The sequence below is a fragment of the Pseudomonas sp. FFUP_PS_473 genome, assembly GCF_002858665.1.
Classification (GTDB): domain Bacteria; phylum Pseudomonadota; class Gammaproteobacteria; order Pseudomonadales; family Pseudomonadaceae; genus Aquipseudomonas; species Aquipseudomonas defluvii.
The window spans coordinates 57,672-112,624 of sequence record NZ_PJQQ01000006.1 but is presented as its reverse complement, the minus strand read 5'-3'; the positions used below and the strand labels follow the sequence as shown (position 1 = coordinate 112,624).

The 54,953-nt window shown below is 59.0% G+C and carries 58 protein-coding genes, 1 tRNA gene and 4 pseudogenes (2 of these 63 cut by a window edge); 29 read left to right on the top strand and 34 right to left on the bottom strand.

Translation table 11 applies throughout. The features are described from left to right. The 7 genes from CYD26_RS06025 to CYD26_RS05995 all read left to right on the top strand — a co-directional run. Positions 1-569, top strand: partial view of an FAD-binding oxidoreductase gene (locus CYD26_RS06025; RefSeq protein ID WP_102052096.1) — the end only. Its footprint begins 730 nt before the window's first position; 569 of the gene's 1,299 nt are visible here — the last part of the coding sequence; its start codon lies beyond the left edge, outside the window; its stop codon occupies positions 567-569. 27 nt (positions 570-596) lie between these two features. Beyond that, positions 597-1,289 carry a helix-turn-helix transcriptional regulator gene (locus tag CYD26_RS06020; RefSeq protein WP_102052095.1) on the top strand — a complete coding sequence of 231 codons (693 nt, stop codon included), beginning with the start codon at positions 597-599 and terminating at the stop codon, positions 1,287-1,289. Positions 1,290-1,349: 60 nt separating this feature from the next. Beyond that, a complete protein-coding gene (locus CYD26_RS06015) occupies positions 1,350-2,174 on the top strand; it encodes a molybdenum cofactor biosynthesis F family protein (RefSeq protein WP_102052094.1) in 825 nt (274 codons plus the stop codon). Next, a complete protein-coding gene (locus CYD26_RS06010; protein ID WP_102052093.1) occupies positions 2,167-2,955 on the top strand; it encodes an SDR family NAD(P)-dependent oxidoreductase in 789 nt (262 codons plus the stop codon). Before CYD26_RS06015 ends, CYD26_RS06010 begins: the two co-directional genes overlap by 8 nt. After that, entirely contained in the window at positions 2,955-3,734 is a 780-nt protein-coding gene (locus CYD26_RS06005) for an SDR family oxidoreductase (RefSeq protein WP_102052092.1), read from the top strand. The genes CYD26_RS06010 and CYD26_RS06005 overlap by 1 nt, the downstream gene beginning before the upstream one ends. A gap of 214 nt (positions 3,735-3,948) precedes the next feature. Continuing rightward, the gene (locus CYD26_RS06000; RefSeq protein ID WP_102052091.1) at positions 3,949-5,277 is read left to right on the top strand and encodes a hypothetical protein; all 1,329 of its coding nucleotides are present in this window, start codon (positions 3,949-3,951) and stop codon (positions 5,275-5,277) included. 177 nt (positions 5,278-5,454) lie between these two features. Next, positions 5,455-6,015, top strand: a complete 561-nt coding sequence (locus tag CYD26_RS05995) for a UPF0149 family protein (RefSeq protein ID WP_099774451.1) — start codon at positions 5,455-5,457, stop codon at positions 6,013-6,015. Between the two features lie 226 nt (positions 6,016-6,241). Here the strand turns inward: CYD26_RS05995 and CYD26_RS05990 are convergent, their stop codons facing one another. The 6 genes and pseudogenes from CYD26_RS05990 to CYD26_RS05965 form a co-directional block, all read right to left on the bottom strand. Further along, positions 6,242-6,448, bottom strand: coding sequence for a hypothetical protein (locus CYD26_RS05990; protein ID WP_065757807.1), 207 nt, complete (start codon positions 6,446-6,448; stop codon positions 6,242-6,244). A gap of 238 nt (positions 6,449-6,686) precedes the next feature. Continuing rightward, the gene (locus CYD26_RS05985) at positions 6,687-7,151 is read right to left on the bottom strand and encodes a hypothetical protein (RefSeq protein WP_065757806.1); all 465 of its coding nucleotides are present in this window, start codon (positions 7,149-7,151) and stop codon (positions 6,687-6,689) included. Positions 7,152-7,260: 109 nt separating this feature from the next. Next, entirely contained in the window at positions 7,261-7,731 is a 471-nt protein-coding gene (locus CYD26_RS05980) for an anti-virulence regulator CigR family protein (protein WP_102052090.1), read from the bottom strand. 101 nt (positions 7,732-7,832) lie between these two features. Further along, positions 7,833-8,045: pseudogene (locus CYD26_RS25445) on the bottom strand (LysE family translocator); the annotation flags it as partial. An 88-nt stretch (positions 8,046-8,133) separates the two neighbouring features. After that, complete coding sequence (locus CYD26_RS05970; RefSeq protein WP_102052089.1) at positions 8,134-9,453, bottom strand: AarF/ABC1/UbiB kinase family protein; 1,320 nt, start codon at positions 9,451-9,453, stop codon at positions 8,134-8,136. Beyond that, complete coding sequence (locus CYD26_RS05965) at positions 9,450-9,914, bottom strand: DUF3429 domain-containing protein (RefSeq protein WP_102052088.1); 465 nt, start codon at positions 9,912-9,914, stop codon at positions 9,450-9,452. Before CYD26_RS05965 ends, CYD26_RS05970 begins: the two co-directional genes overlap by 4 nt. Before the next feature lie 187 nt (positions 9,915-10,101). Between CYD26_RS05965 and CYD26_RS05960 the strand changes: the two genes are divergently transcribed. Continuing rightward, positions 10,102-10,893, top strand: a complete 792-nt coding sequence (locus tag CYD26_RS05960) for a PhzF family phenazine biosynthesis protein (protein WP_102052087.1) — start codon at positions 10,102-10,104, stop codon at positions 10,891-10,893. Between the two features lie 133 nt (positions 10,894-11,026). Here CYD26_RS05960 and CYD26_RS05955 read toward each other — a convergent pair whose 3' ends face one another. Further along, on the bottom strand, positions 11,027-11,227 hold the full coding sequence (locus tag CYD26_RS05955) for a hypothetical protein (protein WP_065757800.1): 201 nt from the start codon (positions 11,225-11,227) through the stop codon (positions 11,027-11,029). A 256-nt stretch (positions 11,228-11,483) separates the two neighbouring features. Between CYD26_RS05955 and CYD26_RS05950 the strand changes: the two genes are divergently transcribed. Together CYD26_RS05950 and CYD26_RS05945 are read left to right on the top strand one after the other, a co-directional pair. Beyond that, on the top strand, positions 11,484-11,831 hold the full coding sequence (locus tag CYD26_RS05950) for a hypothetical protein (protein WP_102052086.1): 348 nt from the start codon (positions 11,484-11,486) through the stop codon (positions 11,829-11,831). A gap of 114 nt (positions 11,832-11,945) precedes the next feature. Next, on the top strand, positions 11,946-12,785 hold the full coding sequence (locus CYD26_RS05945; protein ID WP_102052085.1) for an oxaloacetate decarboxylase: 840 nt from the start codon (positions 11,946-11,948) through the stop codon (positions 12,783-12,785). Between the two features lie 157 nt (positions 12,786-12,942). On the opposite strand, the gene CYD26_RS05940 is transcribed toward CYD26_RS05945, so the two are convergent. Further along, positions 12,943-13,260 carry a DUF2513 domain-containing protein gene (locus CYD26_RS05940; protein WP_102052084.1) on the bottom strand — a complete coding sequence of 106 codons (318 nt, stop codon included), beginning with the start codon at positions 13,258-13,260 and terminating at the stop codon, positions 12,943-12,945. 312 nt (positions 13,261-13,572) lie between these two features. On the opposite strand from CYD26_RS05940, the gene CYD26_RS05935 reads away from it, so the two are divergent. Next, the gene (locus CYD26_RS05935; RefSeq protein ID WP_102052148.1) at positions 13,573-13,785 is read left to right on the top strand and encodes a hypothetical protein; all 213 of its coding nucleotides are present in this window, start codon (positions 13,573-13,575) and stop codon (positions 13,783-13,785) included. Positions 13,786-14,227: 442 nt separating this feature from the next. Here CYD26_RS05935 and CYD26_RS05930 read toward each other — a convergent pair whose 3' ends face one another. Further along, positions 14,228-14,686 (bottom strand): Lrp/AsnC family transcriptional regulator, encoded by a 459-nt coding sequence (locus tag CYD26_RS05930; protein WP_099776646.1) that lies wholly within the window; start codon positions 14,684-14,686, stop codon positions 14,228-14,230. A 56-nt stretch (positions 14,687-14,742) separates the two neighbouring features. Between CYD26_RS05930 and CYD26_RS05925 the strand changes: the two genes are divergently transcribed. The 4 genes from CYD26_RS05925 to CYD26_RS05910 all read left to right on the top strand — a co-directional run bounded on the left by CYD26_RS05925 (position 14,743) and on the right by CYD26_RS05910 (position 18,881). After that, entirely contained in the window at positions 14,743-15,372 is a 630-nt protein-coding gene (locus CYD26_RS05925; RefSeq protein WP_330523713.1) for an alpha/beta hydrolase, read from the top strand. 299 nt (positions 15,373-15,671) lie between these two features. After that, on the top strand, positions 15,672-15,980 hold the full coding sequence (locus tag CYD26_RS05920) for a hypothetical protein (protein ID WP_256587963.1): 309 nt from the start codon (positions 15,672-15,674) through the stop codon (positions 15,978-15,980). Positions 15,981-16,569: 589 nt separating this feature from the next. Beyond that, a complete protein-coding gene (locus CYD26_RS05915; protein ID WP_145991784.1) occupies positions 16,570-17,292 on the top strand; it encodes a Cthe_2314 family HEPN domain-containing protein in 723 nt (240 codons plus the stop codon). 599 nt (positions 17,293-17,891) lie between these two features. Next, the gene (locus tag CYD26_RS05910; protein ID WP_102052082.1) at positions 17,892-18,881 is read left to right on the top strand and encodes a serine protease; all 990 of its coding nucleotides are present in this window, start codon (positions 17,892-17,894) and stop codon (positions 18,879-18,881) included. 189 nt (positions 18,882-19,070) lie between these two features. Here the strand turns inward: CYD26_RS05910 and umuC are convergent, their stop codons facing one another. Next, the gene (gene umuC, locus CYD26_RS05905) at positions 19,071-20,345 is read right to left on the bottom strand and encodes a translesion error-prone DNA polymerase V subunit UmuC (RefSeq protein ID WP_102052081.1); all 1,275 of its coding nucleotides are present in this window, start codon (positions 20,343-20,345) and stop codon (positions 19,071-19,073) included. After that, positions 20,338-20,763 (bottom strand): LexA family transcriptional regulator, encoded by a 426-nt coding sequence (locus CYD26_RS05900; protein WP_102052080.1) that lies wholly within the window; start codon positions 20,761-20,763, stop codon positions 20,338-20,340. Before CYD26_RS05900 ends, umuC begins: the two co-directional genes overlap by 8 nt. Positions 20,764-20,864: 101 nt before the next feature. Here CYD26_RS05900 and CYD26_RS05895 point away from each other — a divergent pair, with 101 nt between their 5' ends. Then, on the top strand, positions 20,865-21,557 hold the full coding sequence (locus CYD26_RS05895) for an SOS response-associated peptidase family protein (RefSeq protein ID WP_102052079.1): 693 nt from the start codon (positions 20,865-20,867) through the stop codon (positions 21,555-21,557). 52 nt (positions 21,558-21,609) lie between these two features. On the opposite strand, the pseudogene CYD26_RS05890 reads toward CYD26_RS05895, so the two are convergent. The 7 genes and pseudogenes from CYD26_RS05890 to CYD26_RS25435 form a co-directional block, all read right to left on the bottom strand. Beyond that, a pseudogene (locus CYD26_RS05890) lies at positions 21,610-22,029 on the bottom strand (DNA adenine methylase); the annotation flags it as partial. A 119-nt stretch (positions 22,030-22,148) separates the two neighbouring features. Next, positions 22,149-22,222 (bottom strand) — tRNA-Cys (locus CYD26_RS05885). A 152-nt stretch (positions 22,223-22,374) separates the two neighbouring features. Next, positions 22,375-23,574 carry a GGDEF domain-containing protein gene (locus tag CYD26_RS05880; RefSeq protein WP_102052078.1) on the bottom strand — a complete coding sequence of 400 codons (1,200 nt, stop codon included), beginning with the start codon at positions 23,572-23,574 and terminating at the stop codon, positions 22,375-22,377. Between the two features lie 165 nt (positions 23,575-23,739). Continuing rightward, positions 23,740-25,083: a dihydroorotase gene (locus CYD26_RS05875; RefSeq protein WP_102052077.1), complete on the bottom strand. Its 1,344-nt coding sequence runs from the start codon at positions 25,081-25,083 to the stop codon at positions 23,740-23,742. Further along, a complete protein-coding gene (gene hisI / locus CYD26_RS05870) occupies positions 25,080-25,493 on the bottom strand; it encodes a phosphoribosyl-AMP cyclohydrolase (protein ID WP_065757747.1) in 414 nt (137 codons plus the stop codon). Before hisI ends, CYD26_RS05875 begins: the two co-directional genes overlap by 4 nt. Before the next feature lie 128 nt (positions 25,494-25,621). After that, positions 25,622-25,834 (bottom strand): annotated as a pseudogene (locus tag CYD26_RS25440) (methyl-accepting chemotaxis protein); the annotation flags it as partial. 30 nt (positions 25,835-25,864) lie between these two features. Then, a pseudogene (locus tag CYD26_RS25435) lies at positions 25,865-26,410 on the bottom strand (PAS domain-containing protein); the annotation flags it as partial. Positions 26,411-26,874: 464 nt separating this feature from the next. On the opposite strand from CYD26_RS25435, the gene CYD26_RS05860 reads away from it, so the two are divergent. Continuing rightward, positions 26,875-28,242, top strand: coding sequence for an NAD(P)-binding domain-containing protein (locus CYD26_RS05860; protein ID WP_102052075.1), 1,368 nt, complete (start codon positions 26,875-26,877; stop codon positions 28,240-28,242). A gap of 34 nt (positions 28,243-28,276) precedes the next feature. Next, the gene (locus CYD26_RS05855; RefSeq protein ID WP_102052074.1) at positions 28,277-30,619 is read left to right on the top strand and encodes a DUF1989 domain-containing protein; all 2,343 of its coding nucleotides are present in this window, start codon (positions 28,277-28,279) and stop codon (positions 30,617-30,619) included. A gap of 53 nt (positions 30,620-30,672) precedes the next feature. Here CYD26_RS05855 and CYD26_RS05850 read toward each other — a convergent pair whose 3' ends face one another. The 3 genes from CYD26_RS05850 to CYD26_RS05840 are packed head-to-tail and all read right to left on the bottom strand — an operon-like array spanning position 30,673 to position 33,063. Continuing rightward, on the bottom strand, positions 30,673-31,413 hold the full coding sequence (locus CYD26_RS05850) for a PAS domain-containing protein (protein WP_102052073.1): 741 nt from the start codon (positions 31,411-31,413) through the stop codon (positions 30,673-30,675). Further along, on the bottom strand, positions 31,400-32,086 hold the full coding sequence (locus CYD26_RS05845; protein WP_099774309.1) for a response regulator: 687 nt from the start codon (positions 32,084-32,086) through the stop codon (positions 31,400-31,402). Before CYD26_RS05845 ends, CYD26_RS05850 begins: the two co-directional genes overlap by 14 nt. After that, on the bottom strand, positions 32,083-33,063 hold the full coding sequence (locus CYD26_RS05840) for an ATP-binding protein (protein WP_102052072.1): 981 nt from the start codon (positions 33,061-33,063) through the stop codon (positions 32,083-32,085). The genes CYD26_RS05845 and CYD26_RS05840 overlap by 4 nt, the downstream gene beginning before the upstream one ends. Before the next feature lie 362 nt (positions 33,064-33,425). Here CYD26_RS05840 and CYD26_RS05835 point away from each other — a divergent pair, with 362 nt between their 5' ends. The 5 genes from CYD26_RS05835 (at position 33,426) to purU (ending at position 38,035) form a co-directional block, all read left to right on the top strand. Continuing rightward, a complete protein-coding gene (locus CYD26_RS05835) occupies positions 33,426-33,974 on the top strand; it encodes a dimethylamine monooxygenase subunit DmmA family protein (RefSeq protein ID WP_102052071.1) in 549 nt (182 codons plus the stop codon). Beyond that, on the top strand, positions 33,971-34,909 hold the full coding sequence (locus tag CYD26_RS05830) for a PDR/VanB family oxidoreductase (protein WP_102052070.1): 939 nt from the start codon (positions 33,971-33,973) through the stop codon (positions 34,907-34,909). Before CYD26_RS05835 ends, CYD26_RS05830 begins: the two co-directional genes overlap by 4 nt. A gap of 20 nt (positions 34,910-34,929) precedes the next feature. Continuing rightward, positions 34,930-35,946 (top strand): DUF3445 domain-containing protein, encoded by a 1,017-nt coding sequence (locus CYD26_RS05825; RefSeq protein ID WP_099774305.1) that lies wholly within the window; start codon positions 34,930-34,932, stop codon positions 35,944-35,946. 33 nt (positions 35,947-35,979) lie between these two features. After that, positions 35,980-37,110, top strand: a complete 1,131-nt coding sequence (locus tag CYD26_RS05820) for an aminomethyltransferase family protein (protein WP_065757738.1) — start codon at positions 35,980-35,982, stop codon at positions 37,108-37,110. Positions 37,111-37,180: 70 nt separating this feature from the next. Next, positions 37,181-38,035 (top strand): formyltetrahydrofolate deformylase, encoded by an 855-nt coding sequence (gene purU / locus CYD26_RS05815; protein WP_065757737.1) that lies wholly within the window; start codon positions 37,181-37,183, stop codon positions 38,033-38,035. Positions 38,036-38,137: 102 nt separating this feature from the next. Here the strand turns inward: purU and folK are convergent, their stop codons facing one another. The 4 genes from folK to CYD26_RS05795 form a co-directional block, all read right to left on the bottom strand. After that, positions 38,138-38,674, bottom strand: a complete 537-nt coding sequence (gene folK, locus CYD26_RS05810) for a 2-amino-4-hydroxy-6-hydroxymethyldihydropteridine diphosphokinase (RefSeq protein WP_256587961.1) — start codon at positions 38,672-38,674, stop codon at positions 38,138-38,140. Between the two features lie 89 nt (positions 38,675-38,763). Next, entirely contained in the window at positions 38,764-39,102 is a 339-nt protein-coding gene (locus CYD26_RS05805) for a P-II family nitrogen regulator (RefSeq protein ID WP_065757735.1), read from the bottom strand. 11 nt (positions 39,103-39,113) lie between these two features. Beyond that, entirely contained in the window at positions 39,114-40,433 is a 1,320-nt protein-coding gene (locus CYD26_RS05800; RefSeq protein ID WP_102052069.1) for an ammonium transporter, read from the bottom strand. A 310-nt stretch (positions 40,434-40,743) separates the two neighbouring features. Further along, positions 40,744-42,315 (bottom strand): murein L,D-transpeptidase, encoded by a 1,572-nt coding sequence (locus CYD26_RS05795; protein WP_102052068.1) that lies wholly within the window; start codon positions 42,313-42,315, stop codon positions 40,744-40,746. 146 nt (positions 42,316-42,461) lie between these two features. On the opposite strand from CYD26_RS05795, the gene CYD26_RS05790 reads away from it, so the two are divergent. Continuing rightward, positions 42,462-43,175, top strand: a complete 714-nt coding sequence (locus CYD26_RS05790; RefSeq protein ID WP_099774303.1) for a murein L,D-transpeptidase catalytic domain family protein — start codon at positions 42,462-42,464, stop codon at positions 43,173-43,175. Between the two features lie 14 nt (positions 43,176-43,189). On the opposite strand, the gene CYD26_RS05785 is transcribed toward CYD26_RS05790, so the two are convergent. Then, positions 43,190-43,951, bottom strand: a complete 762-nt coding sequence (locus tag CYD26_RS05785) for a DUF2262 domain-containing protein (RefSeq protein ID WP_102052067.1) — start codon at positions 43,949-43,951, stop codon at positions 43,190-43,192. A 151-nt stretch (positions 43,952-44,102) separates the two neighbouring features. On the opposite strand from CYD26_RS05785, the gene CYD26_RS05780 reads away from it, so the two are divergent. Further along, positions 44,103-44,594 (top strand): GNAT family N-acetyltransferase, encoded by a 492-nt coding sequence (locus tag CYD26_RS05780; protein WP_102052066.1) that lies wholly within the window; start codon positions 44,103-44,105, stop codon positions 44,592-44,594. 115 nt (positions 44,595-44,709) lie between these two features. On the opposite strand, the gene CYD26_RS05775 is transcribed toward CYD26_RS05780, so the two are convergent. The 7 genes from CYD26_RS05775 to CYD26_RS05745 form a co-directional block, all read right to left on the bottom strand. Then, positions 44,710-46,122, bottom strand: a complete 1,413-nt coding sequence (locus tag CYD26_RS05775) for an MFS transporter (protein WP_256587959.1) — start codon at positions 46,120-46,122, stop codon at positions 44,710-44,712. A gap of 136 nt (positions 46,123-46,258) precedes the next feature. Further along, on the bottom strand, positions 46,259-46,696 hold the full coding sequence (gene aroQ / locus CYD26_RS05770) for a type II 3-dehydroquinate dehydratase (RefSeq protein ID WP_102052065.1): 438 nt from the start codon (positions 46,694-46,696) through the stop codon (positions 46,259-46,261). Positions 46,697-46,699: 3 nt separating this feature from the next. Then, the gene (aroE, locus tag CYD26_RS05765; protein WP_102052064.1) at positions 46,700-47,518 is read right to left on the bottom strand and encodes a shikimate dehydrogenase; all 819 of its coding nucleotides are present in this window, start codon (positions 47,516-47,518) and stop codon (positions 46,700-46,702) included. Beyond that, a complete protein-coding gene (locus CYD26_RS05760) occupies positions 47,515-48,747 on the bottom strand; it encodes a CaiB/BaiF CoA-transferase family protein (RefSeq protein WP_102052063.1) in 1,233 nt (410 codons plus the stop codon). Before CYD26_RS05760 ends, aroE begins: the two co-directional genes overlap by 4 nt. Next, on the bottom strand, positions 48,744-49,199 hold the full coding sequence (locus CYD26_RS05755) for a MaoC family dehydratase (RefSeq protein WP_102052062.1): 456 nt from the start codon (positions 49,197-49,199) through the stop codon (positions 48,744-48,746). The genes CYD26_RS05760 and CYD26_RS05755 overlap by 4 nt, the downstream gene beginning before the upstream one ends. Further along, positions 49,190-49,594 carry a VOC family protein gene (locus CYD26_RS05750; RefSeq protein ID WP_102052061.1) on the bottom strand — a complete coding sequence of 135 codons (405 nt, stop codon included), beginning with the start codon at positions 49,592-49,594 and terminating at the stop codon, positions 49,190-49,192. The genes CYD26_RS05755 and CYD26_RS05750 overlap by 10 nt, the downstream gene beginning before the upstream one ends. Continuing rightward, a complete protein-coding gene (locus tag CYD26_RS05745; protein WP_102052060.1) occupies positions 49,591-50,538 on the bottom strand; it encodes a ketopantoate reductase family protein in 948 nt (315 codons plus the stop codon). Before CYD26_RS05745 ends, CYD26_RS05750 begins: the two co-directional genes overlap by 4 nt. Before the next feature lie 93 nt (positions 50,539-50,631). Between CYD26_RS05745 and CYD26_RS05740 the strand changes: the two genes are divergently transcribed. From CYD26_RS05740 to CYD26_RS05725, 3 genes are all read left to right on the top strand, one after another. After that, positions 50,632-51,546, top strand: a complete 915-nt coding sequence (locus tag CYD26_RS05740) for a LysR family transcriptional regulator (protein WP_102052059.1) — start codon at positions 50,632-50,634, stop codon at positions 51,544-51,546. Positions 51,547-52,053: 507 nt separating this feature from the next. After that, entirely contained in the window at positions 52,054-52,578 is a 525-nt protein-coding gene (locus CYD26_RS05730) for a nuclear transport factor 2 family protein (protein ID WP_102052058.1), read from the top strand. Next, on the top strand, positions 52,571-53,437 hold the full coding sequence (locus CYD26_RS05725; protein WP_102052057.1) for an SDR family NAD(P)-dependent oxidoreductase: 867 nt from the start codon (positions 52,571-52,573) through the stop codon (positions 53,435-53,437). Before CYD26_RS05730 ends, CYD26_RS05725 begins: the two co-directional genes overlap by 8 nt. Before the next feature lie 182 nt (positions 53,438-53,619). On the opposite strand, the gene CYD26_RS05720 is transcribed toward CYD26_RS05725, so the two are convergent. Next, positions 53,620-54,036 carry a MerR family transcriptional regulator gene (locus tag CYD26_RS05720; protein WP_102052056.1) on the bottom strand — a complete coding sequence of 139 codons (417 nt, stop codon included), beginning with the start codon at positions 54,034-54,036 and terminating at the stop codon, positions 53,620-53,622. Positions 54,037-54,109: 73 nt separating this feature from the next. Here CYD26_RS05720 and CYD26_RS05715 point away from each other — a divergent pair, with 73 nt between their 5' ends. Then, positions 54,110-54,953: the 5' portion of an SDR family oxidoreductase gene (locus tag CYD26_RS05715; RefSeq protein ID WP_102052055.1), read on the top strand. 221 nt of this gene lie beyond the right edge of the window; the window shows 844 of its 1,065 coding nt (coding positions 1-844); it begins with the start codon at positions 54,110-54,112; its stop codon lies beyond the right edge, outside the window.

Sequence of the window (54,953 nt, the reverse complement as noted above, 5' to 3'; positions counted from 1 at the left end):
TGGAACCCGAACTGCACAAGAGCACGATCAACACCTATGCGTTCCAGATGATGACCGAGCCGCTGTCGGACGCACTGATCCAGCGCATCAGCCCCATCCGGGGGGCCTACAGCGACATTCGGCCGATCATCGACTACTACCGCGTCACCCGTGAAAATCGCCTGCTGTTCGGTTCAGCCACACCGTTCATCGAGCACATCCCGCTTGACCTGAAAGCCTGGAACCGCAGGCTGATGCTGAAGATTTTCCCGTACCTGAAGGACGTCAACATCGACCTGGCCTGGGGTGGCCCGATGGCCTGCAGCCCTAACCTGTTCCCGCAGATCGGCACCCTGCCCGGCCGTGCCAATGCCTTCTTCGTACAGGGCTACTCGGGCTTTGGCGTCACCCCCAGCCATATCATTTGCAAGGTGTTGGCCGAGGGCATGAGCGAAGGCTCAGCGCGCTACGACTTGATCAGTTCGGTCAGACGTATTCAGGTGTATGGCAAAGATCATTTCCGGCCACTGCTGCTCAGTGCCGGCAAAAGCTGGCACCAACTGTCAGGCTTCTGGTCTGGCCGCCGTTAACCCCCTGCTGCGGACGAAGACTGCACCATGCCTGCCTACACCGAAGCACTCGGCCAACACTGCCTGCACGCCTTCAGCCAGCAGGTACCCACGTCGCTAGGGGCGTTCTATCGCATCGACACGCAGCTACAAGCCTGTGATTTCCAGCTATTGGGCATGCAAGCGCCCATGCACCAGACCTACCTGGAGCACTACCGTCACCTCGACCCACTGCAACCCAGCAACTGCATGGCCATCGGCTTGCCGGTGGTGTCGCTGCGCCAAGGCCTGGCTTACCAAAGCGAGGCGAGCGGCAGCCAGTACCAGCGCTTTCTCAACCAGCATCAGGTGGTGGACGTGGTCGAGATAATTGCCCACGTCGATGGCCGCCCGGCCGCCGGCCTGTCGTTGTTGCGCTGCAGCGGTCTGGGCCTGTTCCAGGCGCACGAACTGCAAAGCCTGTTACCGCTGCACGGCCTGATGCAACTAGCGGCGCGTCAGTTGCCAAACACGCCGAGGGATGATCGCCTGCAACGGTTGACCCCACGCGAACGCGAGATAGCCATGCTGTTACAGGAAGGCGTGAGCAACAAACAACTGGCGCGCCATCTCGACCTTGGCCTGCCAACGGTGAAAACCCACCTGATCAACCTGTTCCGCAAGGTCGGCGTGAAAAACCGCACCGAGTTGGTCGGGGCACTGTTCCTCCCGGAAAACACTGGAACTCAACCCTCTGGTTGATACCGCCGTGCGCCAGCGGGAGGCACCATCCGTGCATCTTCCACCGCACGAGCAACCACCATGAATACCCCCCACTCAGACTGGATCACTGTAGGCGCCCTGGCCGAGGGCTTCGCCCCCGAAGCGTTTATCCTGCCGCAGCTCGCCGAACTGGCCGGCAAGCAGTTCAACCTGTTCTTCGCCAATGGCTGGGAAATCGTCCACCGCTTCGACGCCGAACAGCTGCACTGGGCCGCCGCCGACGGCCACTCCAGCGGCAGTGCCAGTTACCGCGCGACCTCGATACGCCCGGGGATCTACCTGGTGGATTTCCTCAAGAGCGAGCACGGCCAGGACTGGTCGATCTCGCTGGTACTGGACACCCTGACACACTCCTTTACCGCCGTTATCGGCCGTCTGCCGCGTGAACCAGAAACCCATGAGGGCCTTTACCACCTGGCCCTGGCCGGGAAAAGCCTGACCCGCGTGGACGCACAATTTTTCCACGGCAGCCTGGACACACCATGGCGCGAAGGCAGTTGCCCGCATGCACCGACGCAAGAACTGGTCGGTATCCGCAACTGCTACCGCTACAGCCCGACCGAGGTCTACGAGCACATTTACCTGAACGAACACTACTACGCCTGGCAGTGCCTGAAAGGTGTCGAACAAGGCCTGTGCGACACCGACCGCGCGCACTACTACAAGATCGCCGATCAGCTCTACCTGTTCGTCTGGCGCGAGAAGATCGTGCCAACGCTGGGCCTGGTGATGATCGACCTGATAAACCACCGCAGCGACGGCAAGATTTTCGGCTATGCCGGCGGTAGTTTCGATGAACTGTCGAACTTCCCGGTGTCCTCCTACTGCAACCTGGTCAACACCACGGTCCACGCGCATGACTAAGACGATCCTGATTACCGGTGGCGGAACCGGGATCGGTGCAGCCTGCGCGCGACGCTTGGCCGACCAGGGCGCCAACCTGGTGCTGGTCGGTCGTCGCCGGGAAGCACTGGAACAGGTCGCTGCCGCAACGGGCGCGCTGGTGCTGGTCGGTGATGCCGCCAGCAGCCAGGCCTGGGCCGGTTTCGTCGAGCAGATCCGCAAGCGCTTCGGTGGCCTCGACGCACTGATCGCCTGCGCCGGTGGTCATGGCCTTGGCGCGGCACTGGGCACCTCTGACGACGGCTGGCATGCAGCGCTGCGCAGTAACCTCGACAGCGCCTTCCACAGCGCCCGCGCCTGCCTGCCGTTGCTGATCGAGCGACGCGGCAGCATCGTCCTGATGGGATCGATTGCCGCTCTCGCTGCGGGCCCGAAGGTGTGCGGCTATACCACTAGCAAGCACGCGCTGATCGGCCTCAACCGGTCACTGGCGCGCGACTACGGCCCTCTGGGCGTGCGGGTCAATTGCGTCTGCCCAGGCTGGGTGCGCACGCCCATGGCCGATGAGGAAATGCAGCCATTGATGCAGCACTACCACGAAGACCTGGAGGCGGCCTACCGTCGGGTTACCGCCGATGTGCCACTGCGGCGCCCGGCCAGTGCCGACGAAATCGCCACGCTTTGCCAATTTCTGATCAGCGACCAGGCCTCGATCATCACCGGGGCGGTCATTGCCGCGGACGGCGGCTCAAGCATCGTCGATGTGCCGACCCTGGCCTACACCCACCTGGAGGGTGCCTGATGAGTACACACTTCGACTTCAGCGGGCAGACCGTACTGGTCACCGGTGGCGCACAAGGCATAGGCCGCAGCATCGTCGAGGGCTTCGCCGCCAGTGGTGCCAAGGTGTTGATCGCTGATCTGAACCTGGCTCAGGCGCATGCCTTGGTGGCTTCATTGCAGGCCGAAGGTCGATCGGCCGAAGCCATTGGCATCGACCTGGCGGACCCCGGGGCAATCTTCAGCCTGCTCGCACGCCTTGAGCGGCTGGATGTGCTGGTGCATAACGCAGGCTACTTTCCCCTGACTCCGTTCGCCCAGATCACCCCCGAGGTCCTCCAGCGCACACTGGCGGTGAACCTCTCGGCACTGTTCTGGCTGACCCAGGGCGCCCTGCCACTGTTCCAGCGCCAGGGCGCCGGCACTGTCCTTGTGACCTCATCGGTCACCGGTCCCCGTGTCGCCTTTCCGGGGCTGAGCCACTACGCCGCGTCCAAGGCTGGGGTCAACGGTTTCATCCGCAGCGCGGCATTGGAGCTGGCCGCCTGCAACATACGGGTCAACGGAGTCGAACCGGGCATGGTGCGTACACCTGCAATGGCCAACCTGGGCGATGAAGCACTCAATGTGCGCATTGCTCAGGGTGTTCCCCTGGGTCGTCTGGGCGAACCGCAGGACATCGCCAACGCCATGCTGTTCCTGGCCTCGGAGCGGGCTGCCTACATCACCGGGCAAACCCTCATTGTCGACGGCGGTGCAACGCTACCTGAAACCCAGGCCTCAGCCCCGCAACATCCTTGAGCAACACGCGACCGTGGCGGCAGCCGAGCAACTGCCGACACTGGCCGCCGGGATCAAGGGCACTGGCAGCCACGAACAAGACTTGCCCCCCACAACAACGCGCTAATAGCCCGTCGCCAGCCAGCACGCGACGACGATCTTGTCTGAACAAGGTAGTCCTTCAATCAAAAAACGCAGCCGTCCGTGCTACGAAGAAAAAACGAGGGAGAGTTTCATGGGTAAAAAAATTCACCTGTTGCCGTGGGTACAGGCCATCGGCCTGAGCGTCGCCACACTCGCCGCCAGCCAGACCGCCACGGCTTACGCACTGTATGCCGACGACGACACGCACCTGAACGCCGACTTTCTCGCGGTCTATGGCCTGTTCAACAGCCGCAAGAACTACGATGGCACAACGGGTGGCTCCACCTGGCGGGAAGGTTTCATCAAGTACGGCATCAGCGGTGATCAAGGGCTGGGCGGCAACGGTACGGCCTATGGTGCACTCAACTGGGTCAGTTCGGGCACCTGGGGTGACGGCGACGCGGCAGGCAATACCGACGGTTCCGAACGCACCACCAAGATTGAAGACGCCTACCTGGGCTGGCGTTCAGCCGATCTGTTCCCGGTGCTAGGCAAGGACGGTGTCGATATCTCCGCAGGCCGCCAGGTGGTCAAGATCGGCAGCGGCTTCTTGCTTAACGACGACGGCCCGAACCTGGGCAACGGCCCGGCTGACGGCGCACTGAACCGTGGCGGCGCTTACTACCTTGCCGCCCGTCATGCCTTTGACCGCACCGCCGTATTGCGCCTGGGAGGCAAGGACGGCCTGCATGGCAGCATGCTCTGGCTCAAATCCGACAACCGCGCACAGGCCGAGACCGAACTGGCCGCCGGCACCCTGGACTACACCGCTGACGTCGGCACCCTGGGCCTGACCTGGATTCATGGCCTGGGTGTCAGCGAGCAATGGGCCAGCGACTTCCAGAAGCAACGTGATGGCATGGATGTCTACAGCCTGCGCGGCGAAGGCAACGCAGGCATCGAAAACGCCAGCTTCGCCTTCGAGTACGCCTGGCAGGACAAGGACGCTGGCGCCGAAAAAGCCTGGTACACCGAGGCCGGCTACACCTTTGCCGATGTCGCCTGGGCACCGAAGTTGACCTACCGCTACAGCCGTTATTCCGAAGGCTGGGACCCGCTGTTCAACGGCCTGAGCACCGGCTACGGCACCTGGTTCCAGGGTGAAGTGGCCGCCAACTACTCCGGCCCGTTCAACAGCAACACCGGCGTGTACCACGTTGGTCTTAAGGCCAACCCGCTGGAAAACGTCACCGTCGGCGCGCTGTACTTCGACTTCAACACCCTGCACAAGAGCAATGCGCTGAACCTGGACGCTCGCGAACTGGACCTGTACGTCGAATGGGCGGTCAACGAGCACCTGGTGATCAGCCCGCTGGTTGGCCTGTACCAACCCAAGAAGGATGAAACCAACGGCGGCAACCAGGTGGGCGGCAACGGCACCAACGTCTACAGCCAACTCACCGTGGCCGTTCCGTTCTAACGACTCCACATGACCACCGCACACATCGAGCGGTGGTCGCATCCAGAGGGCTGGGTACGTTGCAGGTCAGCGTGGCACCAACAAGCCGGGCTGGATTAAAACCGCCAGAAGCGCCATCCTCCACGCCTTTTTCAAGCGACGCTCTCACGTTACGCGCGTAGACCGAGGAACAGCCCCATGCACACCCATCCCCTAGACGCCACTGACTTCACCTTTATCGAAGACACCTTGCTGAAGTACGGCGATGATCACTCAGTGCTCAACCCCTCCGAACTCGACGGCTACTTCACCGCGCTGGTCTCCAGCCCTGTGCAGGTGGACATCGCCGAGTGGTTCCCGGCCATCTGGGGCGGGCAAAACCCGGACTGGGAAAGCCCTGAGGAGTGCAGGCAGTTCATTGAGTTGAGCGTACGCCACATGAACACGCTGGCCTCGCAATTGGCCCTCGACGCGCAAGCCTTCAAGGCACGCTTTGAACAGACCGAACACCAGGGCCAGGCACTCACGCTGGCTGAAGAATGGTGCTTCGGTTACCTGCGCGGGGTCGCCGTAGGCAACTGGCCTGAGCTGCCAGCACCTCAAGCCGCACTGTTCCAGGCGATCAGCACCTGCGCCGAACAAGACAACTTCGAACTTCCGGCAGACCTGGATGTGCTTCGGCACCGCTTGCAGGTAGAGGCCATCGAGCCGGCTGCCCGCGCACTGCATGACTACTGGGTTGCTCAGCGCCAGGGGTGATTGGCCTGGTTAAGGCAGCCCCCCACTCACGAAAAGCGACTGAAAGGACCGCGCAAGACCATAGTGCAGTCACTTCAGCCCTTGGAGTGATTGAACTCACTCGATCAACCACATCACGCACCCCAAAAAACGCCGTTTCCTTTTAAAGACAAACGGCGCTATTTCTTTACATGGACAGCGTTAGGCACAAGCCGAGCGTTCAAACACTCTGTCGCCAGCCCCACTGTTAAGGCTGAACACCAGCAATTTTTTCCAGGCGAATCGGATAGCCTTGGCCTGGCTGAACAACCGTTTCAGTCTCTACGGTCTGGACCACACGGCCAGTTGCATCCTTGGTAACTGCTACAGATTTGCTATAGGTGCTCTGTACCACGCAGCCGGTCACGGATGCAGCGACAGCGGCTGTGAACACCAATGCTAAAGCAGACTTCATGCGGGATCTCCTTCCCAAAGTGATTGTGGCGCCCACTTTATCAGCATCAGAACTCGGCAGGCACTCAAATAGTGGCCAATTGCCAAAAACCAAAAACAACCGCCTCCCGTCCCTCTACGAAAAAGCCCCGCAGACGTTGATCTGCGGGGCTTTTGAAGCCAGGAACTCAAGCAGCAAACTGCAATGCTCAGCCAGACGTTCAGGTCAGCGCATCAGTCCTGAAGACCTTCCATCAATTTCAATGCGATTTTTTCGATCCCGACGTCCCTGCTTTGCTCAACCCCTTCGAATTGTGGTCGCCTGGGGTAGACGTCGAAATTGCAGTGGCTTTAGTGACACCGCGCGTATCTTTGGAATGGGCAATGCCAGACGTCGTGGTGCCATGGCCGCGATCACTATTGCGATCACTGCCGAAGTGGTTGCCGCTTGTGCCATGGTCGCGAACAGCCTTGCCGGCATGATCAGCGTCCAGCCCTTTACCACGACCGTTACTGTCAGCGTTGCCGGCGTGGCCTGAACCACTGTGACCACCACCATTGCCATTGCCGCCGCCATGACCACCACCATTACCGCCACCGTGACCACCACCATCCTTCGCATAAGCGGAGCCCATGATGGACAGGCCAGCAGGGAGCAATGGGGCCGCTGCAAGCGCCATGACGCACGACATTACAGCAACGAGACTCTTGTTTTTTAAACGCATGATGGCTTCCGTGAAGGTTGATATTGCACGTCCTATGACGCGCCAACCGCTCAACAGTTCACGCCTACGCGACGGACGGATGCGCTTTGTGACGGTGATCACTGAATCGTCAATCGAAAGCACCGTTGATGACCTCATAAATGAGCCCGGTTGCCAGCGTAACCAGGATCAGGTCAGTACCCGCCTGCTGCCACTCGTACCCATCATAGTGAGGCAACCTGCCAATCAGCCGACCATCCAGCTTTTTAGCGATTCCCGGCGGAAGCGGCTTACCACGGGCCAGGTTCTTTTGTATGCCAGGTGGCAAGGCTGGCCCTGGGCTCCAGTAATCTCGATAGCCACCAACGATGCCCAGGACACTTGCCCGGTTGATGCTGGGGCCATTATGCCAGTCACTGCCTCCTGAGTTTTTTCCGTTGTTGCCATGACCGCCCTGGTTGCCGTAGTCCTGGCTATTGTGCGGGTTTCCCTTGCCCCCACCTTGCCCTTTGCCATTACCAGGATCAGCCACAGCCGTGGCAGGGCCGGAAACCAGCGTCAAACAGGTAACCGCTGCAATCAACGCGCGAGATCTGAACATATCCGTACTCTCAGAAAGTGATGATCCTCTGGAATGTAGACGCTCCAGAGGATTTTGGTTCCATAAACACTCGCTCATCACGTACGGCGGCGCATCGACTGCTACTTCTGAGAGAGCGCAGCAATCGACATACCCGACGCGACAAAGGTCAGCCCCGCCCCCACGTTCAGCCCATTGACGAGTCGCGGTCGCTGACGCAGGCACTGCGATAGCGCTGTGGCAAACACACCCATGAGCGCAAATCCCACCGCGGTGAGCGCAGCGAACCCTATGCCGTACACCAACATCTGTATGGTCACTGAGCCCCGTTGGGGCTAGAAAAGCCTTGCGGCGCAGGCAAGGAATTGCAGCGTTGCCCTTAGGTGAGCAGCATTGCCTGCCAGCTGTTTGCACGCAAAACGTTCAAACCAAGTAAGGCTCAAACAGGCTCCGCACATTCACCCGCGCCTTCAGCTTCGCGGCCAACAGGTACAAGCCTCCCACCTTGCGATGCAGAAACAGTACATCCACCGGCGGTGAGCCCCAGAAGTCGCGATCGGCGCCCAGTTGCCACCCAGCATCGCGCAGGCGTACGGCGAGGTCAGAGGCCGCAAAGTCATAGGCGCCATGATGCCGCAGCGGCTCGCAGGCCTGGGCGATCAGGTCGGTCAGCAACGCTCGATGTCTGGGCAGGGTTTCAGGCTGAAAGTAGCCGATGTCCAACGCAGCGTCGGCGATGGCGGCGCGGTCTTCACGCAGGCCTGCAATCAGCAAGCGACGAAACGCCTCGGTGCTGTTGCGGGCATAACGGCGCGTGGCGCCGAAGTCGAGCAACACCATCCGGCCGGTATCCCGCTGATAGCGGTAATTGGCAAAATTGGGGTCGGTCTGCACGCACTGGAACTCGAACACCTCGCGCATAAGCAGGCCGAACAGCAACGCGATGATACGGTCGCGCTCTGCCTGAGGCGCGTCCTCCAATGACTCCACCGCGACCCCATCGACGAAGGACATCACCAGAATGGTTGGCGAGCTGTACTCGGTGTACGCACGAGGAACCAGAAAGTCAGGACTGTCGGCCAACAGTTGATGAAAGTGCAGTAAGTGCTCGGCTTCTTTGAGGTAATCCGCTTCGTCCTGCAGTTGACGCTTGGCCTCTTCGAGCAGCGGCGCAACGTCCATGCCTTTAGGCAGCAGCCCAGAGATGCTCAGCAAGGTAGCAACGTTGTCCACATCGCTGGAAATGCTCTCGCGCACGCCTGGGTATTGCACCTTGATCGCCAGGCGTTGGCCGTCTTTGCCTTGCGCCGCATGAACCTGGCCGATGGACGCCGCCGCCAATGAGGTAAAGGAAAACCGTTCGAAGCGCCCTTCCCAGCCCTTGCCCCAGCTTTCGTTGAGAACTGCGACCAGCTGGCTCATGGGCATCGGATGCGCGTCCGAGCGCAGACGGGAAAGGATGTCGCTGAGCTCGCGCGGCAACAAATCGCCTGCGTCCATCGACAACAACTGCCCGACTTTCATGGCGGCGCCACGCAGTTGCGACAGCTGATTTGCCACGCGTTGTACATTGCCAGGCGTCAACAGCAGGTCACTGAGCGCCGGACGTTTGCCTTGTGCCAACTGCCGAGCGCCTTCGGCCAGCATGCCGCTCGCAACGCCCGAGGCCAAGCTGCCAAAACGTATCAGCCGCGACAAGCGACTGCCCGGCACAGACGACGAACCGGGCTCTCGCGGCTTCATGAGTGGGTCGCCATAACGACCGCCCCAAGCAGCAGGCAGAGGCTCGCCACGCAGGTCAAGCGCAATCGCATCGGCAGGTACCAGTCAGGCAGGCTAATAACCCGAAACAGCTGCCGGTCCTGCCAATAGTGGACAACAAACCCGACGATCAACAGCAAACATCCCCAGGACACCGGCAGTAACGTGGCAGCCCACGCGACAAGGGCCGGGATGACGCTCCAGATGAACCGGTCGCGGCGCTGCTCGGCGCTCAGGTCTTGCACGGTCATGGCGAAGCCCCAGTGCAAGGCGCCAACGAAGCTCAGAATAACCGCGCCGTAGGTGACCAGCGCCACCGACCACAACGGCCGATATTCAAGAGAAAACGGAAGCAGCAGCGCCAGTGCAATAAACGGCAGCAAGCCGCCATAACCCAGCAGAGCAACGTGCCGTGGCGGCAAAGTCGAAGAGAACAGGTTCATTTGAACTCCTTATCAGTGGCAGACATTTAAGACTGTAGGCCCAAAAGCCCCGACGTGACTCCAGCGCATGCGTTCAACCCGCATCCAAATGAGCAGCTGTATCCTCCAAAAAACACAGGTCTGTCACTACTGGGCACGGAACCCTCTTGCTAACGTACCGTTCCCCCCTGTTTCGAATGGACTCCTCATGCGCCTTAAACTCTACCAAGTCGATGCATTTACTTCCGAAGTCTTCTCCGGCAGTCCTGCAGCCGTAGTCCCCCTTGAGTCTTGGCTTCCCGTAGAGATGATGCAGTCAATTGCGATTGAAAACTCGCTACCGGAAACAGCGTTCTTTGTCCGTAACGCGCACGGGCAGTATGAGATTCGCTGGTTCTCACCACTCACCGAGATCAACTTCTGCGGCCACGCAACCTTGGCCAGCGCTTTTGTGCTGTTCAACCAACCGGGTGCCTCCAAATCCATCACGTTCTGGGCCAAAGCGGTTGGAGAGATCCCGGTGACACAGTTACCCAGCGGTGAGATCGAGTTGAATTTTCCTGAGCTCGCGCCTCAGCCGCTTGTTGATGTGCCTGCCCAATTGGTGGAAGGTCTTTCGATCACGCCCAGCGAATATTGGGTCAACCGACAAGCCTACTTTGCCATCTATGCCGATCAACAGCAGGTCGAGACCGTGGTGCCACAACTCGACAAATTGATCAAATTAGGCCCGCGTGATGTGGTCGTGACGGCACCAGGTGAGCAGTACGACTTTGTCTCGCGCTACTTCTGGCCAGCCAACGGCGGTGACGAAGATCCGGTCACCGGATCCATTCATGCGGGGTTGGCACCCTTTTGGGCAGAGCGTTTGCAGAAATCGCGATTGTTAGCGCTGCAGGCCTCACGCCGACGCGGTGTGCTGGACTGCCGCGTTGAAGCAGGCCGGGTGTTTGTATCAGGGCACGCGGTGCAATATCTAGAGGGGAGCATTAGCGTGTAAAGCGGCCGGAAATGTAGCCGCCATTAGCGAAAAGCGCCGTTGCGCGCCACACATAACAGCATCACCAACTGTGGCGCGCAAGCGTGGGCATTTACGCAAGCGCGAGGCTCTGAGAACCCGCCGGAAACGCTGACTACTTGGCCTGCAACCGAAGGTTATTCAAGTGCTCAAGGGAGGCCATCTTTTCCGCTGTGCCTGCCGGCCCATCGCTCCCCATGATGGACGCATACGCGTCCTCGTACACCTTCGCAACAATCTGGGCATTCTCGGAGTGTTTCAGGAAAGCCATCAGAAGGTGTTCTACCGCATCGACTTGCGCTTGATTCAGGCTCACAACAACCTCCTTGGCCCGGCCCAATGCCGGTTACCCGTAATAACCCATCCAACCTCAAATAGCCACCCGGGTGAGCGGCTGAGGACTGTTCCGGATGCGGTGAAAATACTCAACGAGAAGCGATCAGAACTGGCGAACAGCCCTACAGGCCGCATGCCACTGGGGTGTTCCCGTCGAGTGTTGGAACCGAAGAGATATCAAATAGACATCACTGTGATAGCCTTGGCGACTCCACGTTAAGCGTCAAGGATCTAGAATGAAAAAGCTTATTCTGGTTGCGGCACTGGCTGCCTTTGGACCCGCCATGGCCTCTGCATCCAGCAATGTTGGCCAGTGCGTCTACCCTAAAACGACCGTTGCCAAAGATGGAAGTCTGAAGTTCAAGCAAAACGTTGTGATTTTCAGCGAACCCAATGCTCAGGCTGGCAATTCTGTCCTGAAGACGTTCAGCGCATTCACCATTGGCGCAGAAGCAAATGGCTTTGTGCAACTACTGACGGTTCCTGATTACGACGCCGCTGACCCGGAGCGCGATGCAGGTAAAGTGTTTGGATGGGCGAAGATGAAAGACTTCGACTTTCAGGCTCTGCGCAACTGCACCTGATTGACGCTCTGCTCAGCCAGGCTGCTTACGGCTGGCTGAGCGAAGCACACCGCCGACATCAGCGATTCGGCTATGGCTACCTGGCTGTTGCTCAAACCAACGACTGGAACCTACATGAATAGCCTGGATAAAGCGTTGGCGTTTCAAGCGCTTCATTCGCGCAGACAACCCCTTGTCCTGCCAAACCCGTGGGACGCTGGCAGCGCAAAAATTCTGACGTCCATGGGGTTTGAGGCATTGGCGACGACCAGTGCTGGTCTGGCATTTAGCCTGGGCCGTCGGGATGCGGAAGGCGCTGTGTCGCGCGAGGAAGTACTTGCCAATGCTCAAAGCATCGTCGAAGCAACCCATTTACCTGTCAGTGCCGACCTTGAAAACGGATTTGGAGACTCACCTGAGGAGGTTTCCGAAACTATCCGCATGGCTGCTGCAATTGGTCTCGTTGGTGGTTCAATCGAAGACGCCACGGGTAACCCGCAAGCGCCAATCTACGCATTCAACCATGCGCTGGAGCGAGTTATTGCGGGTGTTGAGGCTGCACGCAGCCTGTCACTGCCTTTTGTATTTGTGGCGCGCGCTGAAAACTTCAGTGCCGGCGTACATGACCTGGACGACACCATTCGCCGACTCATTGCATTTGAGCAGGCTGGAGCCGATGTCCTCTTCGCCCCTGGTCTGCCCGATTTGAATGCTATCCAGCGGGTTTGTGAGGCGTTACAAAAACCGGTCAACGTGGTGATGGGCTTGGCAGGCTCTACGTTCACCGTGGATGAGCTTGCAGCGGTTGGCGTTCGAAGAATCAGCCTCGGTAGTTCATTGGCCCGGGCCGCACTGGGTGAGTTTATCCGCGCGGCGCAGGAGGTAAAAACCATGGGGACGTTCACTTTCGCCAGTAACGCCATCAGCTTCCAAGAGGCCAATTCGCTCATGGCCCCCGCCAGGAAATCTGACTAGGTTTGCGTTGTAATCAGGCTAGGCAGAGAACGACCCTATGCGGGTGTGCGGGCTACCGGTGTCCAGGCCTGCCCAAAGGCTGCCCTGGCTGCAGTGAATCGTGTTTCTTTGGCACAAAAAAGCTCCGTTCGATGACGGAGCTTAAAAAAGATAAGAATTAACCAAATGACTTGAACTCGTACTTGGCAACGTTCGCTCTCATGTCGTCAAGCAGGTCATGGCCTTTCCATGTGAGTGAGATCAACGTCTCAACGCCTGCAGCATCCAAGGTGTACTCCACGAACGCTTCCTTGATGATGAGCTGGAGTGCATGGGTGCCTTGTTCCTTTTTGGCGTGATCATGAATGTCCGAGCCAAGCGCTCCCTTCAGGGCATCCTCTTGAAGAACCCCTTTTCTGTTGGCCCGTTCAACTTGCTCAAGAAGCCCCTTGATGTAGTTCCAATTCCGCTTCATATTCACGTTCTCTTCTGCCATCTCAGGTCAGATGAGAATAGTCAGAGGGATGGAAAACACATACAAAAAGCCGACGCGGTGGTCGGGTTTTTCATGCCAGCCGCCGAGCGGGAACGCAATAGGCCCTCAAGCGGCCCTCTGTAGCAGCAAGCTAAAGGCTGGCATTCTTGTCGTCATTGAGGGATGACGAGGTTCCGCACGACTCTCCAGACATACTTCAGGATGTGAGGGGAGATTTTTTTGAAGCCGCTGCCCCCTGGATACCCAATTAAGCCGCTTGACGAGAATTGCCGGCCGGTCGGCATCGTTGTGGGCGCTGCAGAGTCTCTAAAAATGCCAAAAAAGAAGCCGCCAACAGACACCGCCACAGCAACCGCTGCTGACATTGAAAGATCCATTCAGGCACTGAACAAAATGGCTGAACGCCTTTGGGGGGATGGCCGCGAGGCCGAGGCGAAAGCCCTCCTCGATGCCTTGGATGCGTTAAACCGGGCGCTGGATCGGATCAGGATTGGCGAAAGCCGCAGGGCTGTGACGCTGCACTAAGGAAATAAGCGTTAAACCGGTTTCCACAGACGCCCCAGCAACGGGCAACTACCAAACGAAGTAAACCCGTCTTCACGGGCTTTTCACTGCCCTGTCATCCGCTCGTAACACCGTCAGAACACAATGGGGTCAGCCAAAGGGATTTGGCCCCGTCTACAGAGAGCCTGGCCAAGCGCCGGGCTTTTTTGTGCCTGCTACGTTTCCTTCGAAACGGAGGAAACACCATGCCAGACGATCCAATCCCCGCCCTTCTCTAACGCCTCAATCGACGCCATCACCCCTGCCATGGTTGCCCAGTACAGAAAGCCCTCAAAATGAGAAAGTTTGGGACTGCCCTCTAAAAGTTTTGGGACTATCGGTTTTCCAGCCCACAACGAAAAAGCCCCGCAGGAGGACTTACAGGAAGGACCTTGAAATATGGACAACCCCATCTTGCAGACAGTTAATTGTCTGACCCACTTATTGAACGTACAGGTACCGGTTTGCGTACAGCATTGGACAGAACCAGCGAGGTTGTGACTGAACCATGGACAGCCAGCGCATCGACTATGGACTCCAAGTCAGCGGGTTGAGAAAACGCGCAGCGAACGATGAAGCAATCCTCCCCGGTGATCCTGTCTGCTTCTAAGACTTCAGGTATATCGTTAAATAAATCCAGGTAATGTTTGATGTGCTGATGGGTTGTGCGAACGCGTAGGATTGCTTGCAGACCTAGTCCTACCTTACGCAAATTTATTCGAGCGCAATAACCTTCTATGACACCAGCAGCTTCAAGCTTCTGGACTCGCTCGCTCATAGCTGGCTGCGAAAGCCCAATGCGTTTACCCAACGATGCCAGACTTTGCCGTGCATTTTTTTGTAGAGCCTCCAGAATCTGCAGGTCTTTGCTATCAAGCCCCATGCGCCCTCCCCGCAGAATAATCCGATGAGTCATCGGTCAAAGGTACTTCATTTCAAATGACTTGCCATCCAAGGTCGATGCCTCATTCGCTACATTTTGCGGACACCACTTCCGAGAAACAAGAAATGACACCTTCAATATTGCTTCTACCAGGCATTGGCAATTCCGGACCAGGGCATTGGCAAACAATATGGGCCAACAGCGATACCTCTATGGAGTGTATCGAGGGGCAAGATTGGAAGCGCCCCGTTTGCGCAAAATGGGTCGATAATCTGGAGGCTGCTATTCGCCGAACTGGACCTAACACGGTGTTGGTAGCCCATAGTCTCGGCTGCTTGCAGGTTGCCCATTGGGCGCAGAGTAGACACACAGCGATCCGAGCCGCCTTGCTGGTTGCCGTACCTGACCCTGATCGCCCCACTTTTCCAAACAAGGCGCTGGGGTTTAGTCCGTTAGAGCTGAAGCGTTTCGCATTCCCTAGTGTTGTTGTCGCAAGTACCAACGACCCCTATGCAGATACAGACTTCAGCTTGCGATGTGCTGATGCCTGGGGCAGCCGTCTGGTGAACATCGGAGACCAAGGACATATCAGTTCGGCCAATGGGTTCGGTGATTGGCCTCAAGGTAGAGCATTGTTGAAAGAGCTTCTTGCAACCTCGACTCAGCCCTTAGACGATGTGCTTTAAAGAGCGAGGCTCAACGAACACGCATGAGCGAGTCCGCGAGCATCTTGAGATGCTGACAGACAATGCCGATGTCATTACCCGGCTTACGATTGACTTGGTTACCGGGTGTAAGCCAGAGGAAGAAGCTGACCCGAAGCGGTTATAGACTGTCTGGCATATACCATGTGTAAAATTTGTTTTGCCAATATTCAAAGGAATGATCGAATGATTACTTGTCACGTCAGGTACGTAATTGACCCTTACGTCTTCTTGGAAGTGGAGGGGCGAAAAACAGCCTGGGCCTGCTGCTTGAGCGAATCATGCGCAGGACCAGCGAGCACCTTTCGCCGTTCTTCATTGTCAACGAGCACGGCAAGCGTATGAGCTGGCCTATGTTGCGCAACCGGTGGGCAGACGCCCGTGAGGCCGCCAAGGTGAAGGCCGAGGTCGAGAAGAAGCCGGACCTCGCCAACCGGATCGCCCAGTTCCAGTTCCGCGATATCCGACCGAAGGCAGCGTCGGAGATCAACGATCTGAGCGATGCGAGCGTGCTGCTGGGACACTCGATGGAAGGCATTACCGAGCGCGTTTACCGCCGGGTCGGCGCCATCGCCAAGCCCTCGAAGTAGGAAAGTTTCGGAACTCCGCCCTCAAAGTTTCGGAACTCTTGGCTTTCCGCACCACAACGAAAAAGCCCCGCAGACGTTAATCTGCGGGGCTTTCAAATATGGAGGCCGAGGTCGGAATCGAACCGGCGTAGACGGATTTGCAATCCGATCGTAAAAACTAACAAATTCAATAGGTTACAGATAAATTCATTCCGCATCACTGGTTGTTCAGCACCTCTGTAAGCCGCTGAATACGCGGGCACTGAATTTAGTTGCGGAACGGATTTTCACCCCCTCAAATCTAGTCACTTCTGCTTTCAAAAGCGAGGTTACGCTTGGCTGGTCTGTCGAGGCGCCGGCATTTTTGCCTGAAGCTATAGAGCCCTTCAGCATCGCACCCGGACGCATCGACACACCAATGATGGATTGGGCATGCTCTTGACCTAGACCGCGGATTACGGGGCCTACAGCGTAGCACTAATGCATCAGTACCATTTTGGTACCACGCATCTTCAGAAAAGTTTGCATTCCTCTCAGGGCCGGCGGATTGACACCACAGGCACCTGCATTCTCTACTCTCCACACCAAGCTCAACCATGGAAGACCCACAGTGCACAAAATTGATGAAATAATCATATTAGACAAAGAAAGCCCAATGCGCACTAGCCTCAAAGAAATCAATAAAATTGGCATTGTCATCGATAATGAACTCGGCGGATACATCTTGGCTTGTAGCAAAGCACTTTCCGCAATTTTATCCTGCATAGACAAAGCAAGGTTATCAATTTCATTTCTAGACATTAATCATCTGGAAGTCATTGCCACCGAAGATCGTTCGAGAGGCGACTACATAGAGCTCCTAGTAGAGAACACCATCATCAGAGTTCAATCAATTTATGATAGAACCCTCATATTCACCAACAAACTACTTGACCTCGGGATCAGTAATGACTCTATAAACCATAACCTATTAGTAACCAATGAAAAGGTTAAGGGATATGGGTTAGACACCAAGCTAAAAGAGATAAACAAAGCTTGCAAAGAGTATAGAACAATAAGAAACACCGTAATTCACCACGACAGATATTCTGAAGAAGAACTAGACCGACTTGCTCTCGCTATGAAAGCCGACCATTTGTCTAGACAAATCTCAGGTGAACCGTTTGTAGACGCAGACACCTTGAAGGAATTCACTGACGCCTATCTAACATTCAAACGTGAGGTTTTGAGCGAATATCTAGAAATTATTGAAAAGCGAATCCACGCTCTCTATGACACAGCAATTCCAATCTATATTCATTACAAAGATAAAATGCGCACACCTGATAATTAACCGACTCCACCCCTTGAAATATGTTGTTGCTCCTCTAGGAACAGAAAAAAGCGCCAACGCCCCATAGTAGGGGGTTGAGCGCCTTTTTCATTCGGGTATCAGCATAAGAATAAATTGGCATCGCTGGGCGAATCTCCGTCCCATTTTGTAGTACAGCCCGCCCCGGCCCATGGAGGCCGAGCCTGTCCTTGCAGTGATCATACCCCGGCCAGGGTTAGGGATTTGAACCCGCCCGTATCGGTGTCTAGACCGCTCTAGGCCAAGGTTTACTGGTCACTTGGCTTGTGTCCGTGCGGCGATACGGCCCGTGGCTGCCCCGTATTTGCCCTAAATTGCCGTAAACCATCGGTTGCAAACTAGAGGTTGATGCCTCCAAGCTCCGTGCTGCCTCATCGCGCGCCAGGCACCTGCATAGTTAATCTGTGCCGCGACTTCCCATTTCTGGCTTGGGGCTTGCCTCATTCAGATAGCCGCTACCCCCATGCGGCATCCAAGCTTATGATAGGTCGACTTGGGATTCAGGACTCGGGGAAGTATTGTTCCCGGCCCATCTCAAGGACCATATTTATGCCTACCTTTACTGATGGATCAGAAATATTATGCCTCGATACTCAAAACTAGCGCCGTTCAACATTGAAGAAAAGCTAGTGCTTGCCAAGCAAGCATGTATATTTTTCTCCCCCATGCAACACGAAAAAATGTGCATAACCATCGGCCGGACTCCTAACGGTAAGATAATACCATTCTCAGTGTACGATTTTCTTCAGCACCTAAAATCAGAACTTAACATACCTGAGCCACTACAATATCAATATAGAATCAAAAATCTTCTTGACTCCATGGAGCAAGCAGGGATACTGAATGCAATCGGGCAAAGCAACTTCGTCACAGCACCTAACAATTATTACTTCTTGAAAGAATTCACTGAGCTAGAAAAGAAGGGTTATTTATGGCTAGCACCAGCCTTAGGCCCGGAATTCCTAATATATCACTACAAGAAATCCCTTGTTCATATTCTAGGCTTTACCAAAGACGGCGACGAACACGCGGGCACAGGCCTTCTTCTTGACGAAACCACTATCCTTACTTGCGCTCATGTTATCACCGACATGAAGCCATACGGCACTCAGATCGTTCAGGGTGTTGAGCGTTCAATTGAACGGACCATTGCTCATCACAGTATAGACGTCGGAATTATAAAACTTACAAAAGGCGAGTGCCGGCCAGATCCTGCGATTACTTTTAGAAACCCAACCTCCGCCGAGAGAGTCTACACATTGGGATTCCCACGAATTCCGCTCTCGCGCGATCCCGCTCTTATCATTCAGAGCGGAGAGGTTGCATGTGAGTATATAAGAACCATCCATAATGACGAGGTATTTTTATACTCGGCTATTGCACGCCCTGGAAACAGCGGAGGTCCAATCATTTCTAGCTCTGGGCACATAGTAGGCATAGTTACTCACGACCTTTCATACAAGGACTGCGACGACGCTCCTTTCTATGCAGGAATACCAACCTCAATTATCGCCAAAGCCCTATCAGAGATAGCACCAGACATCGTACTTCCGATCGAGGATTATGAGTAAGAATCCGCTTTAACAGTGGATACCTGCACATACCCCGATTGTGCTGGAGTATTAACGATAAAAGGCGCCAAAACCCAATAAAATAAGGACTTTGGCGCCTTTTTGCATATGTGCAAATGCACATAAATTGGCGCGAATTGACATAGGTTGGCATTCAGTTCGCCCCATTTTAGCCTCATCGATCACGCCTTAGGTACAGCTCACTCGCCAAAGCTGATCAAGCCGTGTTGTGTAATTCCGACTCATCATCTCCCGACGCATCCCCCAGTCAGGGTCCACCGGCACGCTTGCAGATCGAAGCGTTCCCCTACCCCATCGTTCGTTGATCTGGTCGAGCACCGCCATCACCCGACTTGCTTCAGCGGGCTGAGCCGCAGCGAACAGGTCGTCTGTATATTGGCCACGCTGGCTGAGGTTCATCAGCAGCACCTCAGCCTTGCTGTAATTGAAGCCAGGACGGAACACGTGCTCAAGCGCGTTGACCGCAGCCTTCGTCAGCAACCGTAAATCGTCAGTCGGGTACGGCAACTCGACGAGCACCCCGTTGGCGTACTTGGCCTCCTCAGGGTTGAACATTCCGGTGCGAATGCTCACCCTGATCCTCTTGCATACAGAGCCTTGCGCCCGCAGCTTTTCCGAAGCGCGCATCATGTAGGTGGCCACCGCCTCTTTGATTGGCGCCAATGCCTGCAGGCGCTTGCCGAACATTCGGCTGCAGCAGATCTCCTGCTTTGGCGGATCGGGCTCATCGAGCTCCAGGCAAGGAGTACCGGCCAGCTCACGAGCGGTCTTCTCGACTACCACGCTGAACTTTTTGCGCAGCATCCACGGATCGGCCTTGGCCAGATCCATAGCAGTCTTGATGCCCATGCCTTCAAAATGAGCGCTCAAGCGACGGCCGACACCCCAGACCTCCGATACCGCCGTGTTCCTCAGTACCCAATCACGCTTAAAGGGATCGCAGATGTTAACCACGCCACCAGTCTGGGCCTGCAGGCGCTTGGCCGTATGGTTCGCCAGCTTGGCCAGGGTCTTGGTGCCAGCAATACCGACGCCGACCGGAATGCCAGTGCAACGCAGCACCTGGCTGCGAATGCGCCGGCCGAGCTGGTCCAGATCAGCCATGCCGGTCAGATCGGCGAACGCTTCGTCGATGCTGTAGACCTCGACAGCCGGAACCATGGATTCGATCAGGGTCATGACCCGCTCACTCATATCGCCATACAGGGCGTAGTTCGACGAGAACGCCACGATGCCATGCTGCTTGAGCTTGTGTTTGATCTGGAAATACGGCTCACCCATCTTCACGAAGGGCTTCGCGTCGTAGCTGCGCGCAATGACACAGCCGTCGTTGTTGCTCAGCACGACAATCGGCACCTTGGCCAGGTCCGGGCGAAACACCCTCTCGCACGATGCGTAGAACGAGTTGCAATCGATCAATGCAAACACGGGCGCTTTAGACATGGCTGCGCACGCTGCCGGTGATAACGCCCCAGATCGACAGCTCGTCCCCTTCTAGAACGTAGCGCGGCGGGTATTTAGGGTTTTCGGACAGCAGGATCACGTCTTTGCCTCGGATGCACAGCCGCTTGCACACCGGGTCGTTGTTCAGCAACGCAACAACAATATGCCCGTGCGCAGGCTCAAGCGAGCGGTCGACCACCGCAAGGTCTCCATCAAAGATCCCAGCGCCCTGCATGCTCTCACCTGTGATGGATACCAGGTACACATGAGGTGCCCGGATGTTGAGCACTTCATCCAGGGAGATGTGCGCCTCAATGTGATCAGCCGCTGGCGAGGGAAAACCAGCTGGCACCTGGAACAGGCACAGGGGCAGCTTCAGACCGCCCTCGGCGATTGGGCCTATGATGGAATAGCTCATGACGCACGACTCCAAAAAATACTGTACGAATATACAGTTAACGTTTTACGAGCCTTGCGGTCAATTTTTATGTGGGAGATTTCTGATAGGCGGGAGTCAAAATGTGCGGAAGGTTGAGCCAGTACCACGGTATCCACGACTTCGTGGACGCCCTGAGCATGCCCTACCCGCTAGTGAACAGCATTGGGGACCAGCCGCTGGAACGCTACAACGTCGCGCCAACGACGCGGGTAGCCCTGCTGCGACTGGCAGAAGAGAAGCTGCACGCGGATCTCGTGCGCTGGGGATGGCGGCCACACTGGGCCGAGGATCGAGCAGCACCAATCAATGCCCGAGTGGAGAAGGTTGCACATAGCCCGTTCTTTCGGGCGATCTGGCCGCACAGGGCTATCGCTCCAATCGACAACTGGTTTGAGTGGGTAGATGAAGGCGGGCCGAAAAAGCAGCCGTACCTGATCCGGCGCCGCGATGGGCGCCCAGCGCTATGCGCCGCAATCGGCCAGTTCAGCGCGGACCTAGGCCTACCCAACTCTGAACCCAATGATCACGACGGTTTCGTGATCATCACCGCCGACGCGGCCGGCGGGATGGTCGATGTACACGACAGACGCCCGGTTGTTCTGGCCCCGAAGCTGGCCCGCGAGTGGCTGAATCCAGCAACACCCAAGGAGCAGGCCGAACAGATGGCCCTGAACTTCGGCGAATCCCCTGACGTGTTCGAGTGGTACCGCGTGGATCCAGCCATAGGCAATGTGCGCAATCAAGGGCCGAGCTTGGTGCTCCCTATGTCGTGAAACGCTCACTAGGCATCGAATAGCCAAAACATCAGGTCCTAAGTCGAGAGCATCAAAACAGCCCTCCCAGCTCAGCCGGTGCCCAGTTCATGATCACCAGCTCACCCGTTACCTCAGCCTTGCCCTGCCGCTGGTTCGCGGTGGTATAGCAGATGTCCAAAGTCGCGAAATGGAAGCCCTCGAAAACACGCCGGATGTCAGGGTGGTCATTGATGCTCACCATCACCTTGCCCTTGCAGCACCGCATGAACGCGGCCATGCGCTCGTAGTTCTCGAAGGGGAAATCGAGGCCATACCCAGCGGTCTGCCAGTACGGCGGGTCCATGTAATGGAACGTGTGTGCCCGGTCGTAGCGCTCGGCGCATTCCAACCAGGGCAGGTTTTCGACGTAGGTACCGGCGAGGCGCTGCCAGGCAGCGGAAAGGTTTTCCTCGATGCGCAGCAGGTTGATGACCGGGCCGGTTGGCGAGGTCGTCAGCCCGACAAAATAGGCCCAGTTGCGGAAACGATTGTGAAAAGTGCGGAAATGATCGGCTTTCCGCACCACAACGAAAAAGCCCCGCAGACGTTAATCTGCGGGGCTTTCAAATATGGAGGCCGAGGTCGGAATCGAACCGGCGTAGACGGATTTGCAATCCGGAGCATAACCACTTTGCTACTCGGCCTCAAATGTCCGAAGCTGCTATCGCTGCTTCAAACTCGCTTCAACTCTTTGTTATCTAAAGAGTTTTTGCTGACTCCCTGTGGAGTGAGCGGGATTATGTACTCGTTTTTTGACCTTGGCAACCCCTTGTTCACATTTTTTCTTCTAAGCGCGCTAACCGGGTGCCTGAACACTGTCGCGGGCATAGCCTGCCGAGGCTTCTGGTGCAGCAGGTGCCAACCGCACCGTGTTTCGACCGGAGGCTTTGGCCTCATAGAGGGCGACATCGGCCCTGGCAATCAGGTTCGCCGTGCTGTCGCCTGGCTCGGGAGTGCCGCACCACACGCCGGCACTGAAGCACACCGGGATACTCAGCCCATCGACCACCGCCGGTGCCCTCGCCAATGACATACGCAGTGCATCGAGAACGGCCAGCGCGCCCTCGGCATCGGTGGACGGCAGCAGCACGAGGAATTCCTCGCCGCCGTAACGGCCAATGATGTCGGCATGACGCAGGCGTTTCTTCAAGTGCCGCGCACAATGGACAAGCACCGAGTCACCGACAAGGTGACCATAAACATCATTGATCTGCTTGAAGTGGTCGATGTCGATCATCGCCACCGCCAAGTCGGCCCTGGTCAGATACGCGCGCTCCAGGTCGTCCGAAAACCGCTCCAGGATCGCCCGTCGATTGAGCATGCCGGTCAATACATCACGATGGGCCATGTGCTGCAGCTTCGACTCACTGCGTTCCTTAGAAAGCAACACCAGGCCGAGTGAGTACATCATCACCGTCGCCGTCCCGATACTCACGGAAATGGTTTGCGTCAGGTTGCTGACGTTATATTGCATCTCGGCTGCGCCACCGAGCAGGATCGCCACCACACGCATGCCCAGGCCGATCAGGCTGATGCTCCCGCCGATAATCAGCAACACCTGCGCCCTGCCCCCGGGCTCGCTGTACCGGTAAGCCAGACAAACAATCAACAGGCATTGCAGGATCAGCACCAGCGATGCCGCCAACATGCGCAGTTCCAGGGTGTCGATCAGCAGCGCCATCGACACCAGCATGACTAGCGGCAGGCTGAACACGCGAAGCCAGGGCACCGTCAGGTCACGAATCCGGAAGATGCTGATGGCGTAGTAACCCAGTGCAATCGACAACAAGGTGTTGGCCACGCCATAGGTGAGCCACAAAGGGCCGTGCCCGTAGAGGGTGTAGCAGACATAGGCAGCCGCATGGGCAAGCAAGCCGACCCCGGTGGTCAATACACCGTCACGCTGGTTGTACTGGGCCACGAGAATCAAGCAGAACGCCATGATGGTTGCCACAAGGGCAACGGAGGCAAACAACGTTGGCGTATGCGCGACCATGGCAGCTCACTGCGTCCTTGAGGTGGGGATACCGCATAAGCGCCAGAGCTTGCGCTTACACCGCCATGCTGGCAAGTCTTGCCGGCGTCATGCTACTCAGGGTCGAAGGCTGGCCGCCAGTGAGCAGCCTCAAGCACAGCCTCTATCCACGCCTCTCAGGGGCATTTACCGGCGAGGGGTGAAAGACAGCGGCAGGCCCTGGCAATCATCGAACAGGCGGCCCTGGTGCCAGGCCAACTGTCCCGAAACCAGGGTGGTGGCCACACGGTGATGAAATGCTCGACCGCTGAACGGCGTCCATTGGCAATGGGCAAGCAACGGATCGAGGTCGACGGCGCGCGGCTGCGCCAGGCGCTCGATCAGCACCAAGTCCGCCCAGTAGCCTTCGCGCAGGTAACCCCGCTCCGAAATCGCGAACAACTCAGCGACGGCATGGCTGGTCTTTTCCACCAGACGTGTCAGCGGCAATAGGCCTTGCTCAACCAGTTCCAGCAGCGCTGGCAACGCGTGCTGCACCAAAGGCAGGCCGGACGGTGCCTGACTGTAAGGCACGCTTTTCTCCTCAAGGGTGTGCGGGGCATGGTCGGTGCCGATCACGTCCAGGCGATTGCCCAACAAGGCCTGGCGCAAGGCATCGCGGTCCGCCTGGGACTTGATCGCGGGGTTACACTTGATGCGGTTGCCCAACGCTGGATAGTCACGGTCGTCGAACACCAGGTGATGCACACAGACTTCGGCGCTGATGTGCTTTTCAGCCTGCGGTTTGTCCTCGAACAGTGCCAGCTCACGGGCGCTGCTCAGGTGCAGCACGTGCAGCCGCGTACCAAAACGCCGCGCCAGCTCCACCGCCAGGCTTGATGAGCGAAAACAGGCCTCGACATTGCGAATCTGCGGGTGCAGCGCGGGGCTGATAAGGTCACCGTAGCGCGCGCGAAACTGTGCTTCATTGGCAAGAATCGACGGCGTGTGCTCGCAATGGGCCAACAGCACGGTCGGCACACAGGCGAACAGCCGCTCCAGCAGCAACGGGTCATCGACCAGCATGTCGCCGGTAGACGCGCCCATGAACACCTTCACCCCCGCCACCTCGCGCGGGTCAAGACGGGCTACCGTCTCAAGGTTGTCCTTGCTGACGCCAAAGTGAAAGCCGTAGTTGGCCACCGAACTGCGCGCAGCGCGGGACTTCTTGTCGGCCAGCGCGTTCAGGTCCAGCGTTGCCGGGCGGGTATTGGGCATGTCCATGTAGCTGGTGATACCACCGGCCACGGCGGCGCGTGACTCGCTGGCGATGCTGGCCTTGTGCGGTGCGCCAGGTTCGCGAAAATGCACTTGGTCGTCGATCATGCCGGGCAGCAACCATTGCCCGGCGGCGTCGATTTCCACACTGGCGTTGCGCCCCTGAATGCTGCCCGCGATCTTTTCGATACGGCCATGGGCAACCAGCAGGTCAGCGTCGACGATGCGCCCTTCATTGACCAAGCGGGCATTACGGATCAGCACACTGCTCACGGCTGACCTCCCGGCGCACCCTGTACCTCGATCTGCTGACCGCAAATCACATTGTAAAAACAGCTTGGGCGCCCGGTATGGCAGGCAGGCCCGTGCTGCTCCACCTGCAGCAGGATGGCATCGCCATCGCAGTCCAGACGCGCTTCGATCAATTGCTGGACATGCCCGGACGTATCGCCCTTGCGCCACAGCTGATGACGACTACGCGACCAGTAACTCACCCGCCCGGTGGCCAGGGTTTGCTCCAATGCCGTACGGTTCATCCAGGCCAGCATCAGCACCTGGCCCGTGTCATGCTGCTGTGCAATGGCCGCAATCAAGCCCTGCTCATTCCAGGGAAGGGCATCGAGTGCTTGTGAAAGGGGGTAACGAAAGCCCGCCGGGGCCTTCTCCAACGCGAGAAGCGACATGCTGAGGCACCTGATTCCGGAAACAAATGCTATCTTATAACATTAACATTCCAAGTGCCTCTACACCGCATCACTGCGTATGACGACTGTCTAGCCCACGCGCAGGTGATGGTGGTTCACTCGTCTCGTTTGAGCATCGTCTGAATCTGCTGCACCGACTCCTGGGTACGCTTGGCCAGGTTGCGAACCTCATCGGCCACCACAGAAAAACCGCGCCCCTGCTCACCAGCACGGGCGGCTTCGATGGCCGCGTTCAGTGCCAACAGGTTGGTCTGTTCGGCAATCCCCTTGATCGCACCTGCCACCTTGGCGATTTCTCCATAGGTGTTCCTTATCGTGTCTTGCTCACGGGTACGCAGGGCTTCAGCAGCCTTCTCGTCACTGATGTCACGTACCGCACCCACCACCCTGAGCAACACACCTTGAGCATCGCGCAGGCAACAGCCACGCTCGCGGTACCAGGTTTCACCGCGGGTTTTGTGACGCATGCGGTATTCAACGGTGTAGGTAGACTGAGCCGAGTTTTTGGCCGTGCACTCAGCAAACACCCGCATGACATTTTTCAGGTCCTGCGGCTGCGCAACGGCAAAAAAACTGTCCCAACCATCTGCGAACTCTTCAGGGCTGTAGCCGATAAGCTGGCGAAACTGGTCAGACCACCGGATTATGTTCTTCGGATGATCAGCATCACCATTAACGACCGTGAGGTCCCAACACCCCTCTGTCAGCGCCTGCCTGGTGAGCGCCCACGCCTGCTCATCTTCTACCCGACGATTTTGCACCTCGGCCGTTGCCGCCCGTTCTTCGCGGCAATGCGCCAACTCGGCCTCAAGTTCAAGACGCTGATGCTCGACATCGGCCAATTGCGCGAGCAAACGCTGATAGTCCTCAGCGCTGCAAGGCGCCGTCGGCACCATGGCAGCCTGACGCTGCCACTGCAGATGAGCGTGCCATTGCTCGCTCAATGCCTGAAAAACGGCAAGCAATTCAGGTTGACGCTTCAACCCCACGGCCTGATTGATATCTGCCGGTTGTTCGACCAACAGGCACTTCATCATGCGGGTAAGTTCAACGGCCAGCGCGGTTGCGGAATGTCTGAACCACATGGCGACTTCTCCTGACAGTGAACACTACGCTCGCGTTGTTCTGGCGAGTGCGCGGGTGAGCAAACGCCTGTCGGACTATAACAAGGGGCTTCGCGCCACACAGATACCTCTTTGTGGGTATATCGCCAGTGGCTTCTATCAAGCTACCTCTTTAGGCATACCTCTTTTTCCGGATTGAGCAGAGATTCCTTTTGGGCAAGTATTTTTCCAGACAGGAATTATCGCATCGCTGATGCGGAACACGCTGATGTCAATTCGGACTAAGAGGCACACCCATGAACTCACGCGTTGCAATTATTGGTGCAGGCCCTTGCGGCATGGCACAACTTCGGGCGTTTCAATCGGCTCGGGACAAAGGCGCTGCCATTCCCGAACTGGTCTGCTTCGAAAAGCAACAAGACTGGGGCGGCATGTGGAACTACACCTGGCGCACCGGCCTGGATGAAAACGGCGAGCCGGTCCACGGCAGTATGTACCGCTACCTCTGGTCGAACGGGCCGAAAGAGTGCCTGGAGTTTGCCGACTACACCTTTGAAGAGCATTTTGGCCGACCGATCGCCTCTTACCCTCCCCGTGAAGTCCTCTGGGACTACATCAAGGGCCGCGTCGAGAAAGCCGGCGTACGCGATTACATCCGCTTCAACACGGTGGTGCGTCAGGTCAGCTTCGATGAGCACACTCAGCGCTTCTCCGTTCTGGCCCATGACTACCAGAACGATACCGAGACCCTGGAAGAATTTGATTACGTGATCAATGCCTGTGGGCACTTCTCGACGCCAATAGTCCCCTACTTCCCAGGTTTTGAACATTTTGCCGGGCGTATTCTGCATGCCCATGACTTCCGCGAAGCACTGGAATTCAAAGACAAGAACCTCTTGATTGTCGGTAGCAGCTACTCTGCCGAGGACATTGGCTCGCAGTGCTACAAGTATGGCGCCCGCAGTATCACCAGTTGCTATCGTACCTCGCCCATGGGCTACAACTGGCCATCGAACTGGGAAGAAAAGCCCCTGCTGCAACGCCTGGAGAACGACCGGGCCTACTTTATCGACGGCACCAGCAAGCCGATCGACGCGGTGATTCTGTGCACCGGGTACAAGCACCACTTCCCGTTCCTGCCTGAATCGCTGAGTCTGAAAACCGACAACCGCCTTTGGCCGCGCAATCTCTACAAGGGGATCTTCTGGGAACCCAACCCGAAGCTGATCTACCTCGGGATGCAGGACCAGTGGTACTCCTTCAACATGTTTGATGCTCAAGCCTGGTATGCGCGCGATGTGATCCTGCAGCGTATCGCCTTGCCTGACGCAGCTACCCGCAACGCCGACTGCCTGCAATGGCAGGCACGCGAAGCCGAGCTGCAAACCAACCAACAAATGTTCGAATACCAGGGGGCGTACATCCAGCAACTGGTGGATGCAACGGACTACCCAAGCTTCGATATCCCGGCAGTGAACGAAACCTTCCTGCAATGGAAGCACGACAAAGCGACCAACATCATGGGCTACCGTGATAAGTCCTATCGCTCGCTGATGACCGGCACCCAGTCACCGCCCCACCATACCCCCTGGCTCGAGGCGCTGGACGACTCAATGGAGGCCTACCTCAGCGAGCCACACGTTACCGTCAAATCCGCCAGCTAAGCCGCCCAGGTACTCAGGACACAGGAGAAGCGGCATGCAAGCACCGCGTATTTCACGACCATGGGAACCCGGGCTGCTCACACAGACAGCGGCGACCGAGCACTACCGGGTCAACGGCGGCGGCCTGACACTGGTCGAGCTGGGCCCGGGCGATACCCTGCAGATAACTGATGTCGAGGGCCTCCAGCCCTGCGAGGTCATGGCCTTCAGCACCAGGATCAACCCAGCGTTGGCGAGCCTGGGGCTGATCGCTGGCAGCGGTTTCGGCTTTATCCAACAGGCGCTGGCAGGCAATAGCCGACAGGTACAGCGCATACTGCAGGCACTCACCAAACGTGGCTTCGACACCCAGCGCCTGCCTGGCGCAGGGATGCTGTGGAGCGTCGACTCGGCGGCAGGCTACAGTCGCCAGTTCACCCTTGGCGAGCCACTGCTGCTGATCATTGCTGCGCCGGCTCACGCAACGTCAGTGGACGCCCAGCAAACGCCCAGTGAACTGCGGATACGGGTGCATCGTGCCAATCCCTCGTTGGTCCATGTGCCCACGCTGCCAGAACCGCTGGCCGACCTGGTGGACGAATTCACCTTGCCTGCCGGTAGCGCCCGCAGCTATGCCGTGAGCAAGGGGCAGTACATCCAGGTCATCGATGTCGCCGGGCGCCAGTCCTCGGACTTCGTTGCCCTGAACCGTCGAGACTTGGACAAGGGCCTGGAGTTCGACCTCGACCAGACCGTTACCCGCACCCTGAACGGCAATGCCTATCCAGCCCCTGGGTTGTTCGCCAAGTTCTTCGATCGGCAGATGCGGCCCATGCTTGAGGTTGTGCGCGATACGGTCGGCCGTCACGACGCCTTTGCCCTGGCCTGCACCGCACGCTACTACGAAAGCCATGGCTATTTTGCTCATGACAACTGCAGCGACAACCTCAGCCGTGCCCTGCAGGCTCATGGTGTACAGGCTCGCAGCGGCTGGCCGGCGATCAACTTCTTTTTCAATACGGCCATCGACGCCCATCAACAGATGGTCATGGATGAGCCCTGGTCGCGGCCGGGTGACTACGTCCTGATGCGGGCCATGAACGACCTGATCTGTGCCAGTTCCTCCTGCCCCGATGACATCGACCCGGCCAACGGCTGGAACCCGACCGATATCCATATTCGTGTCTACGCCGACAAGGAACGATTCTCTATCGCCATGGCCAATCGAAAAACGGCGGATGCCGACCCGGTGCTGACCCAAGAGACAGCATTCCACTCCCGCACCAGCGCCTTGACCGGCAGCTTTACCAATTACCGCAACTGTTGGCTGCCGCTGCGCTTCGATGGTTTTGGGGCAATCGACGAGTACTACGGCTGCCGTGAGCGCGTTGCCGTCATGGACCTGACTGCACTGCGCAAATTCGAGATCCTGGGCCCCGACGCCGAGGCGTTGCTGCAGTACTGTCTGACCCGCGACATCAGGCGCCTGGCCGTCGGCCAAGTGGTCTACTCGGCCATGTGCCATGAACATGGCGGCATGCTCGACGACGGCACATTGCTGCGCCTTGGCCCGGACAACTTCCGCTGGATCTGCGGCGAAGAGTACGCCGGGGTATGGCTACGTGAACAGGCGCAAAAGCTCGGCATGAAAGTCTGGGTCAAGTCCGCCAGCGAGAAGATCCACAACCTGTCGGTGCAAGGCCCACTGAGCCGTGAGCTGCTTAAACAGATGATCTGGACACCCGCCACTCAACCCGGGCTGGACGCTTTGGGCTGGTTCCGCTTTCTGGTCGGACGACTGGACGGTTTCGACGGCTGCCCGGTCATGGTTTCCCGTACCGGCTACACCGGCGAACTGGGCTACGAAGTATGGTGCGCACCGCAGGATGCGGAACAAATCTGGGACCGTATCTGGGCCCTGGGCCAACCCCTGGGGATCGTGCCCCTGGGGCTGGAGGCCCTGGACATGCTGCGCATCGAGGCTGGGCTGATTTTTGCGGGCTACGAGTTCACCGACCAAACCGATCCGTTCGAGGCCGGTATCGGTTTCAGTGTGCCACTCAAGAGCAAGACCGATGACTTTATTGGCCGTGAGGCCTTGCTGCGGCGCAGTGCGCATCCCACGCACAAACTGGTCGGGCTGACACTGCAAGGCAATGAAGTGGCTCATCATGGTGATGGCGTGTACCACGGGCGCGCGCAGGTCGGTGTTATCACCAGCGCCTGTCGCTCGCCATTGCTGGCCAGCAATATTGCCCTGTGTCGGGTCGATGTGGCCTACGCGGAGCCTGGCCAAGCGCTGCAGGTGGGTAAAGTCGATGGTTTGCAAAAACGCATCGACGCTACGGTCTGTGCGCCGATCTTCTATGACCCGGACAAGAGCCGCGTGCGCGCCTGACCCGGCACGCTAACCGGAACACCTACCGACGCCACAAGGTCCATCGCCGCTGGTTAGCCAGCGGCGACTGGCCGCACCTCAAAGATCGCGCCTTCGATACCCAGCACCTCGCCGCCATCGGTGAAAATGCCCGTGCCCTCTTCCTGCACCCACTTGACCGTGCCATTGGCGCAACGGATCTGATACGTCAGCGAATACGGTTCGCGCCGGAGCAATGCAGTTTGCACGCCATACCAGATGTAATCAGCGTACTCCGGCAAGATCAGCCGACCATAGCCGCCGGCGTCCCGGTCCTCGATAGCTTGCGCGCTGAAACCGGTCAGTTGCTCACACCCTCGACTGACGAACTCCATGCTCCACTCACGATTGATCCGGCCGCGATAAATCATGAACGGCAAGTTGTGCAACAGGTCGCTGGCACTGCGATGACTGGCCAGCAATTGAACTTCCTGCTGACGCCGAGACGTGCGGTCTTGAAACGACAACAGGGCACAGCCGGCCTTGAACCGGCAAGACACCTCACACCAGAGCACCCCGTTGCCCTGATCGATCAGCCGCAGCTCAAGGGATTGCGCTACGGGTTCTGGCGTTTGCCAGCGGGCGATGAAGGCCTGCCACAGCCCTTGGTCTTCATGGTGAACCGCATCGCTGAGCAGGCTGCCGACCGTCGGCGTCATACGCTGTGACCAGTGGGCGTTGTGCCCGATGATCCGCGCCTCGCCATCGAGCACCACCAGCGCGACAGGAAAGTCATCCAGCAGGTTGGCCACGCGCGCGAACTCAGTGAACGGCATTCGTCCTCCCTCCGACAAACTGGGTGGCACAGTTCTGGTGAACCCAGGCCGCCAATTCAAGGCGCGAGCGCATCTGCAATTTGCGCATCAGGTTCTTCACGTACACCTTCACCGTCCCCTCGCTGATCCGCAGGTCACGGGCAATGAGTTTGTTGCTCAACCCATGGGCAAGCAGGTTGAGGGTTTGCTTCTCCCGCTCGGTGAGGCCCGCGAACTGGCCATGGGCCGCGCTTGCCGCATCGCTGACGGCTGTGCCGGAAGCATCCGCGAGCAAGGCCACCAGGCTCTCGTTGAGCACCGCCGAGCCTCGGCCACAACAGCGGACATAGTCGAGCAACACCTCGGGATCGGTGTCTTTAAGCAAGAAGCCCTGAGCCCCGAGGCGCAACGCGGTGACCAGTTCCACCCGGTCAAGCGAGGCCGTCAGCACGATCACCTGACATTCACACTTGAGCCGATTCAACTCCTCAAGCACCTGCAGCCCCGTCATGCCAGGCATGTGCAGGTCGAGCAAGACGCAATCGGGCTTGAGCCCCAGCACCAGGTCGATCCCCAGCAGCCCTTCCGCCGCCTGCCCGACCACTTCATGGTCGCCGCTGTCGGCGAACATTTCCGAAAGGCCACGGCGGAACAAGGGATGGTCATCAATCAAGACGATCGATGTGTGATTCATGGGTGACTCCTCAAGGAAAATGCCTCAGCTGGGAGCACCAGCGCCAGGCGAGTGCCTCCACCCTGGCGTGCCCCGACCTCAAACCCGGCGCCGATCAGCGCCGCCCGTTCCTGCATGATGGACATGCCAAAATGCCCAACCTCATGTGAAGCCGGTTGCAGCCCGATGCCGTCGTCCTCGACATGCATCAACACCCCGGCGGCATTGTCACGGACAAGGCTGATCCAGACATTGCGCGCCCGCGCATGGCGCAGCGCGTTGACCAGTGCCTCGCGAACAATTTGCAGCAGCTGCAGTTCGACGTCGCCCGACAACAGACCATCGGGCAATCGGTTGTCCAGATGAAACACCATGTTGCTGCGCCGTGAGAGCTCCTCGACGGATTCGCCGAGAGACTCACGCAGGGTTTTGCCGTTCATGGTCAGCCGCGCTTCACTGATCAGTTCGCGGACTTGCCGCTGTAACCTCGACAGCCCGCCCTTGAGCACCTCGACGATGGCCAAGGCCTTGTCTGGCTGCTGTATACGACGCTGCAGCCGAGCGGTCTGCAGTGACAGATAGGCCAGCTCCTGGGCGACCCCATCGTGCAATTCCCGGGCAATCATCGACTGCGGTACTGCACGTTGGCCGGGTGATAGCAGGGAGCCTTTGAATGCATGCAGCAACACGCGCTCAATAAAGCGGGCAAGCTCCAGCAGCAGCGTCCGCGCACCCTCGGGAGCGGCCTCCACGACACTCATCGTCAACCGTCCATGCCCCTCTTGGCCGGGCACGTGAACGTTGACCGCACGTTCGTCTTCGGGCGCGGCCGGCATGTGCAGGTCCAGGTGCAGGCTCGCGCCCACAAGCAGGCTGGAGGCTTGGGCAACAAAGCCCTCGAGCAGCAGATTGACGTCCTCTTCACCCAGCAGGGCAAACAGCAATTCGGTTTGCAGTAACGCCAACGCCTTCTGGTCGATAGCCGCGTACTCGCTCATTGGACAATCCGTCAAAGACCTTCCTCCTGCATGCCGACAGCGGTGTCATTGCAGGATGAATCAATGAGCAAGTTCCGTACCCCTTTGCATTACCCCTTAAGAGGTACTCCCAATGAGCGAATTGCCAGGTAATTCCCTGTAGGAAACTATATCTACCAACAGGAAAGAGCGCCCTGAGCCATCCGTGCAAGGCGCAGGCGCTGCCCGAGGCGAAACAGCGCGCACCAACAGAAGGCCTGAAGGCCTCGATTGCATCAAAGCGTTGCACGCGACCTTACGACTTGACCCTGCCACTGATGAGCCTATCCCGCCTGGCCAGTCCTTCAGGCTTGCCAGGGTGATCCACCCAGCAGAGAGCGCACATGGCCAACTCAACGGCAAGCCCCCATGCTCCATTCAAAAGCGTCCCTTACTACCCGCCCATGGCAATCAATCCCGATGCCCAGTGCCACCTTGTGATCAGCGACGGCAGTGACTTGCCGCGCACACAGGCACTGGTCAGCCGCCTGGCGCAAACCCGACAGGTCGACTGCCTGGTTTTGGGAGCCGCGAACAGCCCTTCGCTGCAGCGCCTGCAGCAGGTCCTGGAGCAGCGCTTTGCACGCCTGCATGTGGGTGTGCAACTGCATGTGCTCGGCAGCGAAGCCTTCATCTGGGCGATCCATGCACAGGCCATCACGCACGGTTTGTCGGACGACGAAATCAGCCTCTGCGCCCCAACCGAAACCGTGCAACGCCCTGTTTACTGTGTGCACTGCTCCAGCGTGCACAGCCACCCGCTGGCCGACGCGGTGAAATGCCCGGCCTGCGCTGTTGCCTTGGAGGTGCGTGGGCATTTCTCACGACGCTTGGGTGCCTACCTGGGCGTTTGCCTGAATGCAGACGCCCCCTACTCGGAGCTGCCAGCATGAATGAGGTTATCCAGGTACGCGTGCAGGCTGCCATCAACATCACCCCGGTGATTCGCGAGATCACCTTTGAAGCCGTCGACACCGCCCTGCCCCCTTACTCGGCGGGCAGTCATATCCAGGTACATGTTCCGCTGGCACAACGCACCCTGCGCAATGCCTACTCACTGCTGAACGCACCTGCAGACCGCACGGCCTATCGCATTGCCGTGCGCTTGCAGGAACACTCACGCGGCGGTTCAAGGTACCTGCACGAAACCCTGAAGGTGGGCGACGTGCTGAACATCTCTCGCCCCGCCAACCTGTTCCCCATTCATACCCTGGGTCGCCATCACATCCTGATCGCCGGGGGTATCGGCATCACACCGTTTCTGGCCTACAGCGAGCACCTGTTACGCGAAGGCGCCTCATTTGAGCTGCACTACGCCTATCGCAGCGGCCTCACCGATGCCTATGTACAGCAGCTGGCCGCGCGCCTGGGCGACAGGCTGCATGCCTACGACAGCCTTGAGCGGCCACTGAACCTGGCACCGATCCTGAGCAACCAACCGCTGGGCAGCCACCTGTACATCTGCGGGCCGCAGCGACTGCTGGCCAGCGTCCGGGAACAGGCCAGTGCCTTGGGCTGGCCGGACGGACGTATTCACTGGGAAGCCTTCAGCAGCGCCGAACCCGGCGTACCGTTCAGCGTTGAATTGGCACAGAGCGGACGACGTATCGAGGTCGGCGCTGACGAAAGCCTGCTCGAAGCCCTCGAGGCCAATGCTGTCGAAATTCCCAACCTCTGCCGTGGCGGGGTTTGCGGGCAATGCGTGACCCGCTACGTGAAGGGCGATGTAACCCACCGCGACCACTTCCTTGCCGCTACCGAGCGCGCTGACCGCCTGATGCCGTGTGTGTCCCGCGGCTGTGGCAGCTCGCTGGTGCTCGACCTCTGACTTTTGCCTGGAGCCTGGCCATGACACCGACCCTCAAACCCATCGAGACGTACCGCGACGACTTCACCTTTAGCAACAGTGCCCAAGCGATCGCACGTTTTCCGTTCCCATTCCCGGAAGACCAGTACATGTACTCGGTCAACATCGAACCGGCCACGCCCCGCGAGCCGGGCTCGGTGTTCGAGCACTGGTTCGACATTGACGAGCACTACCGTTCCGAGATGGCCGAGCGGGCGCGGGTAGTGCAGCAAGACCCGCGCCGCTATCTGGTCATGCCACATATGCAGACGGCTTCCTGGGACGCGCTGCAGATGTTCATGGAACACCTGAGCAATGACTACCCGACGCTGTTCAGCCTCACCCGCACCGGTGACCAATGGCATTGGCAGAACCACGTTCTGGGTATCGATCAGCACTTTACCTTTGGTGATCCCGACACACTGCCCTGCGAACCACTGGAGTTCATTACCCGCCAGGTCCAGGGGGATATCGCCCTGCTCGACCAGCGCGACAACGACCTGTTCATGGATGCGGGCATGGTCACCAGCCCCGCGGACTGGTCACTGGCCTTCGACGCCGGCATGAGTTTCAAGCAATGGCACACCCCAGTGCCTATGGCGCATGAACTGGGCGTGTTTGACCGTGCCTTGAAATACCTGCTGAACATTCAAGTGGACAAGCCGGTACGCCGCTTGAACTGGACGCTGACGATCAATCCGCGCATGGACACCTCGCCGGAAACCTTCCATGAATGGGGCCACGACCGCAGCACCGTCACCGCAGAAAACGCCGGGGCCTTGGTGCACCTGCGGGTCGAGCTGCAATTCATGGCGCGCCTGCCGCGCAGCAACGGGCTGATGTTCAGTATTCGTACCTACCTGATCAGCCTCAACGAACTCGTCACCAACCCCGCCTGGGCCAAACGCCTGCATCGCGTGCTACGCGACTTGCCCGCCCCCATCGCCGACTACAAGGGCATGACCCGCTACCGCCAGCCATTGCTGGAGTGGCTCAGCCAGTTCGACCCACACGCCTGACTCTCTCAACGACCCGTTAGAAGGAAACGATCAATGGCTCATTCATGGCGCATCAGCGCACTGCGCGACCGACACCTGGCCCTGGGCTCCGCGCTCGAAGACTGGAACGGCATGGGCACCGCCTGGACCTATGCCTCGGACCTGGCCGACCATCACGAGGCGATCCGCACCAAGGCTGGCCTGATGGATGTCTCGGGGCTGAAGAAAGTCCACTACGTCGGGCCTCACGCCGAAAGCCTGCTCAGCTACGCCACCACTCGGGATATCAGCAAGGTCTACCCGGGCAAGTCGGTGTATGCCTGCATGCTCAACGAAGACGGGAAGTTCGCCGATGACTGCGTGATCTATCGCACGGGCCCTAACGCCTTCATGGTCGTGCACGGGGCAGGCAACGGCCATGAGATGCTGGTTCGCCAGGCGGCGGGGCGCCAGGTCGCCGTGCTGTTCGATGACGACCTCCACGACCTCTCGCTGCAAGGCCCCTTGGCGGTGGACTTCCTTGCCGAACACGTGCCGGGCATTCGCGACCTGCCCTACTTCCACCATGTCCAGACCACACTCTTCGGTCGCCCGGTGATGATCTCGCGCACCGGCTACACCGGCGAACGCGGCTATGAGATCTTCTGCAAGGCCGCCGATGCCCCCTTGATCTGGGACACCATTCTGGAGAAAGGCCATCCTCTGGGCATCATCCCCTGTGCGTTCCTCGCCCTGGATTGGCTGCGCACCGAAAGCTACCTGCTGTTCTTCCCCTATGACAATTCCGAGATGTACCCGTTTGCGCAGGAAAAAGCCGGGGACACGCTCTGGGAGCTGGGCCTGGACTTCACCGTCTCGCCAGGCAAGCAGGACTTTCGCGGCGCCCACGAGCACTACCGCCTGCAAGGTCAAGAGCGTTTCAAGATCTTCGGCGTACTGATAGACGCCCCACTCGCCGCCGAACCAGGCGATACCTTATGGCAGGACGGCAAGCAGGTCGGCGTTATCACCTGCCCTATGTACTCACGCCTGACACAACGTTCCCTGGCCATCGCCCGAATGGACACCGCCATCGCCGTGCATGGCACGCCACTGGTGGTCAAAGGCAGCCTGGAAGCCAGCGCCATCGCCCATGAAATGCCGTTCGACGACCCCGAGAAGAAAAAACGTACCGCCAAAGGCTAACCCGACACACGGGGCCGCACCCGCGCGCCCCGTGTGCTGTCACCCATTCCCTCCATCGGATCACCCCGCCATGAACCAGTTCGTCTTGAAAATCAGTTGCCCGGCACGCTCGGGTATCGTCGCCGCCGTCACCACCTTCCTTGCGAACCAACAGTGCTACATCAGCGAACTCTCGCAGTTTGACGACGAAGTCACCTCGCGCTTTTTCATGCGCGCGGTGTTCCGCTTCAACGACGGTTGCGAGCCCGACATCGACCGTGTGCGCAGCGGTTTCGTTGACGTTGCCACGCCACTGGAGATGCAGTGGGAACTGTTTTCCTCCAGCCAGCCGCCCAAAGTGCTGATCATGGTCAGCAAGTTCGACCATTGCCTGGTGGACCTGCTGTACCGCCATCACAAAGGCGAGCTCCACATGGAGATCACCGCTGTTGTCTCCAACCACCTCGACCTGCGGCACATGGCCGAACGCGAGGGTATCCGCTTCATCTACCTGCCGGTGAACAAAGACAACAAGGCCCAGCAGGAAGCCGAACTGATGAAAATCGTCGAGGAAACCGGAACCGACCTGGTGGTGCTTGCGCGCTACATGCAAATTCTGTCCGACGACCTCTGCCGCAAGCTGTCTGGCCGCGCAATCAACATCCACCACTCCTTCCTGCCCGGCTTCAAGGGTGCCAAACCCTACCACCAGGCCTACGCACGTGGCGTTAAACTGATCGGCGCCACCGCCCACTACGTGACCAGCGACCTCGACGAGGGCCCGATCATCGAGCAGGAAGTACAGCGTGTTGACCACGCCCACCAGGCCGAGCAGTTGGTGGCAATCGGCCGGGATACCGAGACCATTGCACTCTCCAAAGCACTGAAGTACCACTTGCAGCACCGGGTGTTCATCAACGGCGACAAGACCGTCATCTTCAGCTGAGCCCCACTCGCCAGCCGTTGCCAGAGAACCGGGTCACCGGCAGAGATGTCGGTGGCTCTTGCGCAGCAGGCGCCCTCACCTGCCCCTTCACGGGCACCGCCCTCAGCCCAGCGACGGCAAACTCAGCTCAACCGCGGTCAGCGGTGCGTTTACGACAAAGCCGTTCCACAACTCGCTGAACGTCTGTCCATTGCGCGGATGCCGGCAGGTTGGCGCCAGCTGGGCCAGGGGTTTAAGCACAAAGGCCTGCTCCAGGATCTCTGGCCGTGGCAACTCAAGGTCACCGAACTGTCCAACCTGCTCGCCATACATCAGCAGATCAATGTCCAGGCTGACCTGTTCCGGCGTCTGCCGGCAGCGACCGAAATACGCCTCCAGCGCCTTGAGCTCAGCAACCAGGGAGGCCAGGGAACGGGTGGTCTGCGCCTGCACGACCATATTGAAAAAGGCCGGTGCTTCTAGCCCGACCGCGCTGCTCTCAAAGACCGGAGAACAACGCAATGGCCCCAGTGACGCCCGCAACGCGATGCACGCCTGACTCAAATGCCATTGCCGGCGCAGGTTGCTACCCAGGCCCAGGTAGATGTCATGGACCTGGATGTCCGTGACCCCGACGGTGCGAATCTGTAGAGCGGTCATAACAACACCCTGAAAAACACCGACCATCAACCGTGATGCAAAGGGGCGACCTGCATCCACAGGTCGCCCCTTTCGCCCACCCTCGAGGCTCAGACCGCGTCGGCGCCAACCTCTGCGGTACGAATCCGGACAACCTGTGACGCCTCGGTGACGAACAGCTTGCCATCCCCGATCTTGCCCGTGCGTGCAGCGTTGATGATGGCTTCCAGCGCTGCCTCGCACAGCGCATCGGTGACAATCGCTTCAAGCTTGATCTTGGGAATCAGGTCGACAACGTACTCAGAGCCCCGATAGATTTCGGAGTGCCCCTTCTGCCGACCGAAGCCCTTGACCTCGGTCACCGTCAACCCTGTCACTCCCACTTCAGCCAAGGCCTCACGTACATCGTCGAGCTTGAAAGGCCTGATGATCGCAGTGATCACTTTCATGAGTGCGCTCCTTAATTCGAGTACTTGTAGCCCACTTCACCGTGAGACGACAGATCCAGACCGTCCACTTCATGTTCTTCGTCGACACGAAGGCCACGGCATAGCACGGCGGCCACCTTGAAGGCGATAAAGCTAGATACCGCCGAGAACAGGATGCTGAACGCCAAGACGCCACCATTGACCAACAACTGATCCAGCACGCCGCGCTCCCCGCTGAAACCCAGCCCGCCAAGAGAGGTCATGGCAAATACCGGGGTCAGCAAACCGCCGACGATACCGCCAACGCCATGCACGCCAAACACATCGAATGCGTCATCCAGCCCCAGGATCGGCTTGAGTTTTTCCACGGCCCACAAGCAGATCGGCGCAACGATCAAACCCAGCAGGATAGACCCCATTGGGCCTACGAAACCGCAGGCCGGGGTGATCGCGACAAGGCCGGCAATAGCCCCGGACAACGCCCCCAGCATGCTCGGCTTGCCACGATGCTTCCACTCGACGAACAACCACGCCAACGCCCCTGCCGCGCTGGCGAGCATGGTGTTGACCATCACCAGCATGGCAAAACCATTGGCCACCAATGCACAACCGCCACAGAAACCCAGCCAGCCCACCCACAGCATCGAGCCACCGGTCATGGTCATGGTCATGTTATGCGGCGCCAGCGCCGAGGTTCCGTAGCCGCGACGGCGCCCCAGCAGGAAGGCGCCGATCAGCGATGCAATGCCGACATTGACGTGCACCACGTTACCGCCCGCGAAGTCCTGAACACCCAGGTCGAACACCCAGCCGCCTCCCCAAGCCATATGCGCCATGGGGAGATAATTGATCGTCAACCAGATGGCCATGAACACCATGACCGCCGAAAATTTCATCCGCTCAGCGAAACCGCCGCAGATGATGGCCGGGGTAATGGCCGCGAACAGCAGCATGAACAAGAAGTACAGCAACTCAGGAATGGTGCCTTGAAGTGAGTCAGGGCCTACGCCCTTGAGAAACAGTTTATCGAGCCCACCAATAACCGCTTGCCATTCGCCACCTGACGTGAACGTCAGGGAATAGCCGTAAATCGCAAACAGCACCGACATCAACGATGCAACTGAAAACACCTGCATCAGAATCGAGAGCACATTCTTGCTACGTGCCAGGCCACCATAGAACAACGCCAAGCCAGGCAAGGTCATCAACAACACCACCAACGCGCACGTCGTCACAAAGGCGGTGTCACCGCTGTTAAGCGCAAGCGGCTGATCCGCCGCCCACGTAGGGAGCGTCACTGACGTGAGCGCAGCGACCGCCGCCAATCGGCCACCTCTGAAAGAACCGTTCATGTGTATTCCTCAACAGTGATGCAGCATTGCTCTCATAAGTGGCGTGCGATCAATCGCCCGCCCCTAGCCCCAGGTTCGTCAACAAAATTTCCCAAAAAGAAAATTTCATTCCCAAAGGTAAAAGCAATCTATCTGCCAAACTGCCTGCCGTTACCTCCAAGGAGGTAACAAAAACCCGCATGGATCGACAGGAACACCGGAGGAATCGAGGTACAGGGATAAGAATGCGCGTAGCGGAAGGCACGCGCCGCTACGCGCTGGTGCATCACGGCTGTGAACAGAACAAAATCGGGCGTTTTGCCCGACCGCGTCAGCGCTTCACCGCCAGCGCGGCCAACAATGCGCCATCACGCCCGTAAATATCCGGAGCGTAGGACACCTTGCCCTGGCGGTCGGCCTGGGCCGTCCAGTAGCTGAGCACAATCGGTACTGGCGTTGCCAGGCGAAATTCATGGGTAAGCCCGGTGCTCAACAGCTGGTCCGTGCGGGCACGCTCGGGCGGGCTCAACAACAGATCGCGCAACTGCAACGCGTGCTCGACCCGCACACAACCCGAGCTGAACGCGCGAGGCCCTTTGTTGAACAGCGCCTGGCTGGGCGTGTCGTGCAGGTACACCGAAAACGGGTTAGGGAAACGAATCGCCATCTGCCCGAGCGGGTTCCTCGGCCCCGCACCCTGACGCAAGAGGATGTTGCCGGGATTCTCCCAATCGATATCCTCCGGCGCCAATAGCTGCCCATCGCTGTCGAGCACCTGCAGGTTCTGGCGGCTCAGGAAGGCCTGATCCCGACGGATTTCCGGGAGCTTGTCTTCACGCAGAATGGTTGGCGGCACCGTCCAGGTCGGGTTCAGGGTCAGCCGCGTTACCTGGGACTTCAGCAGCGGGGTCTGGCGCTCGGCACGGCCCACCTGCGTGCGCGTCTGCCATACCGGTACCCCGTTCTGATAGACGATCAACTGGGCCGCCGCGACATTCACCAACAGGCTGGTAGGCTCCATTTCCTGGGCCAGCCAGCGAAAGCGTTCAAGGTTGATGCGCAACTGCTCGCGCCGCGCCGCCGGGCTGACGTTCAACTCGTTCAAGGTTCCCGGCCCGATCACCCCGTCCGCTTGCAGCGAATGGCTCAGCTGGAAATTTTTCACCGCATTGACCAGCGTCGCACTGTAGTGCGAATCGACGGTAACCGGGAGGCTACTCAAATAGCCCTCGTTCAACAACCGCTGTGCAAGCTGCGGCACCCGCTCATCCTGCATGTCCGGGCGCAGCAACGGGCCGCTGGCAAGCGACTGCCAGTGGGGCAACGGCTGCTGCCGCTGCTGGGCATACACATGACGCAGGTATTGATACTGCTCCAGGCTCGGGCGGGCCTGGGCAAAGGCCCCGGCAATGTTCTGCAGCCCCGGACCGGCGAGCGCCAGCACCTCGGCCTGTCGGTCGCGTTGTACCTCATTGGCATGCCACAGGGGCTCGAAACGCGCCTGCTGCAAACGGCCATAGTGCAGATCCTGTAAAGCCTGCAGGTACTGTTGGCTGATCTGGATATCAGCACACAGCGCGTCGCCCGCCCCATTGCCAGCCGGCAACGCGTAGTTGGCCGGGTCCAGGCCATCGTCGGCCAAGCGCTGCAACTCAGCGTGCAAGGCCGCCACACGCCCGTTGACCGACCACAGCGCAAGGCCCTGTTGCTGCTGATAGAAGGCCTGCAGCAGCGCCTGCGTCGGCGTGTCCACGTGCTTGGCCAGGCCCGGGCACGCGACCGCCAATTGGGTGAGCGCTAATTGCAGCGGGCTTTGATTCTCGGCAGGCGCCACTTCGGCAAACGCGACCAATGGCGCAGCGAGCAAGCAAATGCTCAAGTAACATGCGGACTTTTTGAACAACTGCTTTACTCCAATCCATGGCCGTCACGGTTGACGGTCAACCTTTGCAGCAGATACGACAAACAATCGGGCCAGTGTACAAGCTAGGCTGCCGAGGTGGACGACACGATGTCAGGAGTCAAAGTGGCAAGGGAGACTCTTCACACATGCTGACCTTTTTGTGCCGACTTTTTCTGGCAACAGCAACCTTGGGCGTGATCTGCACGCCAACGTTCGCCGCCAACACAAACAATCCTGCTTTGTATGACAGCCTCTCGCAGGCCGCTCCAGAACTCAATCCCCAAGCGCTAAAAGGCGCCCTGAGCGCCATGCAATGTGCCGTCAACAATGGCGCCCGGCAAGCACGGCACCTGGCCGTGATCGACTACTCGCAACCCTCCACGGCACGCCGGCTCTGGATCTTCGACCTGAACAAGAAGACCGTAGTGCTGCGCGACCTGGTCGCCCATGGACAAAAGTCCGGGGAAAATTTCGCTACCCAGTTTTCCAATCGCCTAGGCAGCTACCAGTCCAGCCTAGGGCTGTTCCGCACCCAGGAAAGCTATGAGGGCACCCACGGTTACTCGCTACGCATGGACGGCCTGGAGCCGGGCTTCAACGACCAGGCGCGTGACCGCGCCATCGTGATTCATGCCGCCGACTATGTGAACCCCTTGTGGAGCAAGCGCCAGGGCCGTATCGGCCGCAGCCAGGGCTGCCCGGCTGTTCGACCACAGGTGGCGCGCCAGGTTATCGACAAACTCAAGGGCGGCCAGTTCATGTTCTCCTGGTACCCCGACCAACGCTGGCTGAAATCCTCGGCCTACCTCAACTGCCAACCACGGCAGGTGGCAAGCATCCTGACCGCCAGCGGGGGCTGAAACGCAGCAGCACACTAGCCAGGAATATCGGCGTGCGTCGGCCCATCGACCAGATTGCCGCGCACCTCGATGGCATGGCCGAAGAACAGCTCACCGTCCTCATGCCAAAAGGTGAAATCCCCGGCGTCGTCGATCTCGATGGTCAGCAGCTTCATGCGTGACAGGAAGTCCGCAGCAGTACATTGCGCTTCATCCTCGCCAAGCCAGTGTTCGTTCTTCAGCGGCAACAATTGGCTCAACGCAAAATCGCTGATACGACGATGCCATTGTTGCTGCGCCTGAAACAGGCCCGCCGCCAGCGAGATGACAGCCTGAGGGCTCTCGGGGTCGGCGCAACGCAACAGCAGGTTGATCTCTGAACCGTTCCAGAGCGCCGTCCCCTCAAACTGATCGGAGCACTTTTCCCGCTCAAGCACGCCAAATTCCGGGGTATCCAACCGCAGAGGGATTTGCAGATCGTCCGCAATGCGCTTCAGCTCGGCATCGGCAACCTGACAAGGCGTGATACTGCGCACCAGGACTGCACCGCTCGCCGCCTCCCCCTGCACATGGAGGGTATGCTGACTGTAGGCGCGAACCTGACGCATCCAATGTTCGACTGCACTCTTCTCTACCGGCATCTCACACCGCTGCCGCTGCTGCGTCACGGCACCGTCCTGGCTTTTCCAGGCGGCCAGGTAGAACACCAGCGTCCATTGCTCAGCGTTGCCAATACAACCCGCCCCCGAACCAAAGGCATCGACCAGCCCGATAACCGGTTCATCCGTGTTCAACATGCGCGCGTTTCCTTTGTCTGTAGTTGGGGCAAGCTTATTGTCCACGTATCAGTTGCTGTGCGCACGCTTCACTGCCGAGCCATTGCAGATACGCCTGAAGGTGCCATAGGATGCCTCCTTATGAATCGATGCTACTGACGCTGGAAAAACGATGACCGAATTACAAGGATGTGTAGAGTTTTCCGGTCTGGAGTGCCGGCCTGTTGGGCCCTCTGACGTAGATATGATCTGCTCACATCGCCAGGAAATGTTTCTTGAGGCGGGTGGGAACCCTGAAGAACTAAGGGTCATGATTCAGCACTTTCGCCCATGGCTGGAGGAGCGGCTCGGTGACGGTCGGTATTACGGATTCAAACTCTTGGATGGCGAACAACCGGTCGCAGCCATTGGCCTGATGAGCATTGATTGGCCTCCCCATCCATCGCACCCGACTCTGGATAAGCGTGGGTACGTGTTGAATGTGTTCGTCCAGCCGGCCTACCGCCGCCGAGGTCTAGCTTCAGCCTTGATGCAAGCTGCTGACGCCGAGTTTGCTCGCCGAGGAATCACCTTCGCTGTCCTGCACGCCACCAATACGGGCAAACCGGTCTATGAGCAAATCGGTTGGACTGGAACGTCGGAAATGGCCAAATCCATTACTTGATAGTGGCCGCTTTCGACCCGAAGCGGCCATTCGTTGGGGCCGTTAGTGGCTCAAAGGAATGCCATTCCAACACCTGTGACTCCGGGGTCATGACGTGGCCATGATCCCAACGCAGCTAAGTACGCAATACCTGCTCACCAGCATTACCAGGCAGGCGGACAGCATCGACCAACGCGACGCAAGCAATCAGGGCGATTCCAACAAGCGCCCAGTGAAAGTCACCTACCGTCAACTCGCTTTCGCCCCCCCGCACCAACATCGACACCCTCAGCAGCAGAGCCGCAATCGCAACCCCGAGTGCCATCGCCAGTTGGAAGAACATGCTGAACAGCGTCGACGCCTCGCCCATCTGTGCCTTTGGAACCTCCGCAAAACCGACGGCGTTGTAGGTGGTGAACTGCATCGAACGAGACAGGCCGCCGATGAACAGCACCAGCACCATCCAGTACCACGGCATGCCCTGCTGCAGGAGCAAACACGCGAGGATGCATCCGACGCCGATCAAGCCATTGACCAGCAGCACGCGACGAAAGCCGTGGCGGCGCAGAAGCCTGGTGGTGAACGGTTTCATCGCCAGGTTGCCGGCGAAAATTGCCAGCACCAGTAGACCGGCGTCCACCGGAGACAGGCCAAAGCCAATCTGAAGCAACAGCGGGATCAGGAACGGTAAAGCACTGATCGACAGACGGAACAGCGTGCCGCCGACGATGCTAGCCCGGAACGTGGCAATGTTCAGGGTCGCCGACGGGAGCAGCGGCGAGACGTGACGCTGACAATGACGGATCGACAGCCAGGTCAGCAGTGCTCCCACGGCAACCAACACCGCCCCCGCGTTGAGGCTGCCGCCCGAGAGCGAGCCAAGCATCTCCAAACCCAACAGCCACGCCGCGCAGGCTGAAGCGAGGAAAACAAAACCGAGCAGGTCGAAGCTCCGTGCCTCGCTTGCGCATGTGTTGGGTATCAATTTCCATGCTGCCGCGATGGCCAGCACGCCAAGCGGAATGTTCAGGTAGAAGATCCATGGCCAGGAAAGATGAGTAACGATCAGCCCGCCAATCGGTGGGCCGAGCACTGGCGCTAATAGTCCTGGCCACGTGATCACCGCGAGCATCTTCACTAAGTCCTGCTTTTCAGTTGTGCGCAGTACCACCAGGCGTCCGACCGGCACCATCAGCGCGCCACCGATGCCCTGCAACACCCGTGCGACGACGAAGGTTTCCAGATTTGGGGCCAGGCCACAGAGCCACGAGGCAAAGGTAAACAGGCCGATGGCCCCGGCGAACACCTGCCGGGCACCGAAGCGGTCAGCCACCCAGCCGCTTAGCGGAATGAATACAGCCACCGCCAGCAGGTAGGCACTGATACCGATGTTCAAGCTGACCGGATTCTCGGCGAAGTCACGGGCCATCTGCGGCAGCGCGGTTGCGATGACGGTGGCGTCGAGGTTTTCCATGAAGAAGGTGACGGCGACCAGCAAGGCGATCCAGGTGGCTTGGCGGGTGTTATGGGTGACTGCAGGATTGGCCAAGGTTACAAGTCCTTCTGACAGTGGAGGGTCTTCAATGAGAGCGCGGGCTGCCCCGCGAATACAGGCAAAGCGGTGTCACGCTTTGAGGCGCCTGATTCGCGGGGGCAGCTAACTCCGAAAGGTTAGAGATGAGGCCTCAGATCATCTTCATCGCCGCACGCAGGGCCAACAGGTATGTCTCGACACCAAACCCGCAGATCTGCCCGCGCACGACTTCGGCAAGCACCGAGTGATGACGAAACGGCTCTCTGGCATGGATATTCGACATATGCACTTCAACCACCGGCACTTCGACGATGGCCAATGCGTCACGAATACCGTAGCTGTAGTGCGTCCATGCTCCAGCATTGATCAGCACGACGTCCACCCTATCTTCATAGGCTTGGTGGATGCGCTCGCACATGGAGCCTTCGAAGTTGGTTTGGAAGCTCTCGACCCGCGCTCCCAGTTCCTCGCCCAGCGATTGCAAGGCCTGGTCGATATCGCTGAGCGTTGCCGTGCCGTATTGGCGAGGGTCTCGCTTGCCGAACATGTTGTGGTTAATGCCGTGCAGCATCAGGACATTGGCGACCATGGCTTACTCCAGAGGAATGGTCAGTCGATCAATCACGGTACGGGTTTCAGGCCGTACCCCTCGCCACCAGGCAAAAGCTTCAGCCGCCTGCTCGACCAACATACCGACACCGTCGGCCATGCGCGCCACACCTTGCGCTTGCGCCATACGAAGAAATGGCGTCAGGCCTTTGCCATAGGCCAGCTCATACGCCAGGCGCGTCTCGGCCAGAACGGCCTTGCGTAGAGGCGGCAGTTCACCCGTCAGGCTGGCGGAGGTAGCGTTGACAACGATGTCGAAACTGAGCCCTTCCAGTTCTTCGTAACGACTGATGCGCAGCCGTGGGTGATTCAGTTCGTTACGTAACGCTAATGCCTTGGCCATATCGCGGTTGGCAATCACCAACTCGCGAGGTCCGGCCTGCAGAAACGGCAGCAATGCTCCACGCACCGCGCCGCCAGCACCGAGCATGAGCACACGCGTGTTGCGAAGAGGTTCGCCGAGATTTTCTTCGATGTCCCGCAACAAACCGATGCCATCGAAGTTTTCCGCAAAGATACGACCATCCTCAAACTTCAGTGCATTGGCCGCCCGTGCCAGTTGAGCCCGCTCGCTGCGCCGATCAGCCAGTTCGAAGGCGCGCAACTTGAACGGGGCGGTGATGTTCATACCCAGTCCGCCGTCACGACGGAAACGCAGTACCTGAGTCTCGAAGTCATCAAGCATGCCTTCGATGGCGCCATACTCCAGAGTCTGGCCGCTGGCCTCGGCGAACAGGCCGTGAATCAAAGGGGACTTGGTGTGGTTGATCGGCCGGCCGATCACTGCGTAGTGGTCGCTCATTGCGTGTCTCCATGTGTAAACAGCACACCGTCTGCCTGCATGACAGTGATTTCTTCAGGGCTGAAGCCAAGCCCGGCAGCGACTTCGGCATTGTGCTGGCCGAGGTCCGGGGCCACCTGGTGGATGGTGGTGTCGCAGTCGGAAAAACGGAACGGCAGGTTGGGCAGGCGCAAGGTGCCGTAGCGCGGGTGCTGCTGTTCGATGACCATGTTGCGCGCCTGGATCTGCGGGTCGGCCAGCACCTCGTCAATGCGCTGCACCTTCGCACTGGGGATGTCGATGTTATCGAGCAGCGCGAGGATGTCGGCTACCCGGCGAGCGCCAACCCAGTCACGGACCACCGCCAGGATCGCCTCGCGATGGGCGTTGCGGCCGTTGAGGTTGTGGTAGCGGCGGTCGCTGCCGAACCCGGGCGGGCCGCCGTTGGCTTCGAGCATGGCGGCAAAGCGCTGCCAGGCATCGTCGACCTGGGCAGCGATCACCAGGTCGCCGTCGGCAGCGCGGAACACGCCGTACAAGGTCGATGTGGGCATGTCGTGGCCGGTCTGCTGGGGGAGCACGGTGCCGCCGGACAGGGTGTAGCACTGCACCGCGTATTCGTGCATCGACACCAGGGTGTCGTACAGGGCCATGTCGATGTGCTGGCCACGGCCACTGCTTACGCGGCCGAGCAGCGCGGCATTGATCGCCGCCACCGCGTGAATGCCGGTGTACATGTCACCCAGTGAAATGCGCAGCAGCGGCGGCGCTTCGCCCGGCACGCCAACCATCTGCATGATGCCGCTCTTGGCCTCGGCGATCAGCCCGAAGCCGGCGCGGTGGGCGTCCGGCCCGGTGTGGCCGTAGGCGGAAATCGAGCAGTACACCAGGCGCGGGTTGCGAGCCGACAGCTCGGCGTAGCCCAATCCCAGCTTGTCCAGCGCGCCTGGGCGGTAGTTCTCGATGAACACGTCGGCCGAATCGGTCAGGCGCTGCATGAACGCCTTCCCGCGCGGGTCCTTCATGTTGACGCTGACGCCCTGCTTGCCCATGTTCAGCTGCAGGAAATAGCCGCTCTGCTGGTCGTCCAGGGTGAACGCATGCTGGCGACCAGCATCGCCGCTGCCCGGCCGTTCGACCTTGATCACCTCGGCGCCCAGCGCCGCCAGACAGCGCCCCACATAAGGCCCGGCGAGGAAGTGGCTGTAGTCGATGACGCGAATACCCGCCAATGGCAATGCCTGGCTCATGCCTCTACCCTCCTCGGCACCATCAGCCGGTGCTCGCCACGCTGCACGACGTCGCCGTGCTGGTTGACCAGCTCCGAAGGCAGCACCACGATGCCCCAACCCGGGCGGCTGTTACTCGGACGCATTGCGCCAACGCGCATACGTACATGGAGCACGTCGTTGACCTTGATCGGCAGCACGAAGTCCCAGGTCCAGCCCAGCGACATGCCTGGCAGGAAGCGGTACTCGCACTGGGTTTTCAGGCCATCGGCGATCGACAAACCGAACAGGCCATGGGCGACCAAGCAGCCAAAGTGGCTGGCGTTAGCGTAGGCTTCGTCGACATGCACCGGCGTGTGGTCGCCGGTGAGGTCGGCATAAGCCAGGATGCGTTCGCGGGTCACGGTGTAAGTCGGGCTGATGCATTCGTCGCCTTCGCGGGCATCGTCCCAGTACTTTTCAATCACGCGCATGCCTGCACCTCCGCTCGCGGGTCGATGGCCAGTGCCTGCGCCACGCATTTCGCCGGCAGCGCCTGGATGAATTCCACTGCCAGGCCGTCCGGCAGGCGCAACCAGTTGCGGCCCTGGGGCATTTCGCTGACGCCGAAGTGCTGGGCGGCGGCCAGCGCTGCTTCCAGGTCCTCGCACATGATGCCCAAGTGGGCCATGCGCCCTTCCGGCCCGGCGAAGTCCGGCTGATGAATGAACTGCAGGCCGCCGAGTGTCCAGTACTGCGCCGGTTGCTCGACGTCGCCCTGCACTTCACGCATGGTCATGCCACACACTTCGCTGAAAAAACGGATATGCCACTGAATGTCCTGCACCCAGAACGCCACGTGTTCGAGGTAGGCTTTTGGCTGGCTCATGGGGTTTCCCTTTTCTGGTGATCGGTCATGGCGCGTTCGATGCCCTTTATGCAGGCCACCAGGGTCGCGTTGACCGGTGTGGCCACGCCATGGCGCTGACCCCAGCGCACGACGGAGCCGTTGATGAAGTCGATTTCGGTGATCGAGCCCTTTTCCAGGCTCTGCAGCATCGAGGTGCGGAAGCTCGCCGGCAGGCCTTCAGCGGCCAACGTCCAGGCGGCTTCAGGACTGCTCAGATTGAGACGGATGCCAGCGCGCTCGGCCACGGCGATGGCTTCGGCCACGGCAGCCTTGGCGGTACTTTCCAGCAGCGGCTCGCTGTACAGCTGGCCATAGCTGAGCATGGTGATGCCGCTCAGCGCGCCGGTGGCGACGTTGACCAGCAACTTGTCCCACATGGTGCCGAGAATGTTGTCGCTGACCGTCGTGGCTAATCCGGCACCGTTCAAAACTTCGGCGATGGCCTGCACGCGCGGTGACAGCTGGCCATCTAGTTCACCGATGAAGGTCTGTTTGCCGGCCACCCCAGCGCGGATCGAACCCGGCGCCAGCAGTACGCCGCCTACATAGGTCTTGCCGGCCAGCACCCGCTCACGACCGACGGCGTCGGCCAGGATATCCTCGTGGCCAAGGCCATTCTGCAGCGACAGCACCAGCGTCTGTGGCCCGATCAGCGCAGCGGCACCGGCGATGGCCTCGGCGGTGTGGAACGACTTCACCAACACCACCACTAAGTCAGCCACACCGACATCTTCGGCTTCGATGGCAGCTTTGACCGGAACCCGTCGCTCCCCTCGTTCGTCGTGCACCCGCAGTCCGTGCAGGTTCATCGCCTCGACGTGCGCACGACCGCGGTTCAAAAGCCAGGTTTCATGCCCCGCCTCGCTCAGGGCCGCACCAATGGCGCAGCCCAGAGCACCGGCGCCCAGAATGCAGATTTTCACGTCGCAGACCTCCTGTGGTTTGCGACTACCTTATGCAGCGAGGGTTATTTGCGCTATACAATGAATTCAATACGACTATTGAGATTCGCAATAATGAATGCCCTGGAGGCTCTGCCCGAACCCAAGCTGCTGCAACTGTTCGACGTTCTATACCACTGCCGCAGCGTGACCCGAGCGGCCGAGCAGCTAGGGCAGAGCCAGCCGACTATCAGCATCTGGCTGGCGCGCCTGCGCGAACAGTTGAACGACCCGTTGTTCGTGCGCACGCCTGGGGGCATGGCCCCTACGCCACGGGCCGATCAACTGATCGGCCCGTGCCGCGAGGTGCTGGAGTCATTGCGCAGGCTAACGGCATGGGAGCCTAAGTTCATAGCAGCCACAGCGCAGCGGCGTTTTCGCCTATGTGTCAGTGATGCCAGCCATATCACCCTGCTGCCGAGCATCCTCAACCACCTGCGCAGCCATGCGCCGGGCATCCGACTGGAGGCGGCGCGGATCGATGGCAATACCGAGAGCGCACTGGAATCGGGCGAGGCGGACCTGGCCATTGGCTTCGTGCCCTGGCTGGGTGGGGGGATTTACCAGCAGATGCTGTTCGAGCAGGACTGGGTGTGCCTGAGCAACCCGCAGCATCCGCGCCTGGGTAAAGGCATGAGCTTAACGCGCTACCGGACCGAGGGGCATGTGCAGATTAGTTTCGGCACTGGACAGAAGCTGCTGGAGGCAGGGTTGGCACGCGCTGGGATCGAACGGCGGATCATGCTGGAGCTGCCGGCGTTTCTCGGGTTGGGGATGATAATCGGGACGACGGATCTGCTGGCCACCTTGCCGCGACATATCGGGCAGACACTGGCTGACATGCATGGGCTACGGGTGCATGACTGCCCGGTTGAAGTGGAGGGGTTCACCGTCAAACAGCATTGGCATGCACGATATCATCAGGACAGTGGGAATCGGTGGTTGAGGGAAGTCGTTCGTGGATTGTTCCATTCACCAAGTCAATCATGATGTAGTTTCGACTTAGATAGGAAATGTGATTTAAGCCGTCCGCTCTGGCCACAAGCCTATCATAGCGAAGGGCGGCTTCGGGTCGGCTTCTGCCGCTCGCGAAAAACTGCTTTGGATTGTGCAACCCCTGCCCAAGCGTCAAACCATTACCTCGAACCAGCGAAGCATGCCATTTCAGTTTCCTGTCGCAGTGCAAACCTGACGCGCAGGCATTGCTCGAAAAAGTCTCAGGCGATGGCATCATCGGAGTGGATGGTGACAGTGGTCGCCCACGCGGGTTAATCCACCAGCAGATTACCTTGCTGATCAGCGAATTTCTGGTGCAGTCATCTGGCTACAAAGCGGTCAGCCCAGGCGCAGCTCCTGCGCGGTGAGCCTGAAAAACCATTATCTGTAGTTACTCATCATCATGCCGGCACGTGAATCACATCGTCTGTATGGATGAATAACCGAGGCGGTCGCACTTGTACCATGGTGCCTGGGCACACTCTGGCTCAAGGAGATGGCATGACCTCAATTGATCAATTGGAAACCCGCCTGCGCACGCTTGAAGATGTCGAAGCGATTCGCCAGCTCAAGGCGCGCTATCTGGCGTGTTGCGATCTGAAGGATCCGCAGGGCATGCGCGACTGCTTCGCGCCGGGCCCGGTGCTTATCGACTATGGCCGGATCGGTGTTTTCGAAGACCGCGACCAACTCATGGCGATTTTCCAACAGCTCGGCTGCCATCCGCATGTTGTCGAGATGCACCATGGCGTCAACCCGCAGATCGATGTGCTTGATGACGAGCACGCCAGCGGCACCTGGGGTTTGCATTACCAGATGATCGACACGCAATCGCGGGTTATCACCCAGCTTGGCGCGCACTATGACGACGAGTACCGCAAGATCAACGGTCATTGGAAGATCAGCGCCACGCGCTGCGTGGTGACATCCACGCTGATCGCCAGCTATGAAGAGGCCGAGCCCGGTGTGCGCTTCGCCGGTGTTCAGGCGAGTGCCACAGAAATGGGAGCACCTGCAGATGAGTAACGATCACAGCCAATTGGTCGCGGTTGTAACAGGCGCGTCGCGTGGTGCCGGCAAAGGCATTGCTCTGGCACTCGGCGCGGCGGGCGCGACGGTGTATGTGACGGGCCGCTCGCAGAACGAGGGCGATGCGCCGTTGCCAGGCACGATCCACGAGACGGCGCGCCAAATCGATGCGTTAGGCGGCAAGGGCATCGCCGTCGCGTGCGATCACGCCGATGATGAGCAGGTGCGCAGCCTCTTCGAGCAGGTCGAGCGCGAGAGCGGGCGGCTCGACATCCTTGTCAATAACGCGACGTTTCTACACGATCAACTGATAAACCCCGGACCGTTCTGGGAGAAGCCACTCGATCTCGTCAAGATCCTCGACGTCGGTTTACGCTCCGCCTATGTGGTGAGCTGGTACGCGGCTCCGCTGATGGCCAAACGTCGTGGCGGGCTGATCGTGTTCACCTCGTCATTTGGCTCGAACTGCTACATGCACGGCGCAGCCTATGGCGCGCAGAAGGCCGGTGTCGACAAATTCGCCAAAGACATGGCCGTGGACTTTCGCCCCTACGATGTCGCGGTGGTGTCCATCTGGATGGGTCCGCTGCGCACGGAGCGCACGACACGCGCATTGCAAGAGCACCCGGATCGCTACGAGGAATTTTCGTTCGTCATGGAAAGCCCGGAGTTCACTGGCAGGGTCATTCACGCGCTGTATTGCGACCCTGACCGAATGACGCACTCCGGGCAGGTCCTGATCGGGGCAGAAGTTGCGGTGAAGTACGGCATTGTCGATCTGAATGGCCAACAGCCTCCGTCCTATCGCGACATGCTGGGCAGTCCAGTGCAGGCACATCCGGCGATTGTCGAGTAGCGAGGCAGCCGATAGCAGCTTGAGACCGTAAACGTCGGCTCGACGGGATGCGGAAGAGATAGCCGTCGGTGTAGAGCTTTAGCGAGGTCGCGAGGACCTTCAAACGACTCAGGGTTCGCCATACATATTTGCAAGGCAAGCACCAAGGGGCTGGGGCCATGCTGAATGGCCTCGCCCAGAGGCTATGGCGTCGAGGCATGCTCAGGGACAGGCCGGTGAGGAATAGTCTGTCCGTTGGCAATGGCACTGGCACTGGCACTGGCTTCAAGCTTCGCACGCTCCGCTTCCAAAAAAACATACGCGGCTTGCAGGGTGGTGATCTTCGCTTGAATTTCGGCCATCTTGCTGGCGACCAAGGCAGCGCCTTGAGCGCAATCGATCGTATTACCCCGCTTGGCCGCGAGGATGTCGCCGATCTCAGCGAGTGAAAACCCTCCGCTCTGGGCACTCTGAATGAATGCCAAATCAACAACGGTCTGATCACTGTAGCTGCGGTAGTTGTTGGCCTGTCGATGGGCCACGATCAGCCCGAGCTGCTCGTAATAGCGCAATGCATGGCGCCCGAGGCCACTGCGGCGCTCCAACTCCCCAATGTTCACATTAAAAATTCCTTGACTGTAGAGCAGGCTCTACACCTTAGCCTGCGCCAATCGTCCAAACAAGGAGTCAGGCATGAGCGTTGAATGCTTCGTCACAGGCGGCAGCGGGTTTGTGGGTCAACATTTACTGGCCCGTCTTACTGCCACAGGGCACAAAACCTGGGTGCTTATGCGCAGCCCTGAAAACACTGAGCGTCTCAGAGAGCAGGTAGGCCGACTGGGCGGTAACCCTGCGTATATCCATGCCGTTGAGGGCGATATCAGCAGAGAGGGGCTTGGGCTCAGCGAGGCAGACAGGCAGCGCGTGTCTTCGGCCGCTGTGGTTTTCCACCTCGCGGCGCAATTTACCTGGGGGCTTACCATTGAGCGCGCCCGCACAATCAATGTGCAAGGGGCGCTGAACGTCGCCAGGCTTGCGGCGAGCCAGCGTATCCGATTGCTGATGGTGGGCGGCTTTATGCTGCAGAACCTTACCCACCTTGCCAGTATCGGGGTTGATAATGAGCACCCTGAAAACACACATTGGCCCGCAGTCTACAGCCGTGTAGGTGGCTACGAAGGCAGCAAGCTCGAGTCCCATTTCGCAGTCATTCGTTACATGCGGGAAGCGGGCGCGGATTACACGATCGTTCATCCTGCGACGGTGTGTGGCCACAGCGAGAGTGGGCACATCCTGGAAGGGCAACCGCTGGCCGAACTCATTCGAAATCTGGCACAAGGCCGGTTCAAAGCTGTCCCCGGTTCCGCCGCGCACTGGTTGCCATTGGTCAGCGTCGATTACCTGGTGACGATGATAACCTGCGTGGCGTTCGACCCTTCGATGGCCAACCGGCAGGTCCTGGCGCTCGATGAGCGCACACCGAACTTACAAGGGATGCTTCAGCAGGTCGCAATAACGCTGAAGGTCAAGGCACCCC

Excerpts from the sequence above, each read along its gene's own strand:
- CYD26_RS06000 (WP_102052091.1), top strand. The coding sequence starts at position 3,949 with ATGGGTAAAAAAATTCACCTGTTGCCGTGGGTACAGGCCATCGGCCTG.
- CYD26_RS06005 (WP_102052092.1), top strand. The coding sequence starts at position 2,955 with ATGAGTACACACTTCGACTTCAGCGGGCAGACCGTACTGGTCACCGGT.
- CYD26_RS05760 (WP_102052063.1), bottom strand. The coding sequence starts at position 48,747 with ATGAGCCAGGCATTGCCATTGGCGGGTATTCGCGTCATCGACTACAGC.
- CYD26_RS05790 (WP_099774303.1), top strand. The coding sequence starts at position 42,462 with ATGCTGACCTTTTTGTGCCGACTTTTTCTGGCAACAGCAACCTTGGGC.
- CYD26_RS05940 (WP_102052084.1), bottom strand. The coding sequence starts at position 13,260 with ATGGCAGAAGAGAACGTGAATATGAAGCGGAATTGGAACTACATCAAG.
- CYD26_RS05925 (WP_330523713.1), top strand. The coding sequence starts at position 14,743 with ATGACTTGCCATCCAAGGTCGATGCCTCATTCGCTACATTTTGCGGAC.
- CYD26_RS06010 (WP_102052093.1), top strand. The coding sequence starts at position 2,167 with ATGACTAAGACGATCCTGATTACCGGTGGCGGAACCGGGATCGGTGCA.
- CYD26_RS05840 (WP_102052072.1), bottom strand. The coding sequence starts at position 33,063 with ATGAGCGAGTACGCGGCTATCGACCAGAAGGCGTTGGCGTTACTGCAA.
- CYD26_RS05800 (WP_102052069.1), bottom strand. The coding sequence starts at position 40,433 with ATGAACGGTTCTTTCAGAGGTGGCCGATTGGCGGCGGTCGCTGCGCTC.
- CYD26_RS05895 (WP_102052079.1), top strand. The coding sequence starts at position 20,865 with ATGTGCGGAAGGTTGAGCCAGTACCACGGTATCCACGACTTCGTGGAC.
- CYD26_RS05990 (WP_065757807.1), bottom strand. The coding sequence starts at position 6,448 with ATGAAGTCTGCTTTAGCATTGGTGTTCACAGCCGCTGTCGCTGCATCC.
- CYD26_RS05785 (WP_102052067.1), bottom strand. The coding sequence starts at position 43,951 with ATGTTGAACACGGATGAACCGGTTATCGGGCTGGTCGATGCCTTTGGT.
- CYD26_RS05740 (WP_102052059.1), top strand. The coding sequence starts at position 50,632 with ATGAATGCCCTGGAGGCTCTGCCCGAACCCAAGCTGCTGCAACTGTTC.
- CYD26_RS06020 (WP_102052095.1), top strand. The coding sequence starts at position 597 with ATGCCTGCCTACACCGAAGCACTCGGCCAACACTGCCTGCACGCCTTC.
- CYD26_RS05830 (WP_102052070.1), top strand. The coding sequence starts at position 33,971 with ATGAATGAGGTTATCCAGGTACGCGTGCAGGCTGCCATCAACATCACC.
- CYD26_RS05880 (WP_102052078.1), bottom strand. The coding sequence starts at position 23,574 with ATGGTCGCGCATACGCCAACGTTGTTTGCCTCCGTTGCCCTTGTGGCA.
- CYD26_RS05850 (WP_102052073.1), bottom strand. The coding sequence starts at position 31,413 with ATGCCGTTCACTGAGTTCGCGCGCGTGGCCAACCTGCTGGATGACTTT.
- CYD26_RS05935 (WP_102052148.1), top strand. The coding sequence starts at position 13,573 with ATGCCAAAAAAGAAGCCGCCAACAGACACCGCCACAGCAACCGCTGCT.
- folK (WP_256587961.1), bottom strand. The coding sequence starts at position 38,674 with ATGACCGCTCTACAGATTCGCACCGTCGGGGTCACGGACATCCAGGTC.
- CYD26_RS05950 (WP_102052086.1), top strand. The coding sequence starts at position 11,484 with ATGAAAAAGCTTATTCTGGTTGCGGCACTGGCTGCCTTTGGACCCGCC.
- CYD26_RS05910 (WP_102052082.1), top strand. The coding sequence starts at position 17,892 with ATGCCTCGATACTCAAAACTAGCGCCGTTCAACATTGAAGAAAAGCTA.
- CYD26_RS05845 (WP_099774309.1), bottom strand. The coding sequence starts at position 32,086 with ATGAATCACACATCGATCGTCTTGATTGATGACCATCCCTTGTTCCGC.
- CYD26_RS05900 (WP_102052080.1), bottom strand. The coding sequence starts at position 20,763 with ATGAGCTATTCCATCATAGGCCCAATCGCCGAGGGCGGTCTGAAGCTG.
- aroQ (WP_102052065.1), bottom strand. The coding sequence starts at position 46,696 with ATGGTCGCCAATGTCCTGATGCTGCACGGCATTAACCACAACATGTTC.
- CYD26_RS05825 (WP_099774305.1), top strand. The coding sequence starts at position 34,930 with ATGACACCGACCCTCAAACCCATCGAGACGTACCGCGACGACTTCACC.
- CYD26_RS05995 (WP_099774451.1), top strand. The coding sequence starts at position 5,455 with ATGCACACCCATCCCCTAGACGCCACTGACTTCACCTTTATCGAAGAC.
- CYD26_RS05985 (WP_065757806.1), bottom strand. The coding sequence starts at position 7,151 with ATGCGTTTAAAAAACAAGAGTCTCGTTGCTGTAATGTCGTGCGTCATG.
- CYD26_RS05855 (WP_102052074.1), top strand. The coding sequence starts at position 28,277 with ATGCAAGCACCGCGTATTTCACGACCATGGGAACCCGGGCTGCTCACA.
- CYD26_RS06015 (WP_102052094.1), top strand. The coding sequence starts at position 1,350 with ATGAATACCCCCCACTCAGACTGGATCACTGTAGGCGCCCTGGCCGAG.
- purU (WP_065757737.1), top strand. The coding sequence starts at position 37,181 with ATGAACCAGTTCGTCTTGAAAATCAGTTGCCCGGCACGCTCGGGTATC.
- CYD26_RS05755 (WP_102052062.1), bottom strand. The coding sequence starts at position 49,199 with ATGCGCGTGATTGAAAAGTACTGGGACGATGCCCGCGAAGGCGACGAA.
- hisI (WP_065757747.1), bottom strand. The coding sequence starts at position 25,493 with ATGTCGCTTCTCGCGTTGGAGAAGGCCCCGGCGGGCTTTCGTTACCCC.
- CYD26_RS05965 (WP_102052088.1), bottom strand. The coding sequence starts at position 9,914 with ATGAACCTGTTCTCTTCGACTTTGCCGCCACGGCACGTTGCTCTGCTG.
- CYD26_RS05980 (WP_102052090.1), bottom strand. The coding sequence starts at position 7,731 with ATGTTCAGATCTCGCGCGTTGATTGCAGCGGTTACCTGTTTGACGCTG.
- CYD26_RS05730 (WP_102052058.1), top strand. The coding sequence starts at position 52,054 with ATGACCTCAATTGATCAATTGGAAACCCGCCTGCGCACGCTTGAAGAT.
- CYD26_RS05820 (WP_065757738.1), top strand. The coding sequence starts at position 35,980 with ATGGCTCATTCATGGCGCATCAGCGCACTGCGCGACCGACACCTGGCC.
- CYD26_RS05835 (WP_102052071.1), top strand. The coding sequence starts at position 33,426 with ATGGCCAACTCAACGGCAAGCCCCCATGCTCCATTCAAAAGCGTCCCT.
- CYD26_RS05920 (WP_256587963.1), top strand. The coding sequence starts at position 15,672 with ATGCGCAGGACCAGCGAGCACCTTTCGCCGTTCTTCATTGTCAACGAG.
- CYD26_RS05970 (WP_102052089.1), bottom strand. The coding sequence starts at position 9,453 with ATGAAGCCGCGAGAGCCCGGTTCGTCGTCTGTGCCGGGCAGTCGCTTG.
- umuC (WP_102052081.1), bottom strand. The coding sequence starts at position 20,345 with ATGTCTAAAGCGCCCGTGTTTGCATTGATCGATTGCAACTCGTTCTAC.
- CYD26_RS05725 (WP_102052057.1), top strand. The coding sequence starts at position 52,571 with ATGAGTAACGATCACAGCCAATTGGTCGCGGTTGTAACAGGCGCGTCG.
- aroE (WP_102052064.1), bottom strand. The coding sequence starts at position 47,518 with ATGAGCGACCACTACGCAGTGATCGGCCGGCCGATCAACCACACCAAG.
- CYD26_RS05860 (WP_102052075.1), top strand. The coding sequence starts at position 26,875 with ATGAACTCACGCGTTGCAATTATTGGTGCAGGCCCTTGCGGCATGGCA.
- CYD26_RS05780 (WP_102052066.1), top strand. The coding sequence starts at position 44,103 with ATGACCGAATTACAAGGATGTGTAGAGTTTTCCGGTCTGGAGTGCCGG.
- CYD26_RS05750 (WP_102052061.1), bottom strand. The coding sequence starts at position 49,594 with ATGAGCCAGCCAAAAGCCTACCTCGAACACGTGGCGTTCTGGGTGCAG.
- CYD26_RS05945 (WP_102052085.1), top strand. The coding sequence starts at position 11,946 with ATGAATAGCCTGGATAAAGCGTTGGCGTTTCAAGCGCTTCATTCGCGC.
- CYD26_RS05805 (WP_065757735.1), bottom strand. The coding sequence starts at position 39,102 with ATGAAAGTGATCACTGCGATCATCAGGCCTTTCAAGCTCGACGATGTA.
- CYD26_RS05930 (WP_099776646.1), bottom strand. The coding sequence starts at position 14,686 with ATGGGGCTTGATAGCAAAGACCTGCAGATTCTGGAGGCTCTACAAAAA.
- CYD26_RS05960 (WP_102052087.1), top strand. The coding sequence starts at position 10,102 with ATGCGCCTTAAACTCTACCAAGTCGATGCATTTACTTCCGAAGTCTTC.